Annotated in this window: 43 protein-coding genes and 1 tRNA gene; 37 read left to right on the top strand and 7 right to left on the bottom strand. The window is 60.4% G+C overall.

The window, feature by feature from the left end:
- The first annotated feature begins 243 nt into the window (after nucleotides 1–243).
- Genes nadA through DWX39_RS07435 form a run of 4 tightly spaced genes read left to right on the top strand, consistent with a single transcriptional unit; the run spans nucleotide 244 to nucleotide 4111 of the window.
- The gene (nadA, locus tag DWX39_RS07450) at nucleotides 244–1269 is read left to right on the top strand and encodes a quinolinate synthase NadA (protein WP_117759118.1); all 1026 of its coding nucleotides are present in this window, start codon (nucleotides 244–246) and stop codon (nucleotides 1267–1269) included.
- Nucleotides 1270–1325: 56 nt separating this feature from the next.
- The gene (locus tag DWX39_RS07445; RefSeq protein ID WP_233508910.1) at nucleotides 1326–2702 is read left to right on the top strand and encodes an L-aspartate oxidase; all 1377 of its coding nucleotides are present in this window, start codon (nucleotides 1326–1328) and stop codon (nucleotides 2700–2702) included.
- A 3-nt stretch (nucleotides 2703–2705) separates the two neighbouring features.
- Nucleotides 2706–3566: a carboxylating nicotinate-nucleotide diphosphorylase gene (nadC, locus tag DWX39_RS07440; protein ID WP_117759116.1), complete on the top strand. Its 861-nt coding sequence runs from the start codon at nucleotides 2706–2708 to the stop codon at nucleotides 3564–3566.
- Nucleotides 3566–4111 (top strand): transcription repressor NadR, encoded by a 546-nt coding sequence (locus tag DWX39_RS07435; RefSeq protein WP_117759114.1) that lies wholly within the window; start codon nucleotides 3566–3568, stop codon nucleotides 4109–4111. Before nadC ends, DWX39_RS07435 begins: the two co-directional genes overlap by 1 nt.
- Before the next feature lie 237 nt (nucleotides 4112–4348).
- Here DWX39_RS07435 and DWX39_RS07430 read toward each other — a convergent pair whose 3' ends face one another.
- Nucleotides 4349–4534, bottom strand: coding sequence for a DUF362 domain-containing protein (locus DWX39_RS07430; RefSeq protein WP_006235216.1), 186 nt, complete (start codon nucleotides 4532–4534; stop codon nucleotides 4349–4351).
- 658 nt (nucleotides 4535–5192) lie between these two features.
- Between DWX39_RS07430 and dnaK the strand changes: the two genes are divergently transcribed.
- The 5 genes from dnaK (at nucleotide 5193) to DWX39_RS07405 (ending at nucleotide 12079) form a co-directional block, all read left to right on the top strand.
- On the top strand, nucleotides 5193–7085 hold the full coding sequence (dnaK, locus tag DWX39_RS07425; protein ID WP_117759112.1) for a molecular chaperone DnaK: 1893 nt from the start codon (nucleotides 5193–5195) through the stop codon (nucleotides 7083–7085).
- Between the two features lie 2 nt (nucleotides 7086–7087).
- Nucleotides 7088–7930 (top strand): nucleotide exchange factor GrpE, encoded by an 843-nt coding sequence (locus tag DWX39_RS07420; RefSeq protein ID WP_117759110.1) that lies wholly within the window; start codon nucleotides 7088–7090, stop codon nucleotides 7928–7930.
- Between the two features lie 107 nt (nucleotides 7931–8037).
- Nucleotides 8038–9003, top strand: a complete 966-nt coding sequence (locus DWX39_RS07415) for a DnaJ C-terminal domain-containing protein (RefSeq protein ID WP_117759108.1) — start codon at nucleotides 8038–8040, stop codon at nucleotides 9001–9003.
- A 72-nt stretch (nucleotides 9004–9075) separates the two neighbouring features.
- Nucleotides 9076–9492, top strand: coding sequence for a heat shock protein transcriptional repressor HspR (locus DWX39_RS07410; RefSeq protein ID WP_089573643.1), 417 nt, complete (start codon nucleotides 9076–9078; stop codon nucleotides 9490–9492).
- 286 nt (nucleotides 9493–9778) lie between these two features.
- On the top strand, nucleotides 9779–12079 hold the full coding sequence (locus tag DWX39_RS07405) for a hydratase (protein ID WP_117759106.1): 2301 nt from the start codon (nucleotides 9779–9781) through the stop codon (nucleotides 12077–12079).
- Nucleotides 12080–12351: 272 nt separating this feature from the next.
- Here the strand turns inward: DWX39_RS07405 and DWX39_RS07400 are convergent, their stop codons facing one another.
- On the bottom strand, nucleotides 12352–13020 hold the full coding sequence (locus DWX39_RS07400; protein WP_117583635.1) for a hypothetical protein: 669 nt from the start codon (nucleotides 13018–13020) through the stop codon (nucleotides 12352–12354).
- A 234-nt stretch (nucleotides 13021–13254) separates the two neighbouring features.
- Between DWX39_RS07400 and DWX39_RS07395 the strand changes: the two genes are divergently transcribed.
- From DWX39_RS07395 to DWX39_RS07340, 12 genes are all read left to right on the top strand, one after another.
- Nucleotides 13255–13926 (top strand): hypothetical protein, encoded by a 672-nt coding sequence (locus DWX39_RS07395; protein ID WP_147329350.1) that lies wholly within the window; start codon nucleotides 13255–13257, stop codon nucleotides 13924–13926.
- A 281-nt stretch (nucleotides 13927–14207) separates the two neighbouring features.
- Nucleotides 14208–16835, top strand: coding sequence for an ATP-dependent chaperone ClpB (clpB, locus tag DWX39_RS07390; RefSeq protein WP_117759104.1), 2628 nt, complete (start codon nucleotides 14208–14210; stop codon nucleotides 16833–16835).
- A gap of 132 nt (nucleotides 16836–16967) precedes the next feature.
- Complete coding sequence (locus DWX39_RS07385) at nucleotides 16968–17141, top strand: hypothetical protein (RefSeq protein ID WP_231501577.1); 174 nt, start codon at nucleotides 16968–16970, stop codon at nucleotides 17139–17141.
- A 345-nt stretch (nucleotides 17142–17486) separates the two neighbouring features.
- Nucleotides 17487–20240 (top strand): PRD domain-containing protein, encoded by a 2754-nt coding sequence (locus DWX39_RS07380; protein ID WP_117759100.1) that lies wholly within the window; start codon nucleotides 17487–17489, stop codon nucleotides 20238–20240.
- A 260-nt stretch (nucleotides 20241–20500) separates the two neighbouring features.
- Nucleotides 20501–20989: a PTS sugar transporter subunit IIB gene (locus DWX39_RS07375; RefSeq protein WP_117759098.1), complete on the top strand. Its 489-nt coding sequence runs from the start codon at nucleotides 20501–20503 to the stop codon at nucleotides 20987–20989.
- A 15-nt stretch (nucleotides 20990–21004) separates the two neighbouring features.
- Nucleotides 21005–21790, top strand: a complete 786-nt coding sequence (locus tag DWX39_RS07370) for a PTS sugar transporter subunit IIC (RefSeq protein WP_089573286.1) — start codon at nucleotides 21005–21007, stop codon at nucleotides 21788–21790.
- A complete protein-coding gene (locus tag DWX39_RS07365) occupies nucleotides 21783–22664 on the top strand; it encodes a PTS system mannose/fructose/sorbose family transporter subunit IID (RefSeq protein WP_158561640.1) in 882 nt (293 codons plus the stop codon). Before DWX39_RS07370 ends, DWX39_RS07365 begins: the two co-directional genes overlap by 8 nt.
- A 216-nt stretch (nucleotides 22665–22880) precedes the next feature.
- On the top strand, nucleotides 22881–23282 hold the full coding sequence (locus tag DWX39_RS07360) for a PTS sugar transporter subunit IIA (RefSeq protein WP_117759094.1): 402 nt from the start codon (nucleotides 22881–22883) through the stop codon (nucleotides 23280–23282).
- 57 nt (nucleotides 23283–23339) lie between these two features.
- The gene (locus tag DWX39_RS07355) at nucleotides 23340–24206 is read left to right on the top strand and encodes a Nif3-like dinuclear metal center hexameric protein (protein WP_089573283.1); all 867 of its coding nucleotides are present in this window, start codon (nucleotides 23340–23342) and stop codon (nucleotides 24204–24206) included.
- A gap of 66 nt (nucleotides 24207–24272) precedes the next feature.
- On the top strand, nucleotides 24273–25505 hold the full coding sequence (locus DWX39_RS07350) for a neutral/alkaline non-lysosomal ceramidase N-terminal domain-containing protein (protein WP_117759092.1): 1233 nt from the start codon (nucleotides 24273–24275) through the stop codon (nucleotides 25503–25505).
- Nucleotides 25502–26329 carry an HAD family hydrolase gene (locus DWX39_RS07345; RefSeq protein ID WP_158561639.1) on the top strand — a complete coding sequence of 276 codons (828 nt, stop codon included), beginning with the start codon at nucleotides 25502–25504 and terminating at the stop codon, nucleotides 26327–26329. The genes DWX39_RS07350 and DWX39_RS07345 overlap by 4 nt, the downstream gene beginning before the upstream one ends.
- A 245-nt stretch (nucleotides 26330–26574) precedes the next feature.
- Complete coding sequence (locus DWX39_RS07340; protein ID WP_117759088.1) at nucleotides 26575–27927, top strand: ATP-binding protein; 1353 nt, start codon at nucleotides 26575–26577, stop codon at nucleotides 27925–27927.
- A gap of 73 nt (nucleotides 27928–28000) precedes the next feature.
- Here the strand turns inward: DWX39_RS07340 and DWX39_RS07335 are convergent, their stop codons facing one another.
- From DWX39_RS07335 to DWX39_RS07325, 3 genes are all read right to left on the bottom strand, one after another.
- Nucleotides 28001–29503 (bottom strand): hypothetical protein, encoded by a 1503-nt coding sequence (locus DWX39_RS07335; protein WP_117759086.1) that lies wholly within the window; start codon nucleotides 29501–29503, stop codon nucleotides 28001–28003.
- Between the two features lie 237 nt (nucleotides 29504–29740).
- Entirely contained in the window at nucleotides 29741–30748 is a 1008-nt protein-coding gene (locus DWX39_RS07330; RefSeq protein WP_117759084.1) for a DUF5692 family protein, read from the bottom strand.
- 63 nt (nucleotides 30749–30811) lie between these two features.
- Complete coding sequence (locus tag DWX39_RS07325; protein WP_117583630.1) at nucleotides 30812–31474, bottom strand: TetR/AcrR family transcriptional regulator; 663 nt, start codon at nucleotides 31472–31474, stop codon at nucleotides 30812–30814.
- A gap of 187 nt (nucleotides 31475–31661) precedes the next feature.
- Here DWX39_RS07325 and DWX39_RS07320 point away from each other — a divergent pair, with 187 nt between their 5' ends.
- The 7 genes from DWX39_RS07320 to DWX39_RS07290 all read left to right on the top strand — a co-directional run bounded on the left by DWX39_RS07320 (nucleotide 31662) and on the right by DWX39_RS07290 (nucleotide 39005).
- Nucleotides 31662–34439 carry an FAD-dependent oxidoreductase gene (locus DWX39_RS07320; protein ID WP_199411465.1) on the top strand — a complete coding sequence of 926 codons (2778 nt, stop codon included), beginning with the start codon at nucleotides 31662–31664 and terminating at the stop codon, nucleotides 34437–34439.
- Nucleotides 34440–34535: 96 nt separating this feature from the next.
- Nucleotides 34536–34964, top strand: a complete 429-nt coding sequence (locus DWX39_RS07315) for a hydrogenase maturation nickel metallochaperone HypA (RefSeq protein WP_117637935.1) — start codon at nucleotides 34536–34538, stop codon at nucleotides 34962–34964.
- 377 nt (nucleotides 34965–35341) lie between these two features.
- Entirely contained in the window at nucleotides 35342–36331 is a 990-nt protein-coding gene (locus DWX39_RS07310; protein ID WP_089573275.1) for a PTS sugar transporter subunit IIB, read from the top strand.
- An 18-nt stretch (nucleotides 36332–36349) separates the two neighbouring features.
- A complete protein-coding gene (locus tag DWX39_RS07305; RefSeq protein ID WP_089573274.1) occupies nucleotides 36350–37168 on the top strand; it encodes a PTS mannose/fructose/sorbose transporter subunit IIC in 819 nt (272 codons plus the stop codon).
- A gap of 16 nt (nucleotides 37169–37184) precedes the next feature.
- Complete coding sequence (locus DWX39_RS07300; protein ID WP_117564942.1) at nucleotides 37185–38105, top strand: PTS system mannose/fructose/sorbose family transporter subunit IID; 921 nt, start codon at nucleotides 37185–37187, stop codon at nucleotides 38103–38105.
- Nucleotides 38106–38225: 120 nt separating this feature from the next.
- A complete protein-coding gene (locus tag DWX39_RS07295) occupies nucleotides 38226–38624 on the top strand; it encodes a DUF956 family protein (RefSeq protein ID WP_117759121.1) in 399 nt (132 codons plus the stop codon).
- 305 nt (nucleotides 38625–38929) lie between these two features.
- Nucleotides 38930–39005 (top strand) — tRNA-Arg (locus DWX39_RS07290).
- 543 nt (nucleotides 39006–39548) lie between these two features.
- Here DWX39_RS07290 and DWX39_RS07285 read toward each other — a convergent pair.
- A complete protein-coding gene (locus DWX39_RS07285; protein WP_229108195.1) occupies nucleotides 39549–39749 on the bottom strand; it encodes a helix-turn-helix domain-containing protein in 201 nt (66 codons plus the stop codon).
- 170 nt (nucleotides 39750–39919) lie between these two features.
- Between DWX39_RS07285 and DWX39_RS07280 the strand changes: the two genes are divergently transcribed.
- The 8 genes from DWX39_RS07280 (at nucleotide 39920) to DWX39_RS07250 (ending at nucleotide 49058) form a co-directional block, all read left to right on the top strand.
- Entirely contained in the window at nucleotides 39920–43219 is a 3300-nt protein-coding gene (locus DWX39_RS07280) for a CAP domain-containing protein (protein WP_117759082.1), read from the top strand.
- Nucleotides 43220–43266: 47 nt separating this feature from the next.
- Nucleotides 43267–43935: a hypothetical protein gene (locus DWX39_RS07275; RefSeq protein ID WP_233508908.1), complete on the top strand. Its 669-nt coding sequence runs from the start codon at nucleotides 43267–43269 to the stop codon at nucleotides 43933–43935.
- 685 nt (nucleotides 43936–44620) lie between these two features.
- A complete protein-coding gene (locus DWX39_RS07270; protein WP_117759080.1) occupies nucleotides 44621–45211 on the top strand; it encodes a ribbon-helix-helix protein, CopG family in 591 nt (196 codons plus the stop codon).
- The gene (locus DWX39_RS07265) at nucleotides 45198–46397 is read left to right on the top strand and encodes a relaxase/mobilization nuclease domain-containing protein (RefSeq protein WP_158561638.1); all 1200 of its coding nucleotides are present in this window, start codon (nucleotides 45198–45200) and stop codon (nucleotides 46395–46397) included. The genes DWX39_RS07270 and DWX39_RS07265 overlap by 14 nt, the downstream gene beginning before the upstream one ends.
- A 187-nt stretch (nucleotides 46398–46584) precedes the next feature.
- Nucleotides 46585–46710 (top strand): hypothetical protein, encoded by a 126-nt coding sequence (locus DWX39_RS11300; protein ID WP_255413117.1) that lies wholly within the window; start codon nucleotides 46585–46587, stop codon nucleotides 46708–46710.
- A gap of 265 nt (nucleotides 46711–46975) precedes the next feature.
- A complete protein-coding gene (locus tag DWX39_RS07260) occupies nucleotides 46976–47614 on the top strand; it encodes a hypothetical protein (protein ID WP_117759076.1) in 639 nt (212 codons plus the stop codon).
- Nucleotides 47611–48336, top strand: coding sequence for a metallophosphoesterase family protein (locus DWX39_RS07255; RefSeq protein ID WP_117759074.1), 726 nt, complete (start codon nucleotides 47611–47613; stop codon nucleotides 48334–48336). The genes DWX39_RS07260 and DWX39_RS07255 overlap by 4 nt, the downstream gene beginning before the upstream one ends.
- Entirely contained in the window at nucleotides 48336–49058 is a 723-nt protein-coding gene (locus DWX39_RS07250) for a metallophosphoesterase (protein WP_117759072.1), read from the top strand. Before DWX39_RS07255 ends, DWX39_RS07250 begins: the two co-directional genes overlap by 1 nt.
- Nucleotides 49059–49111: 53 nt before the next feature.
- On the opposite strand, the gene DWX39_RS07245 is transcribed toward DWX39_RS07250, so the two are convergent.
- The gene (locus tag DWX39_RS07245; RefSeq protein ID WP_117759070.1) at nucleotides 49112–49690 is read right to left on the bottom strand and encodes a hypothetical protein; all 579 of its coding nucleotides are present in this window, start codon (nucleotides 49688–49690) and stop codon (nucleotides 49112–49114) included.
- A 196-nt stretch (nucleotides 49691–49886) separates the two neighbouring features.
- Here DWX39_RS07245 and DWX39_RS11250 point away from each other — a divergent pair, with 196 nt between their 5' ends.
- Nucleotides 49887–50099: a hypothetical protein gene (locus DWX39_RS11250; protein WP_117759068.1), complete on the top strand. Its 213-nt coding sequence runs from the start codon at nucleotides 49887–49889 to the stop codon at nucleotides 50097–50099.
- The last annotated feature ends 339 nt before the right edge of the window (nucleotides 50100–50438 follow it).

Raw genomic sequence — 50438 nt, 5'->3', positions numbered from 1 at the left:
CCCCGCCTCTTACACCACATCTCTGCGCGCTACCCACTGCCCCTTGGTCCAGGACAAAACGGGCTGCCCGAATCATGGGGCGGGTCCATTTTCGGCTGTCCTCAGCTTGCCAGTTCGAAAATGGACCCGCCCCAAGATTGAATCTTTATTCCAACTTTACACCTGGCTTTACAGCTGTCTTGTCAGCTGTAAAGCCAGGTGTCATACTAAAGCCCCAAGATTCGCCAAAAGAGAGGGGCCTTGATGGCACAGAGCGCGAACATGGATGCATCGGAGCTTGCACGCGATATCGCGGCCGGCCTAGCATCGGCAACGACGGCAACGGAGCGCGCGGCACTGGTGCCCGCAGAGCTCGTCGAGGCCATTCAGCAACTAAAAACCCAACGTGACGCGGTGATCCTGGCGCACTACTATGTGGCGCCCGAGGTCCAGGCCGTTGCCGATTACGTCGGCGACAGCTTTTACCTGGCAAAGCTCGCCAAGAGCCTGCCGCAGCAGACCATCGTGCTGTGCGGCGTGGAGTTTATGGGCGAGAGTGCCAAGCTGCTCAACCCCACCAAGACCGTGCTGCTGCCCGAGCCGGGTGCGGACTGCCCCATGGCGCACATGGTCAAGCGCGAGACGGTCGATGCGGCGCGCGCCGAGTACGGCGACGACCTGGCTGTCGTCTGCTACGTCAACTCGACGGTTGAGATCAAGAGCTGGAGTGACGTGTGCGTTACCAGTTCTAACGCCGTCAAGATCGTCTCCGAGCTGCCACAGCAGCACATCTTGTTCATTCCCGACCAGAACCTGGGCCGCTTTGTGGCCGAGCAGGTGCCGCAAAAGCACGTCATCCTCAACAACGGCTACTGCCCGCGCCACCACATCATTACCGTCGAGCAGATCGTCGATGCGCAGGAGGCCCACCCCGACGCGCTCGTGCTGGCGCACCCCGAGTGCAAGGCCGACGTGCTGGCCGAGGCCGACTACATCGGCTCCACCGCCGGCATCATCAAGTATGCCGAGGAGTCCGACGCGAGCGAGTTCATTATCGTGACGGTCCGCGGCGTGCTCTATGAGCTCGAGCGCCGCTGCCAGGGCACCGGCAAGAAGTTCTACTTCCCCGCGGTGCAGCCCACCTGCGTCAACATGGACCTCATCACGCTCGAAAAGCTCGTGCGCTGCCTGGAGACGGGCGAGGGCGAGGTGCAGATTGGCGTGTCGGACGAGGTCGCCGATCAGGCCAAGCTCACGCTCGACCGCATGCTCGAGTACGCGGCGCGCTAAGCCAATGTGACATGAGGGGCCATCCCTTATGCCACATTACAAGGGAGAGGATTCCTGTGGAAACCAAACAATACTCCGACATGGAGTGCGACGTCGTCATTGCCGGTTGCGGCGTGGCGGGCCTGTATGCGGCTCTCAATCTGCCGACGAGCACGCGCGTAATCATGCTCTCCAAGGGCGCCGTCGACGAGTGCGATTCGATGCTCGCGCAGGGCGGTATCTGCGTGCTGCCCGAAGGCTCTGACTACGATGCCTTCTTTGAGGACACCATGCACGCCGGCCATTACGAGAACCGCCGCGAGAGCGTCGACATCATGATCCGCTCGAGCCGTTCGGTCATCAACGACCTGTTGGCCATGGGCGTGGACTTTGAGCGCAAGGCCGACGGCAGCCTCGACTTTACTCGCGAGGGCGCGCACAGCCGCCCGCGCATTGCCTTCCATGCCGACATTACGGGCAAGGAGATCACGACCAAGCTGCTCCAGGCCGTTCGCAAGCTGGGCAACGTGCAGATTTTGGAGCGCGTGGCCATGACCGACATCCTAACGGCCGAGCGTGACGGCGCCACGGTGTGCACCGGCGTCGTCGCCGTAGCCGTGGACGAGGACGATTCAGCTCGCCCCGCAGACGAGCTGGCAAATGCCGCTGAGGACGTGCATGCCGGTAAGCCGTTTAAGATTCATGCCTGCCATACGCTGTGGGCAACGGGCGGCATCGGCGGCGTGTACGATCACTCCACCAACTACCCGCAGCTCACCGGTGACGCTTGCTACATCGCGCAGGAGCACGGCATCACGATGGAGCACCTGGACTACGTGCAGATCCATCCCACGGGACTGTTCTCTCCGCAGCCGGGCCGCACCTTCCTGATTAGCGAGAGCTGCCGCGGCGAAGGCGCGATTCTGCTCAATGCCGCCGGCGAGCGCTTTACCGACGAACTGCAGCCGCGCGACGTGGTCGCCGCCGCTATTCGCGAGCAGATGAAGCAGGACGGCACCGAGCACGAGTGGCTGAGCTTTGCCCCCGTCGAGCGCGACGTGGTGACCGGGCATTTTGCCAATATCCGTGCGCGCTGCCTGGAGGACGGACGCGACATCCTGGACGAGCCCATCCCTGTCACACCCACGCAGCACTATTTTATGGGCGGCGTATGGGTCGACAAGGACGGCCGCACCTCGATGCCCGAGCTCTACGCCGCCGGCGAGACGGCCTGCAATGGCGTGCACGGCAAGAACCGCCTGGCTTCTAACAGCCTGCTCGAGTCCCTAGTTTGGGGCCGCCGCGCTGCTTGGCGTATGCGCACCGGCGAGTCGCTGACCGTGGAGCAGGCCGGTGAGCCCGCGCTTGACGGACGTCACCGCGCCCTGAGCGCCGAGACCCTTGCAATCGATGATTTGGCCCGTGCCGCCGGCACGCAGGCCGTGGAGGAGTAGACCATGAATCCCATTACCATGAAGCTCGTCGTCGATGATCTGATTTTGCAGGCTCTGCGCGAGGACATCACGTTTGAGGACGTGAGTACGGCGAGCGTGTGCCCTACGGCGCGCCCCGCTACCGTTGAGCTCATCGCCAAGGCCGATGGCATCATCGCCGGCTTGGATGTGTTCGCTCGCACTTTTGAGCTGCTGGATCCGCAGAGCTCGGTGCTGTTTGATGTCGCGGACGGCGACGAGGTGCACGCCGGCGACCACGTGGGCCAGGTGCGCGGCGACGCGCGCGTATTGCTTTCGGGCGAGCGCGTGGCGCTCAACTACCTGCAGCGCATGAGCGGCATCGCTACTTACACGCATCGGATGGCGGCCGCGCTCGAGGGCACCAAGACCGTGCTTGTCGACACGCGCAAGACCACGCCGGGCATGCGCGTCTTCGAGAAGGCAGCAGTCGAGATCGGCGGTGGCAGCAACCACCGCTATAACCTGTCGACGGCCGTCATGCTCAAGGACAACCACATCGATGCAGCCGGTGGCGTGACGCGCGCGATCGAGATGGCGCGCGCCCATGCGTCGTTTACCACGACGGTCGAGATTGAGTGCGAGAACCTGGGCATGGTACGCGAAGCCGTGGAGGCCGGTGCCGACATTATCATGTTCGACAACATGACCCATGACGACATGGCCGCCGCCATCGAGCTTATCGCCGGTCGCGCCAAGACCGAGTGTTCGGGCAATGTGGACGCCGACAACATTCGCGCCCTGGCCGACCTGGGCGTTGACTTTATTAGCTCGGGCGCCCTGACGCACTCTGCGCCGATCCTCGACCTCTCGCTTAAGCACCTGCGTCTGCTGGACGGTAAATAATGAACGCCCGCGAGCGTCGCCGTGCCATCATGGGCGTGCTCGAAGGAGCCAAGGAGCCCGTTTCGGGCAGCGCACTTGCCCGCGAGGTTGGCGTGAGCCGTCAGGTCGTGGTTCAGGATATTGCCCTGTTGCGTGCCGATGGGCACGATGTCGTGGCAACCAACCGCGGTTACGTGCTGCAGGAAGCCGCGAGTAGCCCCGCCGTGCCCACGCGCTTGGTCAAGGTTCGCCACGGCGTGGAGCAGACAGGCGATGAGCTTACGAGTATCGTCGACGCCGGAGGCGCCGTGCTCAACGTGATCGTCAATCACCGCGTGTACGGTAAGATCACGGCCGACCTGGACATCCGCAATCGTCGCGATGTTGAGCGCTACCTGCACGATATCGAGAGCGGCAAGAGCTTTCCGCTACTAACGGTGACGAGCGGCTATCACTTCCATCGCATCGCGGCGGAGGACGAGCAAACCCTCGACGAGATCGAGGCCATGCTCAAGGAGAAGGGCTACTTGGCAGACCTCATGCCCTACGAGGACGATCTATCGTAGCCGACGCTGCAAACGCCCCTAAGCGGCAATCTGACGTTCAATCGTCGGTCGCGTACAAAAGTACGCTTCCCTCCTCTTTCACGTCACCTTGCTCGCTTAGGGGCGTTTTCGCTGACGTGAGCTCAACCTGTGACGGTGCCAAATTAATTATCCGCACAAAAAAGGAGGCCTCCGCGGCGATGCGGAAGCCTCCTTTTTGTGCACGGTGTACTTTTGAGTGTGCAAGTGGGGGAGTTGTTACTCCTCGACGATCTCGGTGATCGCGCCAGCGGGGCAAGCGTCCTGGCAAGCGCCACAGGCGACGCAGGAGTCCTCGTCAGCGACGGTAGCGACGTCCTGGAGCTCCAGAACGCCAGCGGGGCAGGAGTCGACGCAAACGCCACAAGCGATGCACTCGTCGGCATCAATTACGGGATGAGCCATGGTAGTTTCCTCTCTGTTGACCGACGCTACAGACGATGCGCGCCGGTTTGATTCGGGCAAAAACATACCACGGGAGCGACCGTTTGCAATACCCTCTGGCCGGCATCTTCATACCGTTCGCCGAGTATGCCAAGGTTTACTAAAAAACGCGCAGGTGGGGCCGTTGAGCTGCGCAAATGTTAGCTATAGGTGACTTGTAATATTGACCTATTGAGCGCGCCTGCGGAAAGGGCATCCCGTTATTTGGCCGAAAACCGGGTCGCAGTTTCCGGTTGGGCCCGCTAGCGGAAACTGCGACCCGGTATCAGCTCTCAAAACGGGATACGGTTTCCGGTTGAGCCTTCAGACGGAAACTGCGACCCGGAATCCACGCTCAAACCGGGATGCGCTTGCCGCAAGACGGCCCCCAGGCACCCCCGGACGCAAACCTCAGCCATCTCTACATAGATCTCAATAGATTTGCCGAGAACTCATTCAGCGCATCTACCTGCGCATTTAAGAACCTAAACTCTCAGCAATAAGAAATCTTATATGAATTGACTTAGATTTTGTATATTCCGGCCCATAAGGGGATACACTACATCCTGAAAGACAAGCCGAAGCGCCGCGCGACAGATCGTCGAGGCGGCGCGAACGCAAAAGAGAGAGGGAATTTCTAATGAGTAAGATTCTTGGTATCGACCTTGGTACTACTAACTCCGCCATGGCCGTCCTCGAGGGCGGTTCTCCGACCATTATCGTGAACGCCGAGGGCGACCGCACCACCCCGTCTGTTGTTGGCTTCCGTGCAGACGGCGACCGCGTCGTGGGTAAGGCCGCTAAGAACCAGGCGGTCACCAACCCCAAGAACACCGTGTTCTCCATCAAGCGCTTCATGGGCCGCAAGTACTCCGAGTGCACCTCCGAGATCAAGACCGTGCCGTATGAGGTCAAGGAGGGCCAGGGTGGCCGTGCCGTCGTCGATATCGAGGGCAAGGATTACACCGCCGAGCAGGTGAGCGCCATGACGCTCGCAAAGATGAAGGCCGACGCCGAGAAGTATCTGGGCGAGACCGTCACCGACGCCGTCATCACCGTCCCGGCCTACTTCAACGACGCCCAGCGTCAGGCCACCAAGGATGCCGGTAAGATCGCCGGCCTCAACGTCAAGCGTATCGTCAACGAGCCGACCGCTGCTGCTCTGGCCTATGGCCTGGACAAGCAGGGCTCCGACCAGCGCATCCTGGTCTTCGACCTGGGCGGCGGCACCTTCGACGTCTCCATCCTCGACCTCGCCGACGGCGTGTTTGAGGTTCTGTCCACCTCGGGCGACAACCACCTGGGCGGCGACGACTGGGATCAGCGCGTCATCGACTGGATGGCTGACAAGTTCCAGCAGGAGAACGGTGTCGACCTGCGTCAGGACCCCATGGCCCTGCAGCGCCTGAAGGAGGCCGCCGAGAACGCCAAGAAGGAGCTTTCCGCCGCCCAGCAGTCCACCATCAACCTGCCGTTCATCACCATGAACCAGTCCGGCCCGCTGCACCTCAACTACACGCTGACCCGCGCCGAGTTCGAGAAGATCACCCGTGACCTGCTCGAGCGCTGCAAGCAGCCTGTCACCAACGCCCTGCGCGATGCTAAGCTCAAGCTCTCCGATCTGACCGAGGTCATCCTCGTCGGCGGCTCCACTCGTATGCCCGCCGTCCAGGAGCTCGTCAAGACCATGACCGGCAAGCAGCCCAACATGTCCGTGAACCCCGACGAGGTCGTTGCCGACGGCGCTGCCGTCCAGGGCGGCGTGCTCACCGGCGACGTCGAGGGCATCCTGCTGCTCGACGTTACCCCGCTGTCGCTGGGTGTCGAGACCATGGGCGGCATCATGACCAAGATGATCGACCGCAACACCACGATCCCGACCTCCAAGACCGAGGTTTACTCCACCGCTGCCGACAACCAGACCAGCGTCGAGATCAACGTGCTCCAGGGCGAGCGCGAGCTTGCCCGCGATAACAAGTCGCTCGGTAAGTTCCAGCTGACCGGTATCCCGGCTGCCCGCCGCGGCGTGCCGCAGATCGAGGTCACCTTCGACATCGACGCCAACGGCATCGTCAAGGTCTCCGCTAAGGACAAGGGCACCGGCAAGGAGCAGCAGATCACCATTTCCGGTTCCACCGCTCTGTCCGACGACGAAGTCGATCGTATGGTCAAGGACGCCGAGGCTCATGCCGAGGAGGACAAGAAGCAGAAGGAAGAGGTCGAGGTCCGCAACCAGACCGACAGCCTGTGCTACTCCACCGAGCAGACCCTCAACGAGCTGGGCGACAAGGTTTCCGCCGACGTGAAGTCCAAGGCCGAGGCCGCTATCGCCGACGCCAAGAAGGCGCTCGAGGGCTCTGACGTCGAGGCCATCAAGGCCGCCGGCGAGTCCCTGCAGTCTGTGGCCTACGAGCTGGCCCAGGTTGTCTACGCCGACGCTCAGCAGCAGACCGACGGTGCCGCCGGTGCCCAGTCTGCCGACGATGACGTCGTCGACGCCGACTACGAGGTTGTGGACGACGAGGACAAGTAATCATGTCCGCCCGTAAAGCTCGCACGGAGGCGGCTGCCACCGGCGCCGCCCCCGTTGACTCTGAGGAGAAGGACGTGAAGATTCCCGTAGAGGCCGTCGACGATACCGAGGCCAACGAGGCCGAGGCCGCCGAGGCTGCCGAGAACCAGGTAGAGGATTCCAACAAGGAGGCGACGATGACCGAGGACGAGATGGTGGAAGCTGCTATCCGCGCCGGTGAGGAAGCCGCCGACAACGACTTTAAGCTCAAGTTCGAGCAGGCCCAAAAGGAGCTTGCCGACGTGCGCCGCGAGCTCGATGCTGCGGCAGAGGCCCAGAAGGCCGCCGAGGATAAGGCAAAGGACGCCACCGAGCGTACCGCCCGTCTGCAGGCCGACTGGGAGAACTTCCGTCGCCGCACCGCCAACGAGCGCATCGCCGAGCGCGAGCGCGCGACCGAGAAGCTCGTCACCGCGCTGCTGCCGGTGGTCGACGATATCGAGCGCGCGATCGACCATGCCCGCAGCCAGGAGCTTTCCGACGACTTTAAGCAGTTCGTCGATGGCGTCGATGCGGTGCATGCCAAGCTGCTCGATGTGTTTGCGCACGAGGGCGTTGAGCCCATCGACCCCAAGGGCGAGGCGTTCGATCCGCTCGAGCACCAGGCCGTGGGGCGTGTCGAGGACGCATCGCAGTACGACGAGACCGTCAACGACGTGTACCAGAAGGGCTACCGCATGGCGGACCGCATCCTGCGCTCCGCGATGGTGACGGTGACCTACGGTGGCGAGAAGCGCCCCGCACCGGAGCCCGAAGCGGCGCCCGAGGATGCTGCGGCCGATACGGCTGAGAGCACCGAGGAGTAATTGAGAAGGGCCCCGGGGCAACACCCGGGGCCCTTTCTGGCCTAGTGCCATATGAAAGCATGAGCCGCCGTCCGCTGGACGGCGGATGAAACAGGAGAGGAGCTACGATGGCTGCAGGCAAAACCTTCTATGACATCCTGGGCGTATCCAAGAGCGCCTCCGACAAAGAGATCAAGAGCGCGTTTCGCAAGCTCGCGCAAAAATATCACCCCGATGCCGGCGGCGACGAGGCCAAGTTTAAGGAGATCAGCGAGGCCTACGAGACGCTTTCGGACGAGAAGAAGCGCAAAGAGTACGACCAGATGCTCATGTTCGGCGGCATGCCGGGCGCAGGCGGCGCGTATGGCGGCGGCTACGGTGCCGGCGCGGGCGCCAGCGGCTGGGGCGACATCTTCGACAGCATCTTTAGCGGCAACGGCGCTTGGGGTAGCGATTGGGGCTCGGGCTTTGCCGGGGCTGCGGGTGCTGCCGGTGCCGGCGCGGGCCGCAACCGTGCGCGCAAGGGCGGCGACCTGTCGCTGACCGTCGACGTAACGGCCGAGGACGCGTTTCGCGGCGTGACGCATAAGGTCACCTACCGCATCCCCTCGACGGGCGAGCAGCAGACCATCACGGTCTCGGTGCCTGCGGGCGCGGTCGACGGCGGCAAGCTGCGCTACAAGCGCCGTGGCGAGTACGGCGTTGCCGGCGGCGAGCGCGGCGACCTGGTCGTGACCACGCACGTGGAGGAGCATCCGCTGTTTAAACGCAAGGGTGCCGATGTGACCATGGAGGTGCCGATCTCGGTCTACGAGGCGGCGCTCGGCTGCACGGTGGATGTGCCCACACCCGGCGGCGCGACGGTTCGTCTGAAGGTGCCGGCGGGCACCCAGACGGGCAAGAAGTTCCGCTTTAAGGAGATGGGTGCACCCGACGTTAAGCATCGCGGTCGCACAGGTGCGCTGCTCGTCGAGATCAAGGTGCAGGTTCCCACGAACCTGTCCGACGATGAGCGCGATGCCATGACCAAGCTGCGCGAGGCCGACACGCGCGACTATCGCGAGAAGGTCAATTGTTACAAGGCGACGTACTAGGGCGGTCGCGGCGCACGCCCACGCCCGCGGGCTTATGATGGACGATAACGAGACGGAAAGGGGTCAGGTAGCATGGCCGAGGACAATAGGAACAAACCGCTGTACATGATCAGCGTGGCGGCCGAGCTGACCGGCATGCACCCGCAGACTCTACGCGTCTACGAGTCCAAGGGCCTGGTGAACCCCCAGCGCTCGGGCGGTAATACGCGTCTGTATTCGCGTGCCGATATCGAGCGCCTGGAGCTCATCAACCAGCTGACCGACGAGGGCATCAACCTTGCCGGCGTGGTGCGCATCCTCGATATGAAGGAGCGCGCCGAGGAGCGCGAGCGCGAGAACGAAAAACTCCGCGCCCGCGTGCGCCAGCTCGAGGACGAGCTGCACGAGTACAAGATGCAAAAGAAGATCACCGCCCTGGCCCCGCGCGACGGCTCGGTCAACCCCGAGCAAGTCATGCGCAAGCTGCTAGGTACGGGTAGCGACCTATAGCTCCGCCGACGCTGCCGGGCACTCATTGGGGACAGACTTAAATGAGTGCCCGCAGAATGAGAGTGGATAATCTCCCGTTTTTGGCCTGTTTGCAGGCTCAAAGTGGGAGATTATCCACTCTCGTCATTTCGGCGTCTAAGTCTGCCCCCGGCACCCAACTCGTTCTTTGCTTTACTGAGATAAAGTGAACGTACAGATTCGTAACCCGCTGGCAACCGTTCTATGGCACGATATTGAACGAATGTATGCTATGCGCCCAAATCTTTTGGGCAGAGTGGGAGACAGTATGGTCAAGCTGTACGAGGACGGCATCTACCTGCGCGGCGGTAGCGAGGTTGTGCCTGTGGCCGAGGCTGCTGAGCGTGGCATTACGCAGGCGCCCGAGGATGCCAAACGCGGAACCATCGCGTATTCGATCCTCCAGGCACACAATACGTCCGGCGACCCCGAGGCGCTCAAGATTCGCTTCGATGCCATGGCGAGCCACGACATCACCTTTGTCGGCATCATCCAGACGGCGCGCGCCTCGGGCATGGAGCAGTTCCCGCTGCCTTACGTGCTCACCAACTGCCATAATTCGCTGTGCGCCGTGGGCGGCACCATCAACGAGGACGACCACGTCTTTGGCCTCTCGGCTGCCAAGAAGTACGGTGGCATCTTCGTTCCGCCGCATATCGCCGTTATCCACTCCTTTATGCGTGAGAACTTCGCGGGCTGCGGCAAGATGATCCTGGGTTCCGACTCACATACCCGCTACGGCGCCCTGGGCACCATGGCCGTGGGCGAGGGTGGCGGCGAGCTGGCCAAGCAGCTGCTGCGCGACACCTACGACGTCTCCTATCCCGGCGTCGTCGCCATCTACCTCACGGGTGCCCCGCGCCCCGGCGTCGGCCCGCACGATGTGGCGCTCGCCATCATCCGCGCTGTCTTTGCCAAGGGCTACGTCAAGAACAAGGTCATGGAGTTTGTGGGCCCCGGCATCGCGAGCATGACGACCGACTACCGCAACGGCGTCGACGTCATGACCACCGAGACCACCTGTCTGTCGAGCATCTGGGCCACCGACGAGGACACGCACGCATTCCTGGCCATGCACGGCCGCGGCGACGACTACCGTGAGCTCAAGCCTGCCGATGTTGCCTACTACGACGGCTGCGTCGAGGTCGATCTGTCGAGCATCAAGCCCATGATTGCGCTGCCGTTCCATCCTTCCAACGGCTTTGAGATTGACGAGCTCAACGAGAACCTCGAGGACATCCTTCACGAGGTGGAGCTCGAGGCCGCTAAGATCGGCGAGGGCAAGACGCACTTTAGCCTGCTCGACAAGATCGTCGACGGCAAGCTGCACGTGCAGCAGGGCGTTATCGCCGGCTGCTCGGGCGGCAACTACGACTCCGTGGTCCAGGCTGCCCGCGTGCTCAAGGGCGCCAACACCGGCTGCGGCGAGTTCTCGCTGTCGGTCTATCCCACGAGCCAGCCCGTGGCGCTCGAGCTTACACGCCGCGGCTATATCTACGACCTTATGGAGGCCGGCGCGATCGTGCGCACGGCATTCTGCGGCCCGTGCTTCGGTGCCGGCGACACGCCCGCCAACAACGGCCTGTCGATCCGCCACACTACGCGCAACTTCCCCAACCGCGAGGGCTCCAAGCCGGGCAATGGCCAGCTGAGCGCTGTGGCCCTGATGGACGCTCGCTCCATTGCGGCAACGGCTGCCAACGGCGGCGTCCTGACGCCGGCGACCGACCTGCCCGAGGACACTTGGGACGAGGCCTGCGAGTACACCTTTGACGACGCGCCGTACAAGAAGCGCGTGTACTGGGGCTTTGGCAAGGCGGAGCCTGCCGACGAGCTGGTCGAAGGCCCCAACATCAAGCCGTGGCCCGCGATGGAGCCGCTCGGCGACGACATCCTGCTCAAGGTTTGCTCCAAGATCATGGACCCGGTCACCACGACCGACGAGCTCATTCCCTCGGGCGAGACGAGCTCCTTCCGCTCCAACCCGCTGGGCCTGGCTGAGTTTACGCTGAGCCGCCGCGACCCGGCCTACGTGGGTCGCTCCAAGGAGGTAGACGCTGTGGAGAAGCGTCGCGTTGCCGGCGAGTCCGCGGGCGACCTGGCGGCGTTCGATGCCGAGCTTGCCGGTGTGTTTGAGGCGCTGGCCGGCGCGGGTGTCGCGGCCGATGCCAAGGCGACCGAGTTCGGTTCCATGATTTACGCCAAGAAGCCTGGCGACGGCAGCGCCCGCGAGCAGGCCGCGAGCTGCCAGCGCGTAATTGGCGGCCTGGCCAACATCGTCCACGAGTACGCCACCAAGCGCTATCGCTCCAACGTGATGAACTGGGGCATGGTGCCCTTCCAGATGGAGGCCGAGCCCAACTTTGAGGTGGGCGATTACGTCTTTGTGCCGGGTATCCGTGCCGCGCTCGATGGCGACCTGAAGGACATCGCCGCCTACGTGGTGCGCGCCGATGGTGCGGTCGAGCAGATTGAGCTCTACATTGCCGATATGACGGCAGAGGAGCGTGCCATCGTCAAGGCCGGCTGCCTGATCAACTACAACAAGTTCAAGGCCGCTGCCGAGTAGCGCACTTAATTGTCCGCCCGGGGCTTACCCTTTCCCGCCCGCTCACGCGCTTCGCGAGGGCCGCGTTCGGGAAAGGGTAAGCCCCGGGCTACATTTCTGCGTTCTCGTTGGGTCTTGAGGGACGCTAATAAATAGACTTGCTTGATGCCGCCTCTGTTATCGGGGCGGCTTCTTTTTGTTGAAAACCACCACAAAGGGGGCAGGCACCTTTGTGGTGGTGGAGACGAGCTCGATGCTGTTGTGATCGTTGAGCGGCATGTTAATGGGCGGCTCTACAGAATTTCATCTGGGCTGGCGGGTTTGGTTGTTTTGGGGATGCCGAGTTTGGATGACGCGAAATCGTCAACATTGTCCTTAATTCCGTCTTTGGTGTAGACAGTGACCATATAGGTGCTGTGTCCGAATTCGCCCTTGTCGCGTGTTGCCCAGGCATCCCAGTAGGCGGCCCCGTTTCGCCCTTTGATTTTTCCGACACGGCGGAGTTCTGTTCGCTTTAATTTCTGGTTGCTATAGATGGTTCGACCGGCCTCCTCGGTGAGCCCGCACTGTCCAAGCATCTTGTCGAGGACTTGGTTCATGTGGCGCTCATCGGTGTTTGGTGCGTAGTCGTAGGCGAGGGTGATGAAGTCGAGTGGCTGGTCGTCGATTAGATAGTTTAGCGTCTGAGGTCCAAGGCAGAAATAGGGGGAGCATCCGTCGATCTGACCGAGCAGTGGCAACTTTGACTGCCAACTTCCGGTGGGAATTCCATCTTCGTAAAACACGCCGCGACAGATAAAGGAGAGCGAGGTGGCACGCGAGCCGGCGTCGACCATTCCGCATAAATCGAAGGGCGAGGTGATACCAAGGGAAAAGGGCGTGATGACGATAAGGAAGAGCATCACGATGGGTATGGCGAGAATGGCGATGACGTTGCGACCGGTGGAATGAGGCGGCTTCATATGCGCTCCTCGAGACAAAGATCTGTTGAGGATAGGCAGAAATGGATATGTTCAGAGAGCAATTCAAGTTTAATCTCATTGCGCGAGATGGTCGACCGTTAGCGTCGAAAACCACCACAAAGGTGCCTGTCCCCTTTGTGGTGGTGAGGAGCGCGCGGCTTCTTTTGGTAATAGTGTTAGCTGGCGGTATCATTAGTGCAGGTGGCGAAGGTTTGCATTGTGGGGTGTTTTGCCGTGAGCCGTTCTGCCCGTATTGGATTGATTGTCTTGGCGCTTGCGATCGCTGTGGTTGGCGCGGGCGCTGTCGGTATGGCATTTCTACCTGCTGCGGTGACGGAGCCGGTGGTCAAGCCTGTGACTCAATCTGTCGAACTTCTGACCGGCGACGACAAGCCCGAGACCATTACCGTTGATTTTGATGAGCAGCCGGCTGTGCTGGGTATTAGCAATTATCCGCGTATTCAGCTTGGGGCCATGCGCTATACCACGGATACAAGCCTGATCGATAGGGCGTCCGAGCTACTCAAGGGCAAAACATTTAAGCGTTGGTACGGATATGCGTCCTATCGGGCAAAAGCGAACGACATGGTTGGCGGATGCCACTCGTCCATCGAGCTGGACACTGCAAACGGCGCAAAGTTATGTGATGTCTCGTACGATCCGGGCTACGAGGGCAATGAGGGTCCGGGCATCTACATCATGGACGGCGATGTCGCCTATGTCATGGAGGGCGACCAGACCGAGCTCAACGATTTTATGGGTCAGTGTATCCAAGATGCCTATAAACAGACCTGCTTGCCTGACCCGCAGACTGCACGCGATAGTGGGTCTGCCCGTACATGGCTGTTCGAGGATGAGATGCCCTGGACCGTCGAATCGGGAAGTACGGGTTCGGCGAAGGAGTAGAGACCGCGACCACCACAAAGGTGCCTCTTTGTGGTGGTTTTCGGTCTGTCTCGATCTGTAACATCTAGGATCAAAAATGGCTGCTAGATGTTACAGATCGAGACGGTAGCGCGCCTGGGCAGCGGCGGGCTGACATCTCAGTACCCTATCCGTAATTCACTCAGAAAATCTTATATATAGAGACTTAGATTTGTGTATAAGATCGCGTAAAGCTGGCAACAATACTTCTCGAACAACGTGAAGCCGCCCCGTAGGGCGGCCGCCCCAAGAGAGGTGATTCCATGAGAATCGATAAGCTAGCAATGACGTCGCGCGAGGCGCTGCAGACCGCCATGAGCACGGCTGCCGATGCACAGGCCGGCGCGGTGGAGCCGATCCACCTGCTGTCTGCCCTGCTCGGTGCCGGCGAGCGCAATATCTCCGTGATCATCGAGCGCATCGGTGCCGACCCGGCTCAGCTCGCACGCTCCACACAAGATGCCATCGACCATGCGCCCAAGGTGTCGGGCGAGGGTCAGCAGATGGGCCTGTCCAACGAGCTCGTTCGCGTGATCGAGAAGGCCGAGAAAAAGGCCACCAAGATGGGCGACAGCTTTGTGGTGACCGAGCATCTGCTGATGGCACTTGCCGAGGACAAGGGTGAGGCGGGTCGCGTGCTGCGTGGCGCCGGCGTGACCAAGGAGCGCATCGAGCAAGTCTACGAGGAGCTGCGCGGCGATGACCGCGTGACGTCTGCCGAGGACAAGACGCAGTTTGAGGCGTTGGAGCAGTACGGTCGCAACATCTGCGATCTGGCTCGCGCCGGCAAGCTCGACCCGGTCATCGGCCGTACCGACGAGATCCGTCGTACTATTCAGGTTCTGTCCCGCCGCACCAAGAACAACCCCGTGCTTATCGGCGAGCCGGGCGTCGGCAAGACGGCCATCGTCGAGGGCATTGCTCAGCGAATCGTGGCCGGCGACGTACCGAGCACCCTGCGCGACCGCGACCTCATCGAGCTCGACATGAGCGCGCTGGTCGCCGGCGCCAAGTACCGCGGCGAGTTCGAGGACCGCTTGAAGGCCGTGCTCAAGGAAGTCCAAAAGTCCGAAGGCAAGGTCATCCTGTTCATCGATGAGCTCCACACCATCGTGGGCGCGGGTGCCACCGAGGGCTCCATGGACGCCGGCAACATCCTGAAGCCGGCGCTTGCCCGTGGCGACTTGCACGCAATCGGCGCGACTACGCTCGACGAGTATCGCAAGTACATCGAGAAGGACGCGGCACTCGCCCGTCGTTTCCAGACCGTGATGGTCTCCGAGCCCACCGTCGAGGACACCATCTCGATCCTGCGTGGCCTCAAGGAGAAGTACGAGATCTTCCACGGCGTGCATATCACCGATAGCGCGCTCGTGGCGGCCGCCGACCTCTCCGATCGCTACATCGCCGACCGCTTCCTGCCCGATAAGGCCATCGACCTGGTTGATGAGGCGGCAAGCCGCCTGCGCATGGAGCTCGACAGCATGCCGGTCGAGATCGATGCCACCACGCGTCAGCTCACCCAGCTGCAGATCGAGGAGCAGGCGCTCATGAAGGAGACCGACGACGCCTCCAAGGAGCGTCTGGAGGCCCTGCGCCAAGAGATTGCCGAGGTCCAAGAAAAGCTCAACGTGCAAAAGGCCGGCTGGCTCAACCAGAAGAACGCCATCGACCACGTGCAGGAGCTCAAGGGACAGCTCGACGAGGCCAAGAGCGAAGAGGAGCGTGCGACGCGCAACGGCGACCTGGGCCGTGCGTCCGAGCTGCGCTACTCCGTGATTCCGGGCCTGCAGCAGCAGATTCAGGATTCCGAGGCTGCGCTCGAGGCGCAAAAGCAGCAGGACGGCGAGGGCCTCAACGAGCAGGTGACCTCCGATGAGATCGCTGAGGTCGTGAGCGCTTGGACCGGCGTGCCCGTCTCCAAGATGATGCAGGGCGAGCTCGACAAGCTGAAGGGCTTGGAGGGCGAGCTGCATAAGCGCGTCATCGGCCAGGACGAGGCGGTCTCCGCTGTCGCCGCGGCCGTGCGTCGCAGCCGTGCGGGCCTCTCCGATCCGGACAAGCCCATCGGCAGCTTCTTCTTCCTGGGCCCCACCGGCGTGGGCAAGACCGAGCTCGCCAAGGCGCTTGCCGAGTGCCTGTTCGATGACGAGCGTGCGCTCGTGCGTATCGACATGTCCGAGTACATGGAGAAGTTCAGCGTCCAACGTCTGATCGGTGCGCCTCCGGGATACGTGGGTTACGACGAGGGCGGCCAGCTTACCGAGGCCGTGCGCCGTCGTCCGTACTCCGTGATTTTGCTCGACGAGATGGAGAAGGCTCATCCGGATGTCTTTAACGTGCTGCTGCAGGTGCTTGATGACGGCCGTCTGACCGATGGCCAGGGTCGCCAGGTGTCCTTCAAGAACACGATCATCATCATGACGTCTAACGTGGGCTCCAAGGCCATCGCCGATCTGTCCGGTAAGGACGAGGAGGAGATGCGCCATCAGGTCGACGCCGCCATGGCTCAGACCTTCCGCCCCGAGTTCCTCAACCGTATCGACGATATCGTGGTGTTCCATCCGCTCGGCATGGCGCAGATCGAGAAGATCGTCGACATCCAGCTCGCCGACGTCCGCGCGCGTCTGGCCAAGGAGCGCATGACGCTTGCCATCACCCCGGCGGCCAAGCAGATGCTCGCCGTGGGTGGCCTGGACCCCGTGTTCGGTGCCCGTCCGCTCAAGCGCCTGGTCCAGCGCGAGGTCGTGGACGCCATCGCCGCCGCCATCATCGACGGTACGGTGCGCGAGGGCGATCAGGTGACGGTCGATGCCGACAAGGACGGCGGCTTTACCGTCGTGTGCGACAACACGCCGTCTGCTACCTACGAGGTCCCCGACGCCGAGTAGATTTATGGGACATGCCTTAAAATCTGCCAGCCGTCTCTAAACGCCAAGGGCGGCGGATCCAATTGGGTCCGCCGCCCTTTTTCGTGCGACAATCGATGATGTTGAACGGATGCGATGCAAGGAGCTATGCAGATGAAAGGCGAGATCAAGACAAGCGCGCCGGCGCCCAAGCCCACGTCCAAACCGGCACCCAAGCCGCGCGACCCCTACATCCGTGCCGAGAACGAGGACGACGACGGCTACGATCCCTACAGCGATCGCCGCCCCGAGCGTGAGCCGCTGTTCGAAGCCGATCCCTGGCGCTAACGAACTCATTTGGGACGGGGCTCTTTTAGCTACTTGGGCTGCTATGTGAGCCAGCATCTAATAGGAGCCGCTAGCCCTGGCCTTTGATGTTCGGCAACAGATGATTTTTCCAGGACGGGGATTTTTAAATCTCTCTGTACCTAATGATCTTTTAAGACTCTGCTAGACCGGAATTGACATGAGGCGACAATAGACAACACCCCCGTGGAGTTTTGCGTTCTATGGGAACGTTGCCTATCAATACTTCATGTCAATCCCAGTCTAACAGAGCCATTTTATTTGTATAGCACCGCCTCCCTTGGCTACAATCGCCCCAAGTGACCTAAGAGCAAAAGGGGCAGCGCCGTGATTACGTACGACACCAAAACCGAGATTCTCAAGACGCTCGACAAGATGACGCGCGACCTTAACCTGTGCAACATCGACAACTTCACGACGGCTAAGATCGCGAGCGAATGCCATGTGAGCCGCAGTCTGGCGAGCCAGTATCTTAACGAGCTCGTTCGTCAGGGCGACGTTATCAAGGTCAACGCCCGCCCGGTGCTCTATTTCCATCGCCACTCCGTCGAACGCTACTTTAGGCATGCGTTCGATAAATCCGAATATGCCTCGATAGACGAGCTGCTGGGTGCTGCGGGCATCGACGAAGAAGAGGACTTTGACAAGGCCATCGGCTTCGACCTTACGTACGGGACATGCGTCGACCACCTCAAGAGCGCCATCCGCTATCCGCCACATGGGCTCCCGGCGCTTTTGATCGGCGAGCCGGGGACGGGCAAGCGCATGATGAGCGAGCTCACTTTTGAGTACGGCGTCAATGCGGGGATTCTGCCGACGCAGGCCCGCTACGTGCGCATCGACTGCAAACGACCCGTCGAGGCGACAGAGGTCGAGTACGAGATCTTTGGTGCGGACGGCTTTGGTGGTGCGGTCAAAGAGGCCAACGGCGGCGTGATCTACCTGAGCGGCTACGACCACTTGCCCCGCGTGGCGCGTGAACGTATCCTGCAACGCATCGGTGCCGGCGACCCTACGGGCGAGACCGCGCGCGGCACGTCGGACGTGCCTCCCGCCCGCTTCTTGCTCTCGTCCGCCCTGCCTGCCGACAGCGATATCGTCAAGGGTATCGCGCGCTTTGTGCCCATCACCGTCACGCTCCCGCGCCTGGCGGAGCGCAGCGTCGAGGAGCGCACGCTCTTTGTGATGCACTACCTGCGCGTCGAGGGCCGTCGCGTGGGTGCCGACATCGCGGTAAGCCGCGGCGCCCTGCGCGCCCTCGTCGACGCCGACTTCAAGGACAACATCGACGGCCTCCGCTCATGTATCACCAACTGCTGCGCGGGCGCCTATCTCAACCGCGAGAACGAGACGCTCACCATCCAGACCTACAATCTGCCCTCCAGCGTGCTGGGCAAGACGGCGCCCGAGCCCGACGACGACCAGCTCGTGAGCGGCGACAAGGATGTCAACGACCCGTCCGTGCGCGTGACGGGCTTTTTCCAAAAGATTGTCGACCCCGTTGAGGCACTCGAGCGCGGTCAGGTGAGCTTCACCGAGTTCTTTACCAGCGCGACCATGGCGGTGCGTGCCTACGACGACTACATGAACTTCGACTTTGAGAACAAGAGCGTCAACCCGCGCGTGGGCGCCTACGAGAAGATGGTCGCGCCCGTGATCGAGCAGGTGAACCACGCCTACGGCATCGAGCTTACGCGCAAGATCTCGCGCTCCATCGCGCAGTCGCTCTTTACGCAGCTCTGGGGCGGTGCGGGCCTGAGCAAGTGGCGGATCGCCAATGCGGACGCCGTGGAGCGGACTCTGACGCTTTTGGAGAAGAACCAACCCGGCACGGCGACCGTTGTGGAGGAAATCGCCGCCAAGACCAAGACAGCCCTCGGCATGGAGCTCGATGCGCTCTCACGCACGGTGCTCTTTATCGAGGTGGGGGACGCCCTGCGCGCCACGGGAGGCCCGCGCGACTACCTGGGCGTGGTGGTGTGCCACGGCTATTCCACCGCCACGAGCATCGCCGACGCCGCCGACCGCATCCTGCGAACGCATGTCTTCGAGGCCATCGACATGACCTACGACCAGGAGGTCACCGAGATCGTGGGGCAGCTCTCGCGCCTGCTCGCGCGCTACTCGCACTGCAAGACGGTGGCGATCCTGGTGGACATGGGTTCGCTCGAAAAGATCAACGACGCCATTACAGGGCTCACGACGTGCGACATCCACATCGTCAACAACGTGTCGACCGGCCTTGCCCTCGAGGTGGGAAGCGCGCTCATCGCCCACGCCGATCTGGACGAGGTGCTCGCCCACGCCTCGGCGGGGCTCGCGCCCAGCTACAGCGTGGTGAGGGGTTCGGTCGAAAACGACGCCGTGGCGTTTTGCTCGGAGTCGGGTATCGAGGCAGCCGACAAGATCCGCCAGATCGTGCAGAACAGCCTCCCCGGCACGCCCGAGGTGCAGCTCGTGACCTGCGACTACCCCATGCTCGCCCAAAAGGGCGACGGCGCCCCGGTCTTTAGCGACTACCGCGTGCGCGCCGTCGTGGGCACCATGGACCCGGGCATCGTGTCGGTGCCGTTTGTGGGGCTCGAGGACATTCTCTACGAGGGAAGCTCCGACGCGCTCGACCGGGCGCTCTTCCCGCTCGTGGACCCCGAGAGCGTCCAGGAGTTCCATGCCAACCTCCTGCGCAACCTGACCCTTCGCAACGTGATCGAGTCCATTACGATCCTTAACCCCGAGATGCTCTACATCGAGGCCGACCGCGCGGTCAAGCGCTTGGCGGAGCTGCAGGGCGAGGATATCGACGCGCGCCGCAAGATCGGTGTCTACGTGCACCTGTGCGGTCTTATCGAGCGCCTGGTGACCAAGAATTTTGTTGACTCCGCCCCCGACACCGAGGCCTTTGAGCGCGACCATGCGGACTTTATCGAGAACTTCCGCGAGGCCTTTATCGACATGACGCGACGCTACCGTGTCGAGATACCTGTGTCGGAGATTGCATACGTGCACCACATGCTGCATGTGAGCATGGCCGATGCGCAAAAGAAAGTCGAGATAGCGGGCATGATTCTCGAAGACGAGTAGAACAGCCGACACAAACCTGGTAAAGCCCTCGACACTGTTGCGATGAGTGTCGAGGGCTAGTGTTGAGAAAACCAAATATCTTGTCCATTTGAGTGGCAAGGCTGTTGCGGTTTGCGGCGCTCTGTCGATTCTGTTTGATGCCGCGTCCCGCCGGTCTGCGACCGCCTATCTTGGTTTCAGCAGGAGATCAAGGGTTGCAGCGGCGGCCCTCTCAAAGAAACGCGGGCGCCCGCGCCCGCACACGGAAAGGAAGGGTGGACATGAGTATCGTCGCAGGGCGAATCGACTATCGTCTGCTCCACGGAATCGTACAGGGCTTCTGGTGCCCCACGTACGCCACGCAGCGCACGATGATCATCGACGACGCCACGGCCAACGATGAGGTGCGCAAGGCGGCCATGAAGCTGTCGAAGCCCTCGGGCCAGGCGCTCTCGATTATTACCGAGGAGAAGGCCCTCACCAACTTCAAAGCCGGCAAGTACGACAACCACACGGTGTTTACCATCGCGCGCGACCCGCAGACGTTCCTAGATCTGATCGAGGCCGGGCAGAAGATCCCGGTGCTCACGTTGGGGCTTACGGAGACCCCGCCCGAGGGCACCCCGGGCGTCCAGGCCGGCAGGCGCGCCTTCATTCTGGAGAAGGACATCCCTGTCTACCAGAAGATCGCGGCCGCGGGCACCAAGGTCGAGGTCCGCTACATGACCACCGATAAGCCTGTGCCCATCTCTGAGTTCATTCCCCTGTAAAGAAAGGTGATAAACATGGATGTTAATGCGCTCCAGTTTGTCCTGCTCGTCCTCTTGGCAGGATTCCGCGCGGTCGACGCCTATTCGACCCAGGCGATCCCGTTTATGCACGCGCTCGTCTGCTGGCTCGCCGGTATCATCTTGGGCGACCCCAACACGGGCCTCATCGTCGGCGGCACCATCCAGCTCATGTCCATGGGCGCCGCGGGCTTGGGCGGCTCGTCTGCCCCCGACTACGGCATGGCCGGTATGGTCGCGACCGTCACGGCCTGCATCACCGGTAACGGCGACATCTCCGTCGGCCTTGCGATCGGCGTCGTGGTCGCCATGCTCTATGTCCAGCTCGACGTCATCTTCAAGATCTACAACTCCTGGGTCTTCAAGGTCATTCGCGGCTATGCCGTCAAGCGCGAGTACAACAAGATGCTCGCCTCGTGCTTCCTTTCGCACTTGTGGCTCTTCCTCCAGGGCGCTCTGCCCATGATCATCGTGCTCGCCTTTGGCCAGCAGGCGGTCGAGGCCATCAACGCCTTCATGCCGCAGTGGTTCACCGACGGTCTCTCCATCGCCGCAGGCGTGCTGCCCGTCACCGGTTTCGCGATCCTGCTCACCTTCATGCCGGTCAACAAGTTCTACGCGTTCCTTATCGCCGGCTATGTCCTCGCTGCCTACCTCAACCTCTCCGTGCTCCCCATCGCTCTCTTGGGTGCTGTCGTGGCCATCGAGTACTTCCGCAACAAGTCTGAGGCCGCTCCCGTGGCCGCCGCTACCGTGAATGGAGGCGAGCTCGAAGATGAGTAACTTCTTCAAGCCCAAGGAATTCAAGGACTTCAACGAGGCTCCAGCCCCCGTACAACTCCCCGATGGCTCCTATGAGCCCGTCCTTACCGACGAAGACCTCAAGATCTGCTCGCGCCGTATGTGCCTGATGGATACGGTCTCGTACTCCTACGCCACGCAGAACGCCCCGTGCGCCATGTTCGCCTCCTACTACGCGCTTCGCAAGATCTACGGCAACGACGAGGACGCCTTCAACACCGCGATCCTGAACCAGCTCGACTGCGTGTTCAACGCCACGCCTCCCGTCTCGGGCCTGCTTCTCGGTGCCGGCCTCGCCATGGAGGATAAGGGCCACCTTAACGGCATCCATGCCGAGAACGACCTCAAGGTCGGCCTCATGGGCCCCATCTCCGGTATCGGCGACGTCTTTATCTGGATCCTGCCGATGACGATCCTCGGCTCCATCGCCGGCTATATGGCCCAGCAGGGAAGCCCCGTTGGCATCCTCCTGTGGCTGGCGGTCTGGGCCGCCCTGTACTTCTGGCGTATGCAGAACTACGTCCAGGGCTACAAGGCGGGCGCTTCCGTGGTGACCAAGATGGGCGATAAGCTCAACGTCCTCACCGACGCCGCCTCCATCCTCGGCCTTACCGTGGTCGGCTCGCTGATCTACAGCTCCGTCAAGCTCACCACGCCCCTCGTGTTCCAGTACGGCGAGATCTCGCTCGGTATCCAGGAGGGCGTGCTCGACCAGATTTTCCCCAACATCTTGGGTCTGCTCTTGGCCGTCGTGGTCTACAAACTGATCAAGAAGGGCGTCAAGCTCAACTGGATCATCCTTGGTATCCTTGCCGTGAGCTGCGTCTGCGCCGCCTTCGGTATCCTGGCCGCCTAAGTTCCTTCACTTTTCCTCCGTCGGTGGCTTCCCCCGACCGCCGACGGGGCTGTGGGCGCCATCCCACGGCCCCGGTGTTACGGTTCGTATCTGATTTGAGCGAACCGTTCCACCGCACCCGCCCTGCACGTCTCCTTACACGCTTGTGCGCGGCGGGTGCCATGGAACGGTTTGTTTAGCGGGGTTCACTCCCGCTACTACATAAGGAGTTGGCTCATGAGGCAGGTAATCCTTGCGTCGCACCATAAATTTGCTCAGGGCTTGGCCGATACGCTGGAGTTTCTGGGCGCCAAGTGCGACTTTCACGTGATCTGCGCGTACGTGGACGATACGCCGCTCGAGCCGCAGGTCGAGACCGTGTTCGACGCGATTTCTCCCGACGACGAGGTGCTCGTTTTGACCGACATCCTGGCAGGCAGTGTCAATCAGAAGTTTCTGCCCTACGTGGCCCCCAACGTCTTTGTGGTGGCGGGCGTCAATGTGGTCCTGGCGATGGAGCTCTGCCTGGCACCTGCGCCGCTCACGGCCGAGGGTATCCAGAACGCGATCGACATGGCCGGGCAGTCCATCAAACTCCTCAACACCATCCAGGTCGAGGACGACGAGGACGACGAGTAGCATCTGCCGCTCAGACGGCACATGCGGTTGGTCATTTAGTTCCAAAAGGAGATTCATATGCTCATCAGCGAGGTTATCCAACACGTCAAGGACTTCTCGACAGGCGTGGACTCGTTTACCGGCAAGGCAATCGACGACGCGACTACGCGTGACCAGGTGCTCTACGGCGCTACCGACACCGAGTGCACGGGCATCGTTACCTGCATCTGGCCCACGGCAGATATCATCCGCCGCGCTCAGGAGCTTGGCGCCAACCTGATCATCAGCCACGAGGCACTTTTTTGGAACCATGGCGACCATCAGGACGTGGTGGGCGATACCGTAACGTTCAAGGCCAAGAAGACCCTGCTCGACGAGTGGGGCGGTGCCGTCTGGCGCTGCCACGACTATATCCACTCGCGCGTGCCCATCGACGCGGACGGTGCTCTGGCAGACGGCATCTTCTACGGCCTGGCCGATAAGCTCGGCTGGCTCGACTACCGCATGGGCGAGGACAAGGGCTTTTGCCTGGAGTACCAGATCCCCGAGACAGACGCCACGGAGCTCGCGCAGGAGCTCGTGCACAAGCTCGGCCTCAACGGCACACGTATTACCGGCGACCCGCACGCACGCGTCAAGAGCGTTCGCGTCCCGATGCATGTGACCGGCGACGCCAAGAGCGATACCGCCGAAATCAATCGCACCGATGCCGAGGCCAACGACTGCCTTATGACGATGGAGTTCATCGATTTCACCACGTGCGAGTACATCCGCGACTCTGGCATGCTCGGCCAAAACCGGTGCGCCATCACCATCGGGCACTTCAACCTGGAGGAGCCCGGTATGGAGTACATGGTCAACTGGCTGCCCGAGGCTCTGGGGACGAGCGAAATCCCGGCCACGTTTGTGCCGATGGGCGACACGTACCGCTACGTGGTCGCATAGCGAACAATATCTGCACTGCATGCCCGGGGCGCCCTGTGCGTCTCGGGCTTTTTTGAAAGGAGAGCCATGAAGGCTGCAAGCATATCTGTCGATATCACTCCCGCGGGCACGTTTTGGATGGAGGGCTATATCCATCCCATCCGCAAGCAGCCGGCGACGGGCGTGCACGATACGCCGCGTGCGACGCTGCTCCTGCTCGAGGTCGAGGGCACACGGTCGCTCTTTGTATCGATCGACGTGTGCATCCTCACGGCCCAGACGACCCGCGCGATGCGCGAGGGCCTCGCCGCGGGGCTTGGGGTCGCGAGCGAGAACATCGTGATCAACTCCATCCACTCGCACTCGTGCGCCAACGGCTTTGAGGGCGCGGGCGCCATGGGCATCCCCACCACGCCCGGCTATGTCGAGCTGGTCACGGGGCTGGTGCTGCAGGCGGCGACGGGTTTGGATGAGGAGCTCGTCGACGCCGCGCCCGAGATGCTCACGAGGCACGTACGCGGTTGGTATTCCAACCGCAACGATGCCGACCTGCCGTTTGACGATGAGGCCCTGGTGCTGCGCTTTGTGGCTGAGGGCGGCAAGACGCTGGGCGCGATGCTCAACTTCAACTGCCATGCCACGGTGGTCGGCCCCACCAACCGCCTGCTCACGACCGACGTGCAGGGAGGCGTGCGCGACAAGCTTGCGGACTGGATCGGCTGCGTGCCGTATATCTTTACCGGCGCCTCGGGCGATTTGGGCAACCGACAGTTCCGCCAGGGCAACGACTTTGCGGAGCTCCGCCGCGTGAGCAACGGCATCGCGGGCGAGATCATGAAGGGCGCCTTTGAGCCCATTGAGCTCGCTGCGCCCAAGGTTTCGCGGTTTGAGCACCATGTCCACTACAACAACGAGGACTTTTACCCGCAGTACCAGGCGCAGCTTGACGAGGTGCTCGAGGTGCTCGCCAACAATCCCACGTTTGACGAGAAGAAACTCGCCGATACCGAGAAGGAGATGCTCGAGCAGCAGCTCCAGCGCCACGAGATGGACTTCACCGTTGCGATGACGACGCTCGACTTTGGCTCGGTGGTGTTCACGACCTTCCCCGGCGAGCTTGCAAGCGAGCTAGGCGCCATCGTCAAGGGTGCGTTCGACGGGACGGGCAAGCATCCGGTGATCATCGGCTACGCCAACGATTACCAGGGCTATTTTGTCGCCGCCCACACCTATGGTGGTTCGAGCTACGAGAGCTACGTGACTCAGATGCCCAAGGGTTGGACCGAGCAGATGCTCGCGTCCTACGGGGAGCAGCTGTGAGCGCCGGTGGGGTGCGCTTAGAGAAGGGTCCGGTCGTTGCGTTTTTCGACGTTGACGGGACGTTGGTGTGCCGCGATCCCGTAACGGGCCCCGGCAGCTTTCCCACTGAGCGCGTGGTGCGCGCCGTGGAGGAGTTCGCCGAGCGCGGCGGCATTCCGATTCTCTCGACTGGACGCGCCCGGGTGGGGATCGACCAGCTGCTCAACAACCTCCCGTTTCGCGGATATGTTTCGCTCGACGGAGCGCACGTGGTGCTCGACGGCAAGGTTATCCTCGACTGTTGCTTTCCGCGCGCGGTGCTCGAGCGCATGGTAGCGGAGATGCTCCGCGTGGGGATGCCCGCCTTTTTTGAGGGGACGGAGCTCTGCCTGGAGCTCAACGCGAGCGGTGGGAGCCTCTACAACTGGGGTCCTGTGGCGTGCGACCTCGAGGAGATGCGTAGTACCAAGCCCGACCTGCGGTTTGCCAAGGTCGATTTTGTCGACGAGGCGTACGGGGCCTACCGGGCGAGCGACTTTTTGATGGAGGAGCTCGGCTACTACAACGTGGGCGAGGGGAGCCACGAGCTCGTCATGCCCGGGGTGTCCAAAGGTGCTGGGGCCCGGGCCCTGCTCGCGGAGCTCACTGCTGCGGCGGGTGCGGCGCCGGCGCGTGTCTTTGCCTTCGGTGATTCCGAGAACGATCTGTCTCTCTTTGAGACCGCGGACGTTGCCGTGGCGATGGGCCAGGCAGCACCCCATGTGCGCGAGGCCGCCGACTACGTCGCGGTCCCCTGTGCAGACGACGGCGTCGCCCAGGCCATGGAACACTTCGGCCTGATCTAGCCCCGCACTTTACAATACCCTGCAGGACTGAGGGGGCCAAATGTTCCTAGTTAATTTTTATCACGGCTCTAACGGGAGCATTTGACCCCTCAACTGTTTTGTAGCCATCCGAGGCATGTGATCACCCGGGCAATTCGACAGTGAAAAACTTGCTTAACTACTAATCAAGCTTCACACAATCTTACTTATCTGCTAATCAAGAATCGATATAATCTTGATTAGCATATAAGCAAGATTGGAGAATCATGGCATTCAACGACTTGGTGGCCCAGAAAATAAAGGACTTTGAACAGCAGGGGGTTCCACAGGTCTTTGAGCGAGACCTTGATCTGGGAAACCCACAGGAGCCAAAGCGCGACAACATCGTAAATGTGGTTGTGGGGGCCCGCCGTTGTGGAAAGACGTATCGCCTGTATCAGGAGATGCAGCGGCTTCGGGGCCGGGGCGTCGAGCTTGACCGGATGCTTTACTTTAATTTTGAGGATGAGCGCTTGCGCCCGTATGAGCCATCGCTGCTGGCGGACGTGCTCGACACGTTCTATGCGCTGTATCCTGCTGCTCGAACCGAGGGCGCTTACATTTTCTTTGACGAGATCCAAGAAATTCCCGAATGGGGTGCGTTTCTGCGGCGTGTAGTCGATACGGAGAAAGCGACCGTCTATGTGACGGGATCTTCTTCTAAGATGCTGTCCTCGGAACTTAAGAGCGAGTTCAGGGGTCGTTCTCTTGTGCGAGAGCTTTTTCCGTTGAGTTTTTCGGAATACGTTCGATATAAGACGGGGAGCGTTCCCGAGCCAGATGCGACCTTTTCCCCGAGCGATGCAGCGCTGCTTCGACATCATCTGATCGGGTATCTTGAACAAGGGGGATTCATCGCGACACTTGAGCAGACGCCTGCAGACGCGATTCAGCTGCTACAGGAATATGCTTCGCGAACGGTCGCCATGGACGTCGTTGAACGTTACGACGTTAAGAACCCTCGCCTGGCATCGCTGTTCTTGACGCGGTGTATGGCATCTTCGGGACGAGAGCTGTCAGTGAACAAAGTGTACAACGAGTTCAAGAGCAGACAGATACCCGTCAGTCGTAATTCGCTCAGCGATTTACTTGAGTATTATGAGGACGCCTACCTGTTATTTTCTGTGCCGGAGTTCACGCGTTCACTGGCAAATAACATGCGGTCTGCGTCTAAGGTCTACGCTGTCGACCCTGCGATGTTTGGAGCATTCTCTCCCGCATCGGCATTGGACCAGGGCCAGAGGCTCGAGACCGCAGTGTTCAATGCGCTCAGAAGAAGGACTCCCGCGGTGAGGACCGGCTCTGTCTGCCGCCTGCTAATCAAAGAGAAGAGCAAAAGCCATGAGGTGGACTTTGTGGCTGGGGACGCGCTTCTCATGCGGGCTTATAGCCTGATTCAGGTGAGTGCGGATATGGCAAGTGAGAAAACGCGCGAGCGCGAAATTGCCGCGCTTGATGCCTCGATGGCCCAGTTCGATCTTGGCGAGTCGGCAATCGTTACCATGGATGAACAGACCGATATTCCATGCGAGCACGGTGTGGTACACGTTATGCCCGCATGGAAGTGGCTCCTTGCCTAATCATCTATGGACCTGTGGGGTCAGGACCTCCTGGCTCCTTCATCACAGTTGGGGAGCACCTTGCTGCGCCAGGCTAGTCCTGGGCCTTGATGCTCGGCAGGAGAATCTGGGCGAGATAGTCGGTCTCGAGTTTGGTGGCAGCGTCGGCCTTGCCGTCTTTGCCGACCAGTACGTTCTTGATCTGGCTATAGGTATAGCGGTTGCCGGTCGTAAGCTCGACAAGCTCAATGGCCGTGTCCATGGGGTAGGTCGACACGGGATTCTGTGTCCGTCCGTTGATGGTCTGGGGCACCACGTACGGATAGACGGGGCCGCTGGCGTAGACGGTATAACCGTTGCCTAGGTTGGCCGCACCCAAAACCGTATCGCCCTCATCGGGCGTAAAGCTCTCGCCCTCGCGCACTGCGACGAGCGTCACAATCGGCGTATCGCTGTCGCCGGCAAGATAGATGCATAGCGTGCTGCCATTTTGCCAAGTCTCGACCTTGCCGTACCACTCGACGGGGATATCGAGCTGGTAGAGGTCGGTTGCCTTGTGACGGGCGTCGGCATCACGGGCCGCCTGTGCCTTTTGCGCGCTCACGGCATTGACGGCGGCGTCGCGCCGCGCGGTTGCCGCCTGCTGGAGCACCTTGGCGGTGGCGGCGGAGCTCGCGCCTCCCTCCTCGGCATATTTGGCGGCGGCATCGATCTGGTCGTCGGTTACCGTGTCGGCCGAAGGCACCTTGAGCTTAAAGGCGGCCTGGCTGCTTAGGTCCTGTCCGTCGCTCTTGATCGTGACCTGCGCCTTGGTGGTCGGCACGGTATAGACGGTGCCGTCGGACGCGATGGGGGAGGCGGCAACGGAGAGCGTGTAGTCACCGGGTAGCAGTTTGATGCCACGGCCGTGCTCGTCAACATAGAGTGTTTCGCTTACGGAGGATCCGTCAGAATCCTGGCCACTCACCTGTACGGGAATCTTGGAGCCGGTGGAACAGTCGAGCCCCGCGGCATGTACACCAATCTGCACCGACATCATCGTGTGGGCATTGGCGGCGGCGATGGCAGCCTGCTCTTGCCGGTATCCGTTCCAGGCTGCGTAGCCTGCGCCGCCGGCGACAAGCGCAACGGCCACAGCGCCGGCGACCATTAGATTGCGGCGCTTGGGCGACATCTTGCGATGGCGAACCTCGGCCTCGCGTGCCGAAGGAACGGACGGTAGGGGAATATCGCCCATGGCGATGGTCTCGTCCACGGCAGGCGCAGAGCCTAAGCCAGGGAGCTCGCGGGTCAGCGAATCTTCGGCCGGCAAGTTGTCGAGCAAGATGGTTTCCTCGCTCGTGTCGGATTCGGTCTGGTCGTCGGCCTCACATTCGGATTCCTCGTGCCCCGCCTCGTCTTCGGTGGGCGCGGCGCCATCGTCTTTTGCATCCTGATTATCGGGCTGCGCCTCGATTTCCGGCTCATCCTGCACATCAACGCTCGAATCGTCAAACGTAATCTCGGCCAGCGCGATCTGGTCTAGACTCTCCAGGGCCTCGGCACACGCTTCTGCATCTTGGACCGCATCCTCTTGGCCCATCGTCTCATCTTTCATATATCCCCCAAGCTCAATATCGGGACAACACTGTACCCAAAAATGGGGCTCCATAGAGCCGCCGCATGATTTGAAATCCGATTTTATATATGCGCGTGTTTTTGAATAGATGAATAGAGGCGCAACGAAAAAAGCCCCCGGAAAGCGAGCGAAGCGCTTTTCGGGGGCTCTGCGAGACATTGGATTGAAAGGCCTGGTGAGCGGGCCTATGCCCAAGTGCCAACAGCGGCCAACACGTTACTCGGCGTGAGCGTAATCAACCTTGGCGCGGCGGGCGGTGGCCTTCTCCCAATCGCTGGTGCCCTCAAAGACATCCTGCTTGTAGGGATTGCGGCCGAGCTTCTTGGCGCGGTAGGCGATGTAGATGATCGCGGCGACGTTGGCGACCAGTGCGGCGATCGAGACCGCGGTAGCGGCGCCGGGGTCGAGCGTGGAGTGGGTCACAAAGATGGACTCCTCCTGGAAGTACGGGAACACCTGGGCAAACATGCACCAAATAGCAAGCGTAAAGGCGCGGTTCTGGATCCAGCCGCCCTTGTTCCAGATAAAGGCGGCGACGGTGGGCGCCAGCAGCAGCGCAAAGCCGCAGAACCAGGAGTGGGTGGGCAGGCAGTTGTAGGTGTAGCAGAAGTTCCAGATATCGTAGGCGATGATGTAGACCCAGGTCATGTCGGGCCACAGCATGTCGGTCTGATCCTCGGAGGCGTAGACACTCCACCAACCGGTCATGCAGAAGATGTTGATGATACCGGCGATGCCGTTGAACACGTTGTTCCAGCCGGCGAGCTGCGTGGCGCCCTCGGAGGTGACCCAGGTGGACTCGCCCAGGACAAAGAAGTGATAGGCGCTCTCAAAGTCGGACACGACGGCGATCATGATGTTGATGGCGACGATCACAAACGGCCACGCGCGGAACCAATGCGCCTTGCCGATCTTGCCCCACTGGTACTTAATGGCAATGAAGCCCCAGCAACCGGCCAGCGCCGCGTATACCTTGGCGTAGTGGAACCAGCTGTTCTGGTACACATGGGTGGGGTTGGTGAGCGCCCACTCGGCACCCTGTGAGACGCCGATGGCGATAGCGACGCAGTAGATGGTCATGGCCAGCGGAGCCACGCCAAAGATGATGGCCGCGCCCAGCTTGGTGCGGCGGCCGACCTCGTTGAGCACGATCAGGCCAATAAAGACCATGGCCCAGCCGGCCCAGTGGATAAGGGTATTGCTACCCCAAACATCGAACAGCATGCTGCTCTCCTTTCACAAGCCCGCGGCCCCTCTTCTGATCGCGGGCAGTTTGGCCAAATGTCGTCAGTTCTGGGGCTTGCGCTCCTGATACTTGGCGGTATAGCCCTCGATATGGAGCGTCGAGGCGATGATTTCCTTGACTGTCTCGTCGGGCACATCGGGGTGCGTGCGGATATACATCAGCAGCCCCATGATGAGGGTGTAGAACGTCTCGTAGACATGGTCGATGCGTAGCTCGTGATGGGCGACAAAATCCACCACGGTGGTATCGCAGATATACTGCGCCACGCGCTGGACCACGTTGTGCAAAAAGCCGCCGTAGAGCGCGCCGCTGCTCGAGGTGAGCGTGCTCGGCAACTCGTGGCCGCTCACGACCAGGCGCTTAAAGAGCGGAGCAACGGTGTCGAGTGCGCCTTCGATGTCGCCAACCGTGCGGCTGGCGTTCCACTGCTCGAGCTCGGCGATAAAGCCGTCGATTGCCTCGTCCATAACGGCGGTGACGGCGGCATCCATATCGGCAAAGTAGTGGTAGAACAGCGAACGCGTGCAGCCAGCCCGCTTGGTCACGGCCGATACCGAAAGATGGGACACACCAAGCTCGGCGCTCACGGCGCGCACAGCGGCGAGGATCTCGCGACGGCGCTCGTCGCCCGTCAGGCGTTTTGCCGCGCTATCGGATGCGGGGACGGCATCGACCACAGAGATATCTGCTGCGTTGTTGCCCATGTTTTGCCGCCTTTCATCCTCTTTTGCCTGACCGTTCGCCTAACAGTCTTGAATATTGTTGACGGTTCGTCAATACTGTTTTTGACACAATGTCAACAATAGCGGGTGAACGGCATGGGGGCATGTCGAACCCGTACAAAGAGGGGCGCCGCGGTCTCGCCGGGCTGTGGCAAGAGAAGGGACGACTATGATTCTCAACGGACCGGGGATTAGCTATACCGAGCCCGATATCGGCGCGGAGTTCGTGCCGCCGATACCGGAGCATCCGCGCGAGGCCATCGTCAAACTGTGTGAGCACTGCACCAACCGCCTGCTGCACCGCGACGAGCTGCTGGGCTACGAGTACTGGTCGTTTGCCGAGGCCGCAACCGACGAGCAGGCCGAAGTGCTCTGCAAGATGAAGATGCGCCGTCCCTATACGCTGCCCGAGATGGTCAAGCTCACCGGCATGCCCGAGGCCGATATCGAAAAAATGCTCGACGACATGAGCTACACGGGTCTGCTCGAGTACAACTGGGAAAACCCCGAGCGCGCCAAGCAGTGGGTGCTGCCCATGCTGGTGCCGGGTTCCGCCGAGTTCCTCAACATGCGCGTGAGCCAGCTCGAGGAGCATCCGGTCTATGCCAAGTTCTTTGAGCAGGCGTCCAAGGGACCGCTGTCCAAGGCCACGCCGATGGTGCCGCCCGGCGGTGCCGGCATCGGCATGCATGTCATTCCGGTCGAGAAGGCCATCGATGCCGCGAGCACCTCGGTGCCGATCGAGCATATCGAGCATTGGCTCGACAAATACGAAGGTAAGTATGCCGCTAGCACCTGCAGCTGCCGCGCGAGCCGTCGCGTGATGGGAGAGGGCTGCGCCGACGACCCGGCCGATTGGTGCATCGCCGTGGGCGATATGGCCGACTACGTGGTCGAGACCGACCGCGGCCATTATGTGACGCGCGAGGAGGTCTACGACATCCTGCGCCAGGCCGAGGACAACGGCTTTGTGCACCAGATCACCAACATCGACGGTGAGAACAAAATCTTCGCCATCTGCAACTGCAACGTCAACGTGTGCTACGCCCTGCGCACTTCGCAGCTGTTCAACACGCCCAACCTGTCGCGCTCGGCCTACGTCGCCAAGGTCGAGAAGGACAAGTGCGTGGCCTGCGGTCGCTGCGTTGAGGTGTGTCCGGCCGGCGCCGCCAAACTGGGCCAGAAGCTCTGTAGCAAAAAGGCTGGCGGACAGGTGCCCGAGTATCCGCGCCAGGAGCTGCCCGATGCCACCAAGTGGGACCACACCAAGTGGTCGCCCAACTACCGCAACGACAACCGTATCGAGACGCATGAGTCCGGCACCGCTCCCTGCAAGACGGCCTGCCCCGCGCACGTTGCCGTTCAGGGCTATCTGAAGCTCGCGGCGCAGGGTCGCTATGACGAGGCCCTAGCACTCATTAAGCGCGAGAACCCGCTGCCCGCTATCTGCGGCCGTGTGTGCAATCGCCGCTGTGAGGATGCCTGCACCCGCGGTCGTGTGGACGCCGCCGTGGCTATCGACGAAGTCAAGAAGTTTATCGCCCAGCGCGATCTGGACGCAGCGACCCGCTATGTCCCGCCCGTGGTGACCCCGACGCGTGCTGGCGGCTTCGACCAGAAGATTGCCATCATCGGTGCCGGTCCGGCTGGTCTGTCCTGCGCTTTTTATCTGGCCGAGAAGGGCTATAAGCCCGTCGTGTTCGAGAAAAACGAGCGCCCGGGTGGCATGCTCACCTATGGCATTCCCAGCTTTAAGCTGCAGAAGGATGTTATCGAGGCGGAGGTCGAGATCATTCGCCTGATGGGTGCCGAGTTTCGCTATGGCGTGGAAGTCGGCCGCGACGTGACGCTCGACGAGCTGCGCGCGCAGGGCTTTAAGGCCTTCTACGTTGCCATTGGCTGCCAGGGCGGCCGCCTTGCCGACATTCCGGGCGAGGACGCCGAGGGTGTGACCGTGGCCGTCGACTTCTTGCGCGAGGTCAACAGCGGCAAGATCGATGCGCTGCCCGGCCGCACCATCGTGGTGGGCGGCGGCAACGTGGCCATCGACGTTGCCCGCAACGCCTGCCGTCTGGGTTCCGAGCACGTTGAGATGTTCTGCCTGGAGAGCGAGGCCCAGATGCCTGCCAGCGAGGAGGAGCGTCGCGAGGCCATTGAGGACGGCGCGCACATTAGCTGCGGCTGGGGCCCCAAGGAGATTCACCTGGACGAGGCCGGTCGTGTGTGCGGTATCACCTTCAAGCGCTGCACGCGTGTCTTTGACGACGAGGGCCGTTTTGCGCCCGAGTATGACGAGAACGACTTGCGCCGTGTCGATGCCGACCGTGTCGTCATGTCGATTGGCCAGTCCATTGTGTGGGGCGACCTGCTGGCTGGCTCCAAGGTGGAGCTCGGCCGCGGCCAGGGTGCCCTTGCCGATCCGCAGACGTACCAGACCGCCGAGCCCGACATCTTTGTGGGCGGCGACGTCTACACTGGTCCCAGCTTTGCCATCGATGCCATTGCCGCCGGTCACGAGGCCGCGGTGTCCATCCATCGCTTTGTGCAGCCGGGCTCCACGCTCACCATCGGCCGCAACCAGCGCCGCTACACCGCGCTCGACCGCAACGACGTTGTGCTCGAGAGCTACGACAACGCGAGCCGCGAGGTGGCACGTGTCGACCGCGAGCGCGAGAAGGCTGCGCCCTTTAGCGAGTACGTCGAGACCTTTACCGAGGAGCAGGTGCGCGCCGAGACCGCTCGCTGCTTGGGCTGCGGTGCCTCGATCGTCGACCCCAACAAGTGCATCGGCTGCGGCCTGTGCACCACCAAGTGCGCGTTTGACGCCATCCATCTGGATCGCGACCGCCCCGAGTGCTCCACGATGGTCAAATACGAGCAAAAGCTCCCGAGCCTTGGCAAGTATGCTTTAAAGCGTGCAATCAAAATCAAGTTCGGTCGTAAATAGGTAACCATGGCGGGTAAGGGGACGGCGCAGACTAGATTTCGCTGTCCCCTTGCTTTGAGTTTGCATCGCATCAACCGTTGTTGAAAGGTTTCTACCTTGCATGAATTGGGAATCGTTTATCACATTATTCGCGATGTTGAGAACGTGGCGCGCGCCAATGGCGTGCGTCGCGTTTCGAGCGTCACGCTGCTGCTGGGCGAGGTCTCGGGCGTCGTTCCCGACTTGCTGCTCGACGCTTGGCGCTGGGCGGCAGATAAAAAGTCCATCACGCAGGGCGCGGAGCTTATCGTGGAGCCCGTCGAGGCCGTGACGCATTGCGAGGCGTGCGGCCGCGACTATGCGACAGTCGAGCACGGCAAGACCTGCCCCCATTGCGGCAGTGGCGATACCTATTTGCTCCAGGGCCAAGAGGTCATGATCAAGCAGATCGAGACCCCCGACGAGGATCCGGCGGACGCTGCCCCCGACGGCCCTTCTGACGCCCCCGACGCCGTCGACGCCGCTAACCCTCTCCACATCGTCTAGCCCCTAGTCGTTGGGGACGTTCTTGTTTGACTAGTCGTTTAAGAACGTCCCCAACGACTACTTGCGCTAGAGCATAAGTTATACAATTAGTCAAGTTATGTCTGTTTAAACAAAATAGCGGCACGCAGGCGCATTGGGATTAACCTAAAAGCGGCGTTAATGAACAGAGTGTCTGTATATATCTGTGAAAGTAATTGGGAAATCACGTTTTAGTAGACAATGAGCTGTAAATCAGCAACGTAATCAATTTGTAACAAACTTAGACGTTTAAACAAATAATGCAACCGTTTGCGAATTTAGCTATAAATCCACAAGGCGAACAGGTATACTCCTTTATTGTCGTGTAGGAAATACGTAGACAAAAAGGAGGTTATGTGATGGTAAGTATTGTTCTTGCTAGCCATGGTGACTTGGCGGCTGGAATCAAGCAGACGGGCTCGATGGTCTTTGGCGATCAGCCGTCTGTTGCCGTGGTCTCGCTCGAGCCGAGCATGGGCCCCGACGACTTCCGTGCCAAGGTCGAGGAGGCAATCGCTTCCTTCGAGGACCAGGAGCAGGTGCTCTTCCTCGTTGATCTGTGGGGCGGCACGCCGTTCAATCAGATCAGCGGGCTCATCGAGGGCCACGATTCCTGGGCTATCGTCACCGGTGTCAACCTGCCTATGCTCATCGAGGCATATTCGCAGCGCTTTGACGCAAAGAACACTGCACATGCGATCGCAAAACATCTCGTGACTGAGGCTAAGGCCGGCGTGCGCGTCAAGCCCGAGTCTCTGGAGCCCGAGGAGAAGAAGCCGGCTGCGGCCGCCGCTGCTCCTGCGGGTGCCATTCCTCCGGGAACGGTGATCGGCGACGGGCACATCAAGATCGCCCACGTCCGTATCGACACGCGTCTGCTGCATGGTCAGGTGGCCACCACGTGGACCAAGCAGATCAACCCCAACCGCATCATCGTGGTCTCCGACGGCGTTGCTCACGACGAGCTCCGCAAGACCATGATCGAGCAGGCTGCCCCTCCGGGAGTCCACGCCAACGTCGTGCCTATCAAGAAGATGGCCGAGGTCGTCAAGGACACGCGCTTTGGCGACACCAAGGCGATGCTGCTGTTCGAGAACCCGCAGGATCTGCTCAGGGCCATCGAGGCCGGCGTCGACATCAAGGAAGCCAACATCGGTTCCATGGCCCACTCCAAGGGCAAGGTCGTCGTCACCAACGCTGTCGCCATGGGCGATGACGATGTCAAGACCATCGAGGCTCTCAAGGCCAAGGGCGTCAAGTTCGAGGTCCGCAAGGTTCCTTCGGATTCCTCCGAGGATCTCGACGCCATGTTGAAGAAAGCTAAGGCCGAACTGGCCGCTCAAGCATAGTAAAGGAGGGTCCGATACATGTCTGCAATCACTATTCTGCTTGTTGCGATTGTCGCGTTGCTTGCCGGTATGGAAGGCATTCTGGATGAGTTCCAGTTCCATCAGCCGCTCGTGGCATGCACGCTTATCGGTCTCGTAACCGGTCACCTTCAGGAGGGCATCCTCCTGGGCGGTTCGCTCCAGATGATGGCCCTTGGCTGGGCTAACGTCGGCGCCGCCGTCGCGCCTGACGCCGCTCTGGCCTCGGTCGCTTCTTCGATCATCATGGTGCTCGCCCTCAACGGTGGCGCCACCGATTCGGCCAAGGCCGTTACCGCCGCCATCGCCGTCGCCGTCCCGCTGTCGGTCGCTGGTCTGTTCCTGACCATGATCTGCCGTACCCTGGCTACCGCTATGGTTCACGGCATGGACGCCTGCGCCGAGAAGGGCGACTTCGCCGGCATCGAGCGTTGGCAGTACGCCGGCATCCTCATGCAGGGTGTTCGTATCGCCATCCCGGCAGTACTTCTGTGCATCATCCCGGCCGAGGCCGTTACCAACGCGCTTAACGCTATGCCCGATTGGCTGTCCGGCGGCATGGCCGTCGGCGGCGGCATGGTCGCTTCCGTCGGTTACGCCATGGTCATCAACATGATGGCCACCAAGGAGACCTGGCCGTTCTTCATCCTCGGCTTTGTCCTTGCTGCCATCCCTCAGCTCACGCTGATCGCCCTTGGCCTCATCGGCATCTCCCTTGCCCTCATCTACCTTGGCCTTAAGGATCTGGCCAAGCAGGGTGGCGGCATGGGCGGTGGCTCCGGTGACCCGCTCGGCGACATTCTGAACGATTACGAGTAGGAGGGGAGTGATACATATGGCAGAGAACAAGATTCAGCTCACCAAGGCTGACCGTAAGAAGGTTTGCTTCCGTCATCAGTTCCTTCAGGGCTCGTGGAACTACGAGCGTATGCAGAACGGCGGCTGGTGCTTCGCAATGATCCCTGCGATCAAGAAGCTCTACACCAGCAAGGATGACCAGATTGCCGCTCTTAAGCGCCACCTGGAGTTCTATAACACCCACCCCTATGTTTCCGCCCCCGTCATTGGCGTTACCCTCGCCCTCGAGGAGGAGCGCGCCAACGGTGCTCCGATTGACGACGTCGCCATTCAGGGCGTCAAGGTCGGTATGATGGGCCCGCTCGCCGGCGTCGGCGACCCCGCCTTCTGGTTCACCCTTCGCCCGATTCTGGGTGCACTGGGCGCTTCCCTGGCCCTGTCCGGCAGCATCGCCGGTCCGCTGCTGTTCTTCTTCGCGTGGAACATCATCCGTTACGCCTTCCTGTGGTACACGCAGGAGTTTGGCTACAAGGTCGGCTCCTCCATCGCCAAGGACCTCTCCGGCGGTCTGATGGGCAAGGTCACCGAGGGTGCTTCCATCCTGGGTATGTTCATCATCGGCGCCCTGGTCGAGCGCTGGGTGTCCATCTCCTTCACCCCGGTCGTCTCCAAGGTCACGCAGTCCGCTGGCGCCTATATCGACTGGGCCAACCTGCCCGCCGGTTCTGAGGGCATCAAGCAGGCATTGACGATGTACAGCTCTGTCGGTGCCAACGCACTCGACCCGGTGAAGGTCACCACGCTTCAGGCCAACCTCGATCAGCTCATCCCCGGCCTTGCCGCCGTGTGCCTGACCCTTCTGGTCTGCAAGCTCCTCAAGAAGAAGGTCAGCCCGATCGTCATCATCCTGGCTCTCTTCGCCGTCGGCATCATCGGTCGCGTCTGCGGCTTCATGTAAGCACGCTTCGGCTTAAGACCGAGAGTTGCTAGGCAAGGGCTTTTGAGCCATTGAAACGGACCGCACCCGGTGGGTACACTGGATGCGGTCCGATTGTTTTATTTGGAGGGCGAGGCGCGCATGGCGCAATCTCAGAACAGCACGGTCGATCTGGCAACGCCGGCAACCTGCCTAATGGGGCTTACCAGCCACGGCAACGTGATGGTGGGCAATAAGGCGTTCGAGTACTATAACGAGCGCAATCCCGAGGATTACATTCAAATCCCGTGGGATGAGGTCGACTACATCGCCGCCGAGGTTTTGCGCGGCACCAAGAAGATTACGCGTTTTGCCATCTTCACCAAGGACAACGGCCACTTTACGTTTTCGACGCGCGACGATAAAGAGACGCTTCGCGCGGTCCGTAAGTACGTCGACGAGGATAAGCTCGTGCGTTCGCCTGACTTTATCGATGTGACGGCCAAGGGCGCCAAGAGCATCCCCTCCGTTATCAAAAACCTTTTCCACAAAGGCAAGTAGTCATTAAAGAGCGCTCCCTCAAAGTGGGGCGCAGTCTCCCATGTGGCTCGATCGGGAAAGTGCATCCCAGTTCGAGCGTCGATTCCGGGATGTAGTTTCCGGAACGGGGTCGTTTGGGAAACCGTGTCCCGTTTCGAGCCGAAATTCTGGGTCACAGTTTCCTAGCAAGGTCTCATGGGGAAAGTCTGACCCAGAATTTGCCTGGATAGTGGGACGCACTTTCCGGAGGGCTGTTCCACCGCAACTTCGAAGAGTGGGTATACGCTGCATTACAGCGGCGTAAATCTGCTACACTAATACAACATGCCTCCGTAGCTCAGGGGATAGAGCACCGCTCTCCTAAAGCGGGTGTCGACGGTTCGAATCCGCCCGGGGGCACCAGAAAAATCGCAGGTCAGGAGTTAATTTTGCTTCTGACCTGTTCTGGTTTTAGGGTTAAGAACTGCTTTTGTTTGTAAATCTGGTAAGTAAATAATTTAATTTACCGAGTTTTCCACTGAAAACAGGAAATCACCATTTTGGGGATAAAAAGTTTTCAACAGCCGTTAGTCGGTTCCATTTTGGTGAATCGCTTCCTCAATTTGGGTAAAAAATTTCACCATTTTGATGATTCGGCTGCTTTGAGTTTTGATAAAAACGCCTGTTCAGAAGCTTGCGCTATACCCATTTTGGTGAAACCAATTAATAGAGAAATATACTATAAAGATATAGGGACGGCGATGCAGTCCTCTTCGCTCGCGAAGCTCGCTGCGCGGCCACGTACCGTGTCCTTGCCGCCGGCTAAGCCGTCGATAAAGAATAGGGACAGCGATGCCGTCCCCTTCGCTCGCAGAGCTCGCTGCGCGGTCACGTGCCGTGACCTTGCCGCCGGCTGTGCCGTCGATTGATTCGCTCACTGCGTTCGCTGATTGATTGATTGATAGACTAATCCGTTTTCTCAGTAACACCAGTCATGAGTGCAGCAATTGACATGTTGAATCCATTGGCAATTTTGCAGAGGTTTGAAAGACTGACATTTCTTCGTCCGACTTCAATGCTCGCGTAGTAGGAACGATCCATCTCAATCAAATTGGCGAACTGCTCCTGGCTGTACCCGAGTCCAGCGCGGAGCTCTTTGCATCTCATGCCGAATGATTTCTGAAGCGTCTTCGTATCCATGACAAAAAGAGTCATGGATTGTTGTATTTATGCCAACGGACTATATACAACAATCCCTGTTAAGGCGCATAATTACCTTTATTGGAAAGAGTTCTGATGCCTAGTCGGACATGGCATGGAAAAGGAATGGAATAGCAATGACTCAGGGAAAGCATTTCGCTGCCGGTGGCGATCACTTCGCCACACTGCCAAGCAAAAAGATTCACGCCCCGAAGGGGATCGCGCGTCTGACCGTCACCGCGGCGACCATGGCCGCCATGACCGGATCGAGCCTCATCTCACCGTTCACGGCATTCGCCCAGACCGGTGACGGGGGCACGCAGCACCCCGCCGTGATGTCGCCGATCGCCGCCCACGCCGGCGCGGCATCCGGTGCCGGCGCGAAATCCGCCGCACAGACCATCACGGACCTGCAGAAGGCAGTCGACGAGGCGAAGGCGAAGGAGGACGCCGCCAAGGCATCCTACGATGAGGCCTCCGGTCCCTACAACGAGGCGGCTTCCGCCCGCGACCAGGCCAAGGCATCCTACGATTCTGCAGTCAGCGCCGGCACGGCAGCCGACCGAGCGGCAATGGACGAGTACGCCCGTCAGGTCGCGGAGGGCAAGGACGCCGCCGATGCCGCCGGCAAGGACCTCGAGCAGGCGAAGACGGGTCTCGCAGACGCCAAGGCGGATGCATCCGAGAAGGACGAAGCGTACCAGTCCGCCCTCAAGGCGGCCCAGGATGCCAAGGACGCCCTCGATAAAGCCAAGGCCGATGCCGTAGGCGCCACCCCGGAGGCAATCAGTGCCGCCGAGCAGGCCGTGCGCGACGCCCAGGATGCCGTGAGTAGGGCACAGGCCGAACTCGCCAACGCCAACGCGACGCTTGCCGATGCCCAGTCCAAGCTGGTTGCGGCCCAGTCTGCAAAGGATGCCGCCGATTCTGTCCTCGCCGCAGCCAAGCAGAACAAGGACGCGGCGGATGCGAAGACCGCAGCCGCCAGCGCCGCCTACGAGAAGGCGAAAGCCGACCTCGCCGCAGCGGAGGCAGGCGCCAGCGGCCCGGAGTACGATGCCGCGAAGCAGAAGGTCGCAGACGCAGAGGCAGCCCTCGCTGCCGCACGAGCGGTGCAGTCCCAGTGCGAGTCCGAGCTCGAGCAGGCGCAGTCCGCTGCAGCAACGGCGCAGTCCGAGCTGAATGATGCCCAGGCGTCCCTCTCCGTAAAGCAGCGGGCCGCGGCCGATGCCAAATCCGGCGTGGGCGACGCCCAGTCCGCACTCGATGCCGCGAACGCCGACCTCGATGCCGCCAAGCAGGCGAATGCCGACGCCGTCGCCAAGCTGGATGCCGCGAAGCAGGCTGTCAAGGACGCCGAGTCCGCCAAGGCAGCCGCCGACGTAGAGCTCGCGAACGCCAAGGCCGCAAAGGATACCGCAGACGCGGCCGTGACCGCCGCCCAGCAGAAGGTCGACGAGGCACAAACGAAGGTGGATCTCGCAGACGCGCAGCTCAAGCAGGGAGCCATCGGTTTCTTCAAGGCCATGGGTGCCGATTCAGCCATCGAGATCATCCAGAACTGCACGTACAAAGACTACACCGAGATCGGAAACAGTCTCGACGCAACGGGCCTTGAAAACATGCTTTCGTCCATCACGGTCATGAAGAACGTGAACGCCTACCGTAAGTCCGTCGGCCTTTCCGAGCTTGAGGTAAGCTATAAGCTCATTGCGGCAGCGATTGCAGATGCAAACTATTCGACGAAAAATGTAGAGCATGCCCAGCAGTTCGATGTCGGTGAAAACCTTGCCTGGAGCTATCGCGACCCCTGCAAGGCCTGGATCTATCAGGAAAAGGATCTGTTTGACAAGACTGCAGCATCCCTTGGTGCGACGAATCTTTCCGGAAAGGACGCCTACGACTTCTGGTACGCCAACCAGGACAAGTTCGATTACTACCGTATCGGTCATTACATGAACATCATCAACCCTGACTATGCTGTCATGGGATGCGGTCTGAACGATGACACCCGTTTGACGTTCTCGCTCACGCTGCAATACGGCGGTTGGGCAGGCTCCGGTTGGAACATGAACCCCATGTCCGTCGACGAGTACGAGCAGAAGCTGATCTCCTACATCGACGGTCTCAAGAACGCCAAGAGCGCACTCGACGCAGCCAAGGCTGATCTCGCATCCAAGCAGCAGGCAGCCGCCAGCGCCGCCGCAACCGTCCAGCAGAAGCAGGTCGCAGCGGATTCCGCACAGGCAGATGTCGATTCCGCGAAGCAGGGCGTTGCCGATGCCCAGCGTGCCGTCGATGCCGCCAAGGCTGATGTCGCCGCCAAGCAGCAGGGCGTCACGGATGCCCAGACCGAGCTTGATGCGGCGAAATCGGACCTCGAAGCTGCCAACGCGGCAGTCGATACGGCAAAGTCGACCGTCCAGCAGAAGCAGGTCGCCTTTGATGCCGCCCACGCAGCCGTAACGACCGCACAGTCTAAGTTGGATTCCGCCAAGGCGGACACCGAGGCCAAGCAGCAGGACGTCATGGATGCGAACGCCGACCTCGCGAAGTTCTTCCAGGACGTCGCCGACGCCAAGAAGGCGGTCGATACCGCAAAGAGCGCCCACGACGCGGCGGTAGCCGACCAGGCCGAGAAGGCGGCGGTCCTCGCAGCCGCCAAGCAAAAGGCGGATACCACCGCAAGCGCCCTCGCGGATGCCCAGCGTGCCGTCGATGCCGCAAAGGCCGACACCGGCGTTGCCGCCGACAAGCTTACCGGCTCCCAGACCGATCTCGAGGACGCACAGTCGAACCTCGACATCCTTACCGATCTTGCCGCGAAGCTCGCAGAGGCACAGCAGCGCGAGCAGGATGCAGTAAAGGCCGTCAATGACACCAAGGCCGCGCTCGATGCTGCGAAGGCGGATACCATCGCCGCCGAGTCCCTGGTCTTTGCCGCCGAGCAGGCAAAGGCACAGGCAGACGCCAAGCTGTCGAAGCTGAACTCCATCGACGCCGGCGCGGCGATCGCTTCCGGTCATGATGTGAACGCGGATGACGCCCTCAACGCGCTTTTCGCCGCAGCAGTCGAGGCACGTGCCAAGGTCGCGCCCGCCAAGGCCATCCTGGACGAGAAGCAGGCCGCGGTGGACGGGCTCCAGCCCGGCTATGATGCGGCACTCGCCGCCTACGAGTCGGCGAAGTCCGACCGCATCGCAGCGGAGCAGAAGCTTTCCGATGAGATTGCCCGACAGGATGCGGAGGAGGCCGCAAAGCAGCAGGCGGCATACAGCCCGAAGCACCTCGCCGGCACGGATACCGCCCAGACCGGCAGCCTCGCCCAGACCGGTGACCGCGCGGGACTCATCGGCGAGACGTTCGCCATCGGCGGTACCGTCCTCGTGGCAGCCGGCGTCTTCCTCGATCAAAAGAAGCGCCGCGAGCAGATGTAAAAGCGAGCCGGGCGTTGGATATCGGCTAGTGTCCAACGCCCGGTTTCATGGACCGGGAGATCGGTGTGAGAACAAAGGCTATTATCGTTGCGCTTCTGGTGTGCCTTTCGGCACCTCAGATTGGATGTGCCGGCGTTGCAAAGCAGGGAAGCGGCTCTACGGAAAGGGCCGCCACAGCGGTAAAGAATAAAGACAAAAAGAAGCCAAGCGAAGAAAAGGCGGCGCAAACCTCTGGAACCAAAACCGAGGAGAAGAAAGAGTCCGACGACAAGGACCAGAAGTCCGATGACTCCAAGAAGGAGGATAACAAGTCTTCCGATTCCTCGAAGTCGGACAACAAGGGCGATTCCTCCCAGTCCGAGCAGAATTCCGGCAATTCGCAGAGTTCCGGCAGCAACAATTCCTCTTCCAACGGCGGCAGCCAGAAGAAGTGGGTTGCCGAGCAGGGCCACTGGGAGACAGATTACAGCCAGGTCTGGGTGCCGAATGTGGTTTATACGCGCCATGAGCGTTGGATCTGCAGTGCATGCCACGCAGCATTTGGATCTGCAGCCGAAATGGACGCTCACGCTCACGCTACTTTTGGCGATGCGCAGCATCCTAGCGGCGGTTCTGCAATCAATGATTCGTATACCACCTCTGAGGACCAAGGACATTATGAACAGCAGGCTACGGGACAACATTGGGTTGTCGACGTCGCCGGTCACTGGGAGTAATGTACATCGTTCCTATCCTCTTACGTTCGGTAAATGATTATTTATTTGTGGGCGGCCGGTTTCGGTCGCCTTTTTTAAACGCCCAGTCTGGGAGCAAACGATAGGAAAGCAATCAAACGAGAGGCCGCTCCAAAAGAATCCGGCGGTGCCGGATGCTTCGGGTAAAAACTTCCGCAAATCGGTAAGGTCTTCCATCATCTTGCTCCAGCCCTCGCCCGGAGTCCGCTGCGCGGTAATGCAAACACTCGGCATCCCTCGCGTTCGCATTACCGCTTCGCTCTCGCTACAGCGAATTTCTAACACTCAGCATCCTTCGCGTTAAAAATTCGCTTCCGCTCACGGTCTCCGCTGACACTACGACACCGCGAAGCCTTTCGCTCGAAACGAGGCCTCTCGTTTCGTGTCTACGCTACGCTCCGCCCAATCGCCGTTCCGGTGATTGCAAGATTGGTGTTGGGCTAGATAAATGGGGCCATACTCGCCCCCTTTATCTGCCAACACATCTTGTTTATCGCCTCCCACGGCGATAAAGTTAGAAATGAAGTTCGCCTTTCATTTCTAAGTAAAGTGACGGCGTCACTTCAAAAATCGGCGCGACGTCAGTCGCTCCTAAAAAGGAAAGCAATCTCATATCGGTTTTGAATCGGTGGCCTCACCGATTCGCTCTGCTTTCCTGGGGGCATGAATGATGAGTTGCAAACGTCCGCACACCGTTAAGGCGACACTCACTTCTGAAGAATACGAAACGCTTTCCGCTTTGGCAGAAAAGGCGGGCATGACGAAAGCCGAATTCATTCGCTATGCACTGATTCATTGGAATGAATCGTTCGATGATCTAGTCATTTCCAAAGATAAGAACGGTGGCCGTAGCAAAAAGCTGCAAACCGTTTCAGAGGATTCGAACGAAAAGCGCTCGGAGGTTATTTACGTCAAAGTCACCGATGGCGAGCACGAGGCGATTCGCAAGCAGGCGGATGCGCTCGGCACGACCGTCAGTGCGTATGCCCGCCGCGTGATGCTGGCCGGGAAAATCGAGATGATCGATTTCGATATGAGCCAGGTCGCAAAAATCTATCACGAGCTGTATCGCGAGGGGACGAACCTCAACCAGCTGATGTATTTTGTGAATGCGCAAGGTCTTCCGGCCTACAACGAGAAGGCGGTTTTCCGAACGCTTGAAAAGGTTTACCAAAATGCCCGTAAAGTCACCCTCTTCATCGAAGAGCTCGAACAGCGCTATTTCACCGATGGCGGTGAGCTCGATGACCGTCGTTAAGCAGAAAGGTGTTTCGTCCGAGCGCTACGCGAAGCACCTGCGCAAGTACATTAACGGAAAGAATGCTTTGGCCCGCGGCGGCTGGAACCTCGCGAACGGAAAGCACTGGTTTTCCGAAATGGCTATGACGCGGAAGATGTTCCATCACGACAGGCCCGCGCGTGCCGGCGCGAAAAACATAACGATGCTTCATCAGATTCTCGCCTTTCTGCCCGAGGAGTGCAGCTGCAACGGAGGCAAGATGACCCCCGATGCGTGTATGGCCTACGCGGAGCAATGGCTTGCGAAACACTACCCGCATCAACAAGTGATTGTCGCGTTGCATGAGGAAAGCGATAAGGCGGGAAAACGCTACGCGGTTCATATGGCGATTAACCGCACGGATCTTTTGACGGGTAAGCGTTGCGAGACGGGCGGGCGTCGCGGAAAGTACGAACGCGCTGCGTGGGTTCGTGAAATGGACGAGGCCTGGAATCTCGCTCAGCTCGAAAAGGGAAAGAAGAACTCGAAGATTCGAGACCGACAGCCGCGCGACACTGAAAAGAAAATCGTTGAGCGGGGAGAGTACAGTTATAAAAACTATCTGCGCGAGTTGATCCATCTTGCAATCAACGAAGGTCATCCGAAGAATATGGAGCAGTTTAAAAAGTTACTTGCCTCATGGGGCGTAGACATTTTCATCAAGAACAATCGAGTCTATGCGACAGATCTCGATATCAAGGAGGCCGGCAACCCGAAGTGCACTTTCAACCTGACTCGTCTTGACGGGAGGTTTGCGGTCAAGCAACTTGAGGCGGCCTTCAAAAATAACGTGCTGGAGGCCGAGCGAGCCCTTCCTTATGAGAGGCGTTGCGAGATTTACATTCAACGGCTTAAGAAGGCGTATTCGGCGTGGGTCGAGCAGGCAAAGGCGAGCAAGGGCGTCGCCTACAATCTCTTTCCTAAGTTCATCGCACCGAAGTGCGATGAAGATCTGCTCGAGGATCCGGCGGTTCGTGATGAGCTTCTTGCCCGGCGCGGTTACGCAAGAGAGATTCGCAACCGTTACGCCGGCGCCGTTCCCGATGCTGGCGATGACCGCGTTCGCGCCGCAGGACGAGACCATGGTGGCAACGGCGACATCTCGCCGCAGGTCGATCGTGCGGTCGACCGAGGCGATTACGATCGCGGCGACGCGCCTCGCTAGTTTTGGAAAGCCTATCGTCGGTGCCCTAGCGCGCTGCCATCCAGTGCCGATTCTGCCATACTCGCAATTCGGTGAGGATGAGGAGTATGAATTGATCGGCGGGGGTCAGCCGCTCTGATAGAATCGTCCTTGCTGTCGGCAGCCCTCGTGCCGGGCAGAGCCCTCCATTTGATGGGAGGTGATGCCCATGACCGATTTCACCGAGCTCGTGAAGCTCCTGACCGCTATGGTCTCGCTCCTCACGGCCCTTGTCGGCCTTTCCAAGGCACTCAAGCAGGGTTCGAAGCCCAAAAAGAAAGGCCACCGTCGCTAAGACGATGACCCAACTTCATTAAGCAACGGCTCTGCCCAGCTCTCTACAACTTGGGCTGCCGTCGGCACCATTTTACCCTCCTGACGAGGAATTCGTCCATATTTCAAAAATCAAATCCTGTTCGCGCGTGGGCGTAAACTTATATAGTTGGGCAAATCCGGCAGATTGGAGCTTGAAACATGAGGGATATGCACCTCATGTCGCTCATAAAACGTCTCCTGACCTCGAAGGAGAACGTTTTTTAGCGATAAAAGGAGACATAAAAATGATCTGGTTTACCAGCGACACCCACTTCGGGCATGAGAACGTGCTGAAGTTCACCGACCGCCCGTGGGAGACGATTTGGCAGATGAACGACGCCATCGTCGACAACATCAACGGCAAGGTTGCCGTGGACGACGAGCTCTACATCCTGGGGGATTTCTCATTCAAGATGACCGCCCAGGACGCCTACGGGCTGCGCAAGCAGATCGCCTGCAGGCGCATCCACCTCGTCCCGGGAAACCACGACAAGGACTGGACCCAGCCGGCGGTCACGGGCGCCTTCACCGTGGAGCCGCCAATCTGCGTGCTCAAGATCGACGGGCGGAAGATCGTCCTGAGCCATTACCCCATGGCCGACTGGCAGGGCATGAACCATGGATCGTGGCACCTCCACGGGCACATCCACAGCAGCGGCGGCGCGTACAACGAGTTCAACCGCAAGCAGGGCCTTCTGCGCTACGACGTCGGTTGCGATGCCAACGGGCACTCCCCGGTGAGCCTCGATGAGCTGAGGGAATGGTTCGCCGGAGTCGACGAGCCGTGCGGCCGGGTGAAATGGCCCTGGTGGGTCAACGAGACCGGCGACAGACAGGTCGAGCGCGAGCTGGCGGCGTACAAGAGGGAAGAGGTGATTCGATGACGGTCTATGTGACGGGCGACATCCACGGTGGACTCGACATGCAAAAGCTCCGCGACTGGGAGCTTGGCGATAGTCTTACCAGCGACGACTGTCTCATCGTTGCCGGTGACTTTGGCTTTCCGTGGGACTTTTCTGCCGAGGAATGCGCCGACATCGCCTGGCTGGAGTCGCGCCCCTACACGGTACTGTTCGTCGACGGCAACCACGAGCGCTTCGATCACTGGGAGGAGCGCCCCATGGAGCCGTGGCATGGCGGGCTGACGCAGCGCCTGTCGGACACCTCGCCCATTCGGCGCCTGACGCGCGGCGAGGTCTTTGAGCTCGACGGTTCGACAATCTTCACCATGGGCGGTGCCACGAGCGTGGACAGGGAATACCGCGTGCCGTATTCCAGTTGGTGGCCTCAGGAGCTCCCGGATGAGTGCGAATTCGATGCCGTGCGGGCAAAGCTCGACGAGGCCGGCTGGAAGGTCGACTGCGTCATCACCCATACCTGCGCCACGCGTATGCTCTCGCCGACGCTCTACCCGGACCCAGGCTGGGAACGCCCTGATGTGGACCGGCTGACCGGATTCCTCGATGAGCTCGAGGACCGCCTGGACTATAAGCACTGGTATTACGGCCATTTTCACCGAGACGGCAACCCGGACGAACGGCACACGGTGCTGTATGACCGAATCGTGAGACTCGGGGACAAACTCCTGCCGTGGGGTGCGTACTGATGACGGTCTATGTGACAGGCGACGTGCACGGCAGGGCCGAGTACGGGTCCAGCCGGTTTGCATTCAAAAATTGGCCGCTGGGCCGGACCCTGACGCGCGATGACGCGGTGATCGTGGCCGGCGACTTCGGCTTTGTCTGGGACGGCTCGAATGCTGAGAGGTATTGGCTCGATTGGTTTGAGTCAAAACCATGGACCACGTGTTTCGTAGACGGCAACCACGAGAACCACCGGATGCTGGCAGAACTGCCGGTGCGGGAGTGGAACGGCGGCCTCGTCCATGAGGCGCGACCGCACGTGCTGCACCTGATGCGCGGAGAGGTGTTCGATATCGACGGGTTCACAGTCCTTGCCATGGGCGGCGCCGCGAGCAACGACAGGCAGTATCGCAAGGAGGGGAGGAGCTGGTGGCCCGAGGAGATGCCGAGCGAGGAAGAGATGGACCACTGCCGCGCCTCGCTCAACCGCGTAGGCTGGAGGGTCGACTACGTGGTGAGTCACGAGGCTCCTGCTGCCCTGGCTAGAGAGCTGTGCCGCGAGCGCGGACGTGAGTGCGGCGGGGATACGCTGCAAACTTTCCTGGGCGAGCTCGACGGGCGGCTCGACTATCGCATCTGGCTCTTCGGGCATTACCACGGCGACGAATGGCGCGACGACAGGCATCGCCTGGTCTATCGAGACATCGTGCCGATCGAAAGTGCTGCGCCCGGTTCTCAGTTCTAGAAACCCCCTAGAAATGCTCTAGAGGGTTTCTAGAAAATTAGATGCTATGCGACCTACTCATCCTTCATCTGGGTCATGGCCTCGACCTTGGCCTCGGCCGCGGCTGCCCGCTGCTCGGAGGCGGCGAGGCGGTCCTTGAGGGCGGCTACCGCGGCCATCAGGTCGTGCTGGGCCAGGAGCGCATCGCTCAGCTCGGCCTGGGCTTTCAACGCAGCGTCACGCTCGCCGCGCAGTCGCTCGATCTCATCGGCCATGGCCTCAGCCTCGGCGTGGAGCTGGGCGACCTGCCTGCCGAGCCCCTTAGCACGGGAAAGGTGCCTGACGCCCGCGGCGTGGAGCTCGTCGTTCTCGAGTTCGAGACTCGCGGTATCGAGTTCGAACTTCTCCTCTATAAAGGCAATCCGCTCATTGCAGTCGGCCTCAATTTTTTCATTCCGATCCGTCGCCTCGGCGAGCTTGCGGTTGAATTTGTCGAGCTGGGCCCTGAGCAGCGCGTTCTCGGTCTTGAGATCGGCGGTCTCGCGCAGCAGCTTCTCTCGCCAAGCCTTTTCAATCTGCTCGGCGGCCTCATCGAGGACGTCCTTCACGCCGGGCGTCTCGCTGATTTTTCTGTCGTTCGGGTTGTCTGTCATCGTGCGGCACTCCAATCAACAATGGGCATGGCTCCGCCATGCCGTACGGCTGGGAACAAATACGCGGCCGCTGTTGAGTTGTGTTTGTCCTGCGCTTGGTGAGTTCTAAAAGCGTCTCAAGTCATACGTTCACGCAGGTTTTCGATTGGAGAAATACCGCACGTTTTCATGGTATCACGTGCCTTAAAGAACATGAATGGGCGGTCATATCGATTCGTTGAAAATAGCACCTACGACGTGCTGGTGGCGGGAGAGTGATGGCGTTAAAGATGTCGAGAATGATTATGGGAGTATTTTAGATGCAGGTATGAGAAAGGGTCGAATCGAAGTGTCTGGCCGGACGCCAATTGTCCGGGAACTGTTTCGGTTCGACCTTGCTTCATTTTACATCCGCGGCATGTTTTTGTAGACGCCTGGCGATTACCGACCTTCACGACCTCGATGACGGTTTCCCCGTCCTCGATTCTTGCCAGATTGCGGTAGACATGCTGCGTGAATGGTCGGATATCATTTGAGCCAGAATCCTCTTCTATTGAAGCGGATTCTGGCTCAGTGGTTTTTAACTCGGTTGTTTGACAGAAGCCCACGTCGATAGTCGGGCTGTGGACTTAAGATTTCGGGGGCTCCCAAGCGTTTTCGATCGCGGCGCGGTAGATTGCAGCGTAATTAAGCATCCAGCTGCCATCACCAGTTTTTTGAATATACCCCTTATCCTTTGGCTCTGTTAGACCATAATTGACATATAGGT

The organism is Collinsella sp. AF19-1LB, assembly GCF_003459655.1.
GTDB lineage: Bacteria > Actinomycetota > Coriobacteriia > Coriobacteriales > Coriobacteriaceae > Collinsella.
Note: the sequence above shows the minus strand (reverse complement) of the source record. Positions and strands in the feature narration are given on the sequence as shown.

Coding starts and splice junctions, on each gene's coding strand:
- DWX39_RS07350 (WP_117759092.1), top strand. CDS start 24,273: ATGAAGGCTGCAAGCATATCTGTCGATATCACTCCCGCGGGCACGTTT.
- DWX39_RS07260 (WP_117759076.1), top strand. CDS start 46,976: ATGATCTGGTTTACCAGCGACACCCACTTCGGGCATGAGAACGTGCTG.
- DWX39_RS07320 (WP_199411465.1), top strand. CDS start 31,662: ATGATTCTCAACGGACCGGGGATTAGCTATACCGAGCCCGATATCGGC.
- DWX39_RS07310 (WP_089573275.1), top strand. CDS start 35,342: ATGGTAAGTATTGTTCTTGCTAGCCATGGTGACTTGGCGGCTGGAATC.
- DWX39_RS07430 (WP_006235216.1), bottom strand. CDS start 4,534: ATGGCTCATCCCGTAATTGATGCCGACGAGTGCATCGCTTGTGGCGTT.
- DWX39_RS07265 (WP_158561638.1), top strand. CDS start 45,198: ATGACCGTCGTTAAGCAGAAAGGTGTTTCGTCCGAGCGCTACGCGAAG.
- DWX39_RS11250 (WP_117759068.1), top strand. CDS start 49,887: ATGGGCGGTCATATCGATTCGTTGAAAATAGCACCTACGACGTGCTGG.
- DWX39_RS07355 (WP_089573283.1), top strand. CDS start 23,340: ATGCTCATCAGCGAGGTTATCCAACACGTCAAGGACTTCTCGACAGGC.
- DWX39_RS07340 (WP_117759088.1), top strand. CDS start 26,575: ATGGCATTCAACGACTTGGTGGCCCAGAAAATAAAGGACTTTGAACAG.
- DWX39_RS07415 (WP_117759108.1), top strand. CDS start 8,038: ATGGCTGCAGGCAAAACCTTCTATGACATCCTGGGCGTATCCAAGAGC.
- DWX39_RS07360 (WP_117759094.1), top strand. CDS start 22,881: ATGAGGCAGGTAATCCTTGCGTCGCACCATAAATTTGCTCAGGGCTTG.
- DWX39_RS07400 (WP_117583635.1), bottom strand. CDS start 13,020: ATGAAGCCGCCTCATTCCACCGGTCGCAACGTCATCGCCATTCTCGCC.
- clpB (WP_117759104.1), top strand. CDS start 14,208: ATGAGAATCGATAAGCTAGCAATGACGTCGCGCGAGGCGCTGCAGACC.
- DWX39_RS07325 (WP_117583630.1), bottom strand. CDS start 31,474: ATGGGCAACAACGCAGCAGATATCTCTGTGGTCGATGCCGTCCCCGCA.
- DWX39_RS07370 (WP_089573286.1), top strand. CDS start 21,005: ATGGATGTTAATGCGCTCCAGTTTGTCCTGCTCGTCCTCTTGGCAGGA.
- DWX39_RS07335 (WP_117759086.1), bottom strand. CDS start 29,503: ATGAAAGATGAGACGATGGGCCAAGAGGATGCGGTCCAAGATGCAGAA.
- DWX39_RS07255 (WP_117759074.1), top strand. CDS start 47,611: ATGACGGTCTATGTGACGGGCGACATCCACGGTGGACTCGACATGCAA.
- DWX39_RS07275 (WP_233508908.1), top strand. CDS start 43,267: ATGGACCGGGAGATCGGTGTGAGAACAAAGGCTATTATCGTTGCGCTT.
- DWX39_RS07305 (WP_089573274.1), top strand. CDS start 36,350: ATGTCTGCAATCACTATTCTGCTTGTTGCGATTGTCGCGTTGCTTGCC.
- nadA (WP_117759118.1), top strand. CDS start 244: ATGGCACAGAGCGCGAACATGGATGCATCGGAGCTTGCACGCGATATC.
- dnaK (WP_117759112.1), top strand. CDS start 5,193: ATGAGTAAGATTCTTGGTATCGACCTTGGTACTACTAACTCCGCCATG.
- DWX39_RS07385 (WP_231501577.1), top strand. CDS start 16,968: ATGAAAGGCGAGATCAAGACAAGCGCGCCGGCGCCCAAGCCCACGTCC.
- DWX39_RS07405 (WP_117759106.1), top strand. CDS start 9,779: ATGGTCAAGCTGTACGAGGACGGCATCTACCTGCGCGGCGGTAGCGAG.
- DWX39_RS07435 (WP_117759114.1), top strand. CDS start 3,566: ATGAACGCCCGCGAGCGTCGCCGTGCCATCATGGGCGTGCTCGAAGGA.
- DWX39_RS07245 (WP_117759070.1), bottom strand. CDS start 49,690: ATGACAGACAACCCGAACGACAGAAAAATCAGCGAGACGCCCGGCGTG.
- nadC (WP_117759116.1), top strand. CDS start 2,706: ATGAATCCCATTACCATGAAGCTCGTCGTCGATGATCTGATTTTGCAG.
- DWX39_RS07270 (WP_117759080.1), top strand. CDS start 44,621: ATGATGAGTTGCAAACGTCCGCACACCGTTAAGGCGACACTCACTTCT.
- DWX39_RS07280 (WP_117759082.1), top strand. CDS start 39,920: ATGACTCAGGGAAAGCATTTCGCTGCCGGTGGCGATCACTTCGCCACA.
- DWX39_RS07330 (WP_117759084.1), bottom strand. CDS start 30,748: ATGCTGTTCGATGTTTGGGGTAGCAATACCCTTATCCACTGGGCCGGC.
- DWX39_RS07365 (WP_158561640.1), top strand. CDS start 21,783: ATGAGTAACTTCTTCAAGCCCAAGGAATTCAAGGACTTCAACGAGGCT.
- DWX39_RS07410 (WP_089573643.1), top strand. CDS start 9,076: ATGGCCGAGGACAATAGGAACAAACCGCTGTACATGATCAGCGTGGCG.
- DWX39_RS07285 (WP_229108195.1), bottom strand. CDS start 39,749: ATGAGATGCAAAGAGCTCCGCGCTGGACTCGGGTACAGCCAGGAGCAG.
- DWX39_RS07300 (WP_117564942.1), top strand. CDS start 37,185: ATGGCAGAGAACAAGATTCAGCTCACCAAGGCTGACCGTAAGAAGGTT.
- DWX39_RS07250 (WP_117759072.1), top strand. CDS start 48,336: ATGACGGTCTATGTGACAGGCGACGTGCACGGCAGGGCCGAGTACGGG.
- DWX39_RS07375 (WP_117759098.1), top strand. CDS start 20,501: ATGAGTATCGTCGCAGGGCGAATCGACTATCGTCTGCTCCACGGAATC.
- DWX39_RS11300 (WP_255413117.1), top strand. CDS start 46,585: ATGACCGATTTCACCGAGCTCGTGAAGCTCCTGACCGCTATGGTCTCG.
- DWX39_RS07420 (WP_117759110.1), top strand. CDS start 7,088: ATGTCCGCCCGTAAAGCTCGCACGGAGGCGGCTGCCACCGGCGCCGCC.
- DWX39_RS07295 (WP_117759121.1), top strand. CDS start 38,226: ATGGCGCAATCTCAGAACAGCACGGTCGATCTGGCAACGCCGGCAACC.